General features: G+C 64.3%; 61 protein-coding genes and 1 tRNA gene (2 of these 62 cut by a window edge). 38 read left to right on the top strand and 24 right to left on the bottom strand.

Annotation, left to right across the window (positions count from 1 at the left end):
• Together VCS63_RS21720 and VCS63_RS21715 are read left to right on the top strand one after the other, a co-directional pair.
• Positions 1-979 carry the 3' portion of an AtzE family amidohydrolase gene (locus VCS63_RS21720; RefSeq protein WP_323881017.1) on the top strand. The gene continues 410 nt to the left of window position 1, outside the view, so the window shows 979 of its 1,389 coding nt (coding positions 411-1,389); its start codon lies off the left edge, out of view; its stop codon occupies positions 977-979.
• Between the two features lie 21 nt (positions 980-1,000).
• Positions 1,001-1,708, top strand: a complete 708-nt coding sequence (locus VCS63_RS21715) for a GntR family transcriptional regulator (protein ID WP_042794502.1) — start codon at positions 1,001-1,003, stop codon at positions 1,706-1,708.
• 16 nt (positions 1,709-1,724) lie between these two features.
• Here VCS63_RS21715 and VCS63_RS21710 read toward each other — a convergent pair whose 3' ends face one another.
• Positions 1,725-2,264 (bottom strand): antibiotic biosynthesis monooxygenase, encoded by a 540-nt coding sequence (locus tag VCS63_RS21710; RefSeq protein WP_042794503.1) that lies wholly within the window; start codon positions 2,262-2,264, stop codon positions 1,725-1,727.
• Between the two features lie 191 nt (positions 2,265-2,455).
• On the opposite strand from VCS63_RS21710, the gene hpxZ reads away from it, so the two are divergent.
• A complete protein-coding gene (hpxZ, locus tag VCS63_RS21705; protein ID WP_063641104.1) occupies positions 2,456-2,830 on the top strand; it encodes an oxalurate catabolism protein HpxZ in 375 nt (124 codons plus the stop codon).
• A gap of 119 nt (positions 2,831-2,949) precedes the next feature.
• Positions 2,950-3,504 (top strand): NADPH-dependent FMN reductase, encoded by a 555-nt coding sequence (locus VCS63_RS21700; protein ID WP_063641103.1) that lies wholly within the window; start codon positions 2,950-2,952, stop codon positions 3,502-3,504.
• An 859-nt stretch (positions 3,505-4,363) separates the two neighbouring features.
• On the opposite strand, the gene VCS63_RS21695 is transcribed toward VCS63_RS21700, so the two are convergent.
• On the bottom strand, positions 4,364-4,579 hold the full coding sequence (locus tag VCS63_RS21695; RefSeq protein WP_042794506.1) for a dodecin: 216 nt from the start codon (positions 4,577-4,579) through the stop codon (positions 4,364-4,366).
• A 188-nt stretch (positions 4,580-4,767) separates the two neighbouring features.
• On the opposite strand from VCS63_RS21695, the gene VCS63_RS21690 reads away from it, so the two are divergent.
• Entirely contained in the window at positions 4,768-5,274 is a 507-nt protein-coding gene (locus VCS63_RS21690) for a DUF6496 domain-containing protein (RefSeq protein ID WP_063641102.1), read from the top strand.
• Between the two features lie 7 nt (positions 5,275-5,281).
• Here VCS63_RS21690 and VCS63_RS21685 read toward each other — a convergent pair whose 3' ends face one another.
• A complete protein-coding gene (locus VCS63_RS21685; protein WP_042794507.1) occupies positions 5,282-6,211 on the bottom strand; it encodes a LysR family transcriptional regulator in 930 nt (309 codons plus the stop codon).
• Between the two features lie 113 nt (positions 6,212-6,324).
• Here VCS63_RS21685 and VCS63_RS21680 point away from each other — a divergent pair, with 113 nt between their 5' ends.
• The 3 genes from VCS63_RS21680 to VCS63_RS21670 are packed head-to-tail and all read left to right on the top strand — an operon-like array spanning position 6,325 to position 8,543.
• Positions 6,325-7,119, top strand: a complete 795-nt coding sequence (locus VCS63_RS21680) for an SDR family NAD(P)-dependent oxidoreductase (RefSeq protein WP_175199427.1) — start codon at positions 6,325-6,327, stop codon at positions 7,117-7,119.
• Between the two features lie 15 nt (positions 7,120-7,134).
• A complete protein-coding gene (locus tag VCS63_RS21675; RefSeq protein ID WP_280133798.1) occupies positions 7,135-8,148 on the top strand; it encodes a zinc-binding alcohol dehydrogenase family protein in 1,014 nt (337 codons plus the stop codon).
• Positions 8,149-8,162: 14 nt separating this feature from the next.
• Positions 8,163-8,543 carry a hypothetical protein gene (locus VCS63_RS21670; RefSeq protein WP_223306514.1) on the top strand — a complete coding sequence of 127 codons (381 nt, stop codon included), beginning with the start codon at positions 8,163-8,165 and terminating at the stop codon, positions 8,541-8,543.
• 50 nt (positions 8,544-8,593) lie between these two features.
• On the opposite strand, the gene VCS63_RS21665 is transcribed toward VCS63_RS21670, so the two are convergent.
• From VCS63_RS21665 to VCS63_RS21655, 3 genes are all read right to left on the bottom strand, one after another.
• On the bottom strand, positions 8,594-8,950 hold the full coding sequence (locus VCS63_RS21665) for a hypothetical protein (protein ID WP_042794510.1): 357 nt from the start codon (positions 8,948-8,950) through the stop codon (positions 8,594-8,596).
• 69 nt (positions 8,951-9,019) lie between these two features.
• On the bottom strand, positions 9,020-9,931 hold the full coding sequence (locus VCS63_RS21660) for an aldose epimerase (protein WP_063962488.1): 912 nt from the start codon (positions 9,929-9,931) through the stop codon (positions 9,020-9,022).
• Positions 9,932-10,018: 87 nt separating this feature from the next.
• Positions 10,019-10,909 carry a LysR substrate-binding domain-containing protein gene (locus VCS63_RS21655; protein ID WP_063641098.1) on the bottom strand — a complete coding sequence of 297 codons (891 nt, stop codon included), beginning with the start codon at positions 10,907-10,909 and terminating at the stop codon, positions 10,019-10,021.
• A 127-nt stretch (positions 10,910-11,036) separates the two neighbouring features.
• Here VCS63_RS21655 and VCS63_RS21650 point away from each other — a divergent pair, with 127 nt between their 5' ends.
• From VCS63_RS21650 to VCS63_RS21625, 6 genes are all read left to right on the top strand, one after another.
• Complete coding sequence (locus tag VCS63_RS21650) at positions 11,037-11,825, top strand: 3-hydroxybutyrate dehydrogenase (protein WP_063962486.1); 789 nt, start codon at positions 11,037-11,039, stop codon at positions 11,823-11,825.
• Between the two features lie 86 nt (positions 11,826-11,911).
• The gene (fahA, locus tag VCS63_RS21645) at positions 11,912-13,222 is read left to right on the top strand and encodes a fumarylacetoacetase (RefSeq protein ID WP_323881016.1); all 1,311 of its coding nucleotides are present in this window, start codon (positions 11,912-11,914) and stop codon (positions 13,220-13,222) included.
• Positions 13,223-13,293: 71 nt separating this feature from the next.
• Positions 13,294-14,253 carry a tripartite tricarboxylate transporter substrate binding protein gene (locus tag VCS63_RS21640; RefSeq protein WP_323881015.1) on the top strand — a complete coding sequence of 320 codons (960 nt, stop codon included), beginning with the start codon at positions 13,294-13,296 and terminating at the stop codon, positions 14,251-14,253.
• A gap of 65 nt (positions 14,254-14,318) precedes the next feature.
• Positions 14,319-16,988, top strand: a complete 2,670-nt coding sequence (mutS, locus tag VCS63_RS21635) for a DNA mismatch repair protein MutS (protein ID WP_082884651.1) — start codon at positions 14,319-14,321, stop codon at positions 16,986-16,988.
• Positions 16,985-18,178: a cupin domain-containing protein gene (locus tag VCS63_RS21630; protein ID WP_323881014.1), complete on the top strand. Its 1,194-nt coding sequence runs from the start codon at positions 16,985-16,987 to the stop codon at positions 18,176-18,178. The genes mutS and VCS63_RS21630 overlap by 4 nt, the downstream gene beginning before the upstream one ends.
• Positions 18,179-18,395: 217 nt before the next feature.
• The gene (locus VCS63_RS21625) at positions 18,396-18,623 is read left to right on the top strand and encodes a hypothetical protein (RefSeq protein ID WP_042794515.1); all 228 of its coding nucleotides are present in this window, start codon (positions 18,396-18,398) and stop codon (positions 18,621-18,623) included.
• A gap of 201 nt (positions 18,624-18,824) precedes the next feature.
• On the opposite strand, the gene bamC is transcribed toward VCS63_RS21625, so the two are convergent.
• The 4 genes from bamC to VCS63_RS21605 all read right to left on the bottom strand — a co-directional run bounded on the left by bamC (position 18,825) and on the right by VCS63_RS21605 (position 22,303).
• Positions 18,825-19,949: an outer membrane protein assembly factor BamC gene (bamC, locus tag VCS63_RS21620; protein WP_323881013.1), complete on the bottom strand. Its 1,125-nt coding sequence runs from the start codon at positions 19,947-19,949 to the stop codon at positions 18,825-18,827.
• Between the two features lie 17 nt (positions 19,950-19,966).
• Entirely contained in the window at positions 19,967-20,872 is a 906-nt protein-coding gene (gene dapA, locus VCS63_RS21615) for a 4-hydroxy-tetrahydrodipicolinate synthase (RefSeq protein WP_042794517.1), read from the bottom strand.
• A gap of 87 nt (positions 20,873-20,959) precedes the next feature.
• Positions 20,960-21,607 carry a site-2 protease family protein gene (locus VCS63_RS21610; RefSeq protein ID WP_042794518.1) on the bottom strand — a complete coding sequence of 216 codons (648 nt, stop codon included), beginning with the start codon at positions 21,605-21,607 and terminating at the stop codon, positions 20,960-20,962.
• Between the two features lie 69 nt (positions 21,608-21,676).
• Positions 21,677-22,303, bottom strand: coding sequence for an L-threonylcarbamoyladenylate synthase (locus tag VCS63_RS21605; protein ID WP_063960638.1), 627 nt, complete (start codon positions 22,301-22,303; stop codon positions 21,677-21,679).
• 86 nt (positions 22,304-22,389) lie between these two features.
• Between VCS63_RS21605 and VCS63_RS21600 the strand changes: the two genes are divergently transcribed.
• The 3 genes from VCS63_RS21600 (at position 22,390) to VCS63_RS21590 (ending at position 24,725) form a co-directional block, all read left to right on the top strand.
• The gene (locus VCS63_RS21600) at positions 22,390-23,244 is read left to right on the top strand and encodes a neutral zinc metallopeptidase (protein WP_042794519.1); all 855 of its coding nucleotides are present in this window, start codon (positions 22,390-22,392) and stop codon (positions 23,242-23,244) included.
• A 183-nt stretch (positions 23,245-23,427) separates the two neighbouring features.
• Positions 23,428-23,964: a hypothetical protein gene (locus VCS63_RS21595; RefSeq protein ID WP_042794520.1), complete on the top strand. Its 537-nt coding sequence runs from the start codon at positions 23,428-23,430 to the stop codon at positions 23,962-23,964.
• On the top strand, positions 23,961-24,725 hold the full coding sequence (locus VCS63_RS21590) for a DUF1828 domain-containing protein (protein ID WP_042794521.1): 765 nt from the start codon (positions 23,961-23,963) through the stop codon (positions 24,723-24,725). The genes VCS63_RS21595 and VCS63_RS21590 overlap by 4 nt, the downstream gene beginning before the upstream one ends.
• Positions 24,726-24,733: 8 nt before the next feature.
• On the opposite strand, the gene VCS63_RS21585 is transcribed toward VCS63_RS21590, so the two are convergent.
• Together VCS63_RS21585 and VCS63_RS21580 are read right to left on the bottom strand one after the other, a co-directional pair.
• Positions 24,734-25,006: a hypothetical protein gene (locus VCS63_RS21585; RefSeq protein ID WP_041655905.1), complete on the bottom strand. Its 273-nt coding sequence runs from the start codon at positions 25,004-25,006 to the stop codon at positions 24,734-24,736.
• Positions 25,007-25,277: 271 nt separating this feature from the next.
• Complete coding sequence (locus VCS63_RS21580; protein WP_280133794.1) at positions 25,278-26,012, bottom strand: ArsR/SmtB family transcription factor; 735 nt, start codon at positions 26,010-26,012, stop codon at positions 25,278-25,280.
• Positions 26,013-26,097: 85 nt separating this feature from the next.
• On the opposite strand from VCS63_RS21580, the gene VCS63_RS21575 reads away from it, so the two are divergent.
• Positions 26,098-27,363, top strand: a complete 1,266-nt coding sequence (locus tag VCS63_RS21575; protein WP_323881012.1) for an MFS transporter — start codon at positions 26,098-26,100, stop codon at positions 27,361-27,363.
• Here VCS63_RS21575 and VCS63_RS21570 read toward each other — a convergent pair.
• The 3 genes from VCS63_RS21570 to VCS63_RS21560 form a co-directional block, all read right to left on the bottom strand.
• Positions 27,323-27,955 (bottom strand): FMN-binding negative transcriptional regulator, encoded by a 633-nt coding sequence (locus tag VCS63_RS21570; protein WP_323881011.1) that lies wholly within the window; start codon positions 27,953-27,955, stop codon positions 27,323-27,325. The genes VCS63_RS21575 and VCS63_RS21570 overlap by 41 nt on opposite strands.
• Before the next feature lie 95 nt (positions 27,956-28,050).
• Complete coding sequence (locus tag VCS63_RS21565; protein ID WP_042794526.1) at positions 28,051-28,536, bottom strand: GNAT family N-acetyltransferase; 486 nt, start codon at positions 28,534-28,536, stop codon at positions 28,051-28,053.
• Between the two features lie 53 nt (positions 28,537-28,589).
• Positions 28,590-28,784 carry a hypothetical protein gene (locus tag VCS63_RS21560; RefSeq protein WP_042794527.1) on the bottom strand — a complete coding sequence of 65 codons (195 nt, stop codon included), beginning with the start codon at positions 28,782-28,784 and terminating at the stop codon, positions 28,590-28,592.
• Between the two features lie 277 nt (positions 28,785-29,061).
• Here VCS63_RS21560 and VCS63_RS21555 point away from each other — a divergent pair, with 277 nt between their 5' ends.
• The 11 genes from VCS63_RS21555 to VCS63_RS21505 all read left to right on the top strand — a co-directional run bounded on the left by VCS63_RS21555 (position 29,062) and on the right by VCS63_RS21505 (position 39,065).
• Positions 29,062-29,757, top strand: a complete 696-nt coding sequence (locus tag VCS63_RS21555) for a DUF3313 domain-containing protein (protein WP_042794528.1) — start codon at positions 29,062-29,064, stop codon at positions 29,755-29,757.
• A 197-nt stretch (positions 29,758-29,954) separates the two neighbouring features.
• Complete coding sequence (locus VCS63_RS21550) at positions 29,955-30,122, top strand: hypothetical protein (RefSeq protein ID WP_164793875.1); 168 nt, start codon at positions 29,955-29,957, stop codon at positions 30,120-30,122.
• A gap of 232 nt (positions 30,123-30,354) precedes the next feature.
• Positions 30,355-31,257 (top strand): LysR family transcriptional regulator, encoded by a 903-nt coding sequence (locus tag VCS63_RS21545; protein ID WP_063641083.1) that lies wholly within the window; start codon positions 30,355-30,357, stop codon positions 31,255-31,257.
• Between the two features lie 188 nt (positions 31,258-31,445).
• Entirely contained in the window at positions 31,446-32,384 is a 939-nt protein-coding gene (locus tag VCS63_RS21540) for a hydroxymethylglutaryl-CoA lyase (protein WP_076814747.1), read from the top strand.
• A 9-nt stretch (positions 32,385-32,393) separates the two neighbouring features.
• Positions 32,394-33,362: an SMP-30/gluconolactonase/LRE family protein gene (locus tag VCS63_RS21535; protein ID WP_063641082.1), complete on the top strand. Its 969-nt coding sequence runs from the start codon at positions 32,394-32,396 to the stop codon at positions 33,360-33,362.
• Between the two features lie 27 nt (positions 33,363-33,389).
• Positions 33,390-34,412: a TRAP transporter substrate-binding protein gene (locus tag VCS63_RS21530; protein WP_042794530.1), complete on the top strand. Its 1,023-nt coding sequence runs from the start codon at positions 33,390-33,392 to the stop codon at positions 34,410-34,412.
• Positions 34,413-34,415: 3 nt separating this feature from the next.
• On the top strand, positions 34,416-35,000 hold the full coding sequence (locus VCS63_RS21525) for a TRAP transporter small permease (RefSeq protein WP_042794531.1): 585 nt from the start codon (positions 34,416-34,418) through the stop codon (positions 34,998-35,000).
• Positions 34,997-36,277, top strand: coding sequence for a TRAP transporter large permease (locus VCS63_RS21520; protein ID WP_042794532.1), 1,281 nt, complete (start codon positions 34,997-34,999; stop codon positions 36,275-36,277). The genes VCS63_RS21525 and VCS63_RS21520 overlap by 4 nt, the downstream gene beginning before the upstream one ends.
• 30 nt (positions 36,278-36,307) lie before the next feature.
• Positions 36,308-37,486, top strand: a complete 1,179-nt coding sequence (locus tag VCS63_RS21515) for a CaiB/BaiF CoA transferase family protein (RefSeq protein ID WP_223306515.1) — start codon at positions 36,308-36,310, stop codon at positions 37,484-37,486.
• 118 nt (positions 37,487-37,604) lie between these two features.
• Positions 37,605-38,567 carry a Bug family tripartite tricarboxylate transporter substrate binding protein gene (locus VCS63_RS21510; RefSeq protein ID WP_063641079.1) on the top strand — a complete coding sequence of 321 codons (963 nt, stop codon included), beginning with the start codon at positions 37,605-37,607 and terminating at the stop codon, positions 38,565-38,567.
• A 246-nt stretch (positions 38,568-38,813) separates the two neighbouring features.
• Positions 38,814-39,065, top strand: a complete 252-nt coding sequence (locus VCS63_RS21505) for a hypothetical protein (protein ID WP_042794535.1) — start codon at positions 38,814-38,816, stop codon at positions 39,063-39,065.
• Between the two features lie 75 nt (positions 39,066-39,140).
• Here the strand turns inward: VCS63_RS21505 and VCS63_RS21500 are convergent, their stop codons facing one another.
• Both VCS63_RS21500 and VCS63_RS21495 read right to left on the bottom strand, forming a co-directional pair.
• Entirely contained in the window at positions 39,141-40,001 is an 861-nt protein-coding gene (locus tag VCS63_RS21500) for a symmetrical bis(5'-nucleosyl)-tetraphosphatase (protein WP_323881010.1), read from the bottom strand.
• A gap of 86 nt (positions 40,002-40,087) precedes the next feature.
• Complete coding sequence (locus tag VCS63_RS21495; protein ID WP_076817810.1) at positions 40,088-40,261, bottom strand: DUF3606 domain-containing protein; 174 nt, start codon at positions 40,259-40,261, stop codon at positions 40,088-40,090.
• 374 nt (positions 40,262-40,635) lie between these two features.
• Between VCS63_RS21495 and VCS63_RS21490 the strand changes: the two genes are divergently transcribed.
• Positions 40,636-40,911, top strand: coding sequence for a hypothetical protein (locus VCS63_RS21490; RefSeq protein WP_063641077.1), 276 nt, complete (start codon positions 40,636-40,638; stop codon positions 40,909-40,911).
• Positions 40,912-41,063: 152 nt separating this feature from the next.
• Positions 41,064-42,251: a two-component system sensor histidine kinase NtrB gene (locus tag VCS63_RS21485; RefSeq protein WP_076814753.1), complete on the top strand. Its 1,188-nt coding sequence runs from the start codon at positions 41,064-41,066 to the stop codon at positions 42,249-42,251.
• A 42-nt stretch (positions 42,252-42,293) separates the two neighbouring features.
• On the opposite strand, the gene VCS63_RS21480 is transcribed toward VCS63_RS21485, so the two are convergent.
• Together VCS63_RS21480 and VCS63_RS21475 are read right to left on the bottom strand one after the other, a co-directional pair.
• Positions 42,294-42,680, bottom strand: a complete 387-nt coding sequence (locus tag VCS63_RS21480) for a response regulator (RefSeq protein ID WP_323881009.1) — start codon at positions 42,678-42,680, stop codon at positions 42,294-42,296.
• Between the two features lie 177 nt (positions 42,681-42,857).
• Entirely contained in the window at positions 42,858-44,009 is a 1,152-nt protein-coding gene (locus VCS63_RS21475; RefSeq protein ID WP_175199436.1) for a sensor histidine kinase, read from the bottom strand.
• 173 nt (positions 44,010-44,182) lie between these two features.
• On the opposite strand from VCS63_RS21475, the gene VCS63_RS21470 reads away from it, so the two are divergent.
• Positions 44,183-44,365 (top strand): DUF4287 domain-containing protein, encoded by a 183-nt coding sequence (locus tag VCS63_RS21470; RefSeq protein WP_416379206.1) that lies wholly within the window; start codon positions 44,183-44,185, stop codon positions 44,363-44,365.
• Positions 44,366-44,448: 83 nt separating this feature from the next.
• Here VCS63_RS21470 and VCS63_RS21465 read toward each other — a convergent pair whose 3' ends face one another.
• The 3 genes from VCS63_RS21465 to VCS63_RS21455 are packed head-to-tail and all read right to left on the bottom strand — an operon-like array spanning position 44,449 to position 47,138.
• Positions 44,449-44,913 (bottom strand): chromate resistance protein ChrB domain-containing protein, encoded by a 465-nt coding sequence (locus tag VCS63_RS21465; protein WP_323881008.1) that lies wholly within the window; start codon positions 44,911-44,913, stop codon positions 44,449-44,451.
• A gap of 31 nt (positions 44,914-44,944) precedes the next feature.
• Positions 44,945-46,153: a chromate transporter gene (locus VCS63_RS21460; RefSeq protein WP_088607734.1), complete on the bottom strand. Its 1,209-nt coding sequence runs from the start codon at positions 46,151-46,153 to the stop codon at positions 44,945-44,947.
• Between the two features lie 22 nt (positions 46,154-46,175).
• On the bottom strand, positions 46,176-47,138 hold the full coding sequence (locus VCS63_RS21455) for a chromate resistance protein ChrB domain-containing protein (protein WP_076814762.1): 963 nt from the start codon (positions 47,136-47,138) through the stop codon (positions 46,176-46,178).
• 285 nt (positions 47,139-47,423) lie between these two features.
• On the opposite strand from VCS63_RS21455, the gene VCS63_RS29770 reads away from it, so the two are divergent.
• The 3 genes from VCS63_RS29770 (at position 47,424) to VCS63_RS21440 (ending at position 48,608) form a co-directional block, all read left to right on the top strand.
• Positions 47,424-47,630 (top strand): MerR family DNA-binding transcriptional regulator, encoded by a 207-nt coding sequence (locus VCS63_RS29770; RefSeq protein WP_063641070.1) that lies wholly within the window; start codon positions 47,424-47,426, stop codon positions 47,628-47,630.
• Between the two features lie 20 nt (positions 47,631-47,650).
• Entirely contained in the window at positions 47,651-47,989 is a 339-nt protein-coding gene (fdx, locus tag VCS63_RS21445; protein ID WP_082884634.1) for an ISC system 2Fe-2S type ferredoxin, read from the top strand.
• A gap of 172 nt (positions 47,990-48,161) precedes the next feature.
• Positions 48,162-48,608 carry a DoxX family protein gene (locus tag VCS63_RS21440; RefSeq protein WP_063641068.1) on the top strand — a complete coding sequence of 149 codons (447 nt, stop codon included), beginning with the start codon at positions 48,162-48,164 and terminating at the stop codon, positions 48,606-48,608.
• 77 nt (positions 48,609-48,685) lie between these two features.
• Here the strand turns inward: VCS63_RS21440 and VCS63_RS21435 are convergent, their stop codons facing one another.
• Positions 48,686-50,014 carry a PLP-dependent aminotransferase family protein gene (locus VCS63_RS21435; protein ID WP_175199439.1) on the bottom strand — a complete coding sequence of 443 codons (1,329 nt, stop codon included), beginning with the start codon at positions 50,012-50,014 and terminating at the stop codon, positions 48,686-48,688.
• Positions 50,015-50,359: 345 nt separating this feature from the next.
• Between VCS63_RS21435 and VCS63_RS21430 the strand changes: the two genes are divergently transcribed.
• A complete protein-coding gene (locus VCS63_RS21430) occupies positions 50,360-50,734 on the top strand; it encodes a GNAT family N-acetyltransferase (RefSeq protein ID WP_187639876.1) in 375 nt (124 codons plus the stop codon).
• Between the two features lie 183 nt (positions 50,735-50,917).
• Here VCS63_RS21430 and VCS63_RS21425 read toward each other — a convergent pair.
• Positions 50,918-50,993: transfer RNA gene (locus VCS63_RS21425), tRNA-His, on the bottom strand.
• A 184-nt stretch (positions 50,994-51,177) separates the two neighbouring features.
• Between VCS63_RS21425 and cls the strand changes: the two genes are divergently transcribed.
• Positions 51,178-52,635, top strand: a complete 1,458-nt coding sequence (gene cls / locus VCS63_RS21420) for a cardiolipin synthase (protein ID WP_323881003.1) — start codon at positions 51,178-51,180, stop codon at positions 52,633-52,635.
• A gap of 49 nt (positions 52,636-52,684) precedes the next feature.
• Positions 52,685-52,940: the 5' portion of a LysR family transcriptional regulator gene (locus VCS63_RS21415; RefSeq protein ID WP_042794543.1), read on the top strand. 659 nt of this gene lie beyond the right edge of the window; the window shows 256 of its 915 coding nt (coding positions 1-256); the start codon lies at positions 52,685-52,687; its stop codon lies off the right edge, out of view.

Genomic DNA, 52,940 nt, shown 5'->3' with positions numbered 1-52,940 from the left:
CGCCTGCCGCAATCCGCATGACATCTCGCGCATCGCCGGCGGCTCATCAGGCGGCAGCGCCGCCGCCGTCGCGGGTGGCCTCGTGCCGCTGACGCTGGGCTCGGACACCAATGGTTCGATCCGGGTCCCTGCCTCGCTGTGTGGCGTGTTCGGCCTGAAGCCTACCTTCGGCCGGCTGTCACGCGCGGGCTCGTTCCCATTCGTCGGCAGCCTGGACCATCTGGGTCCATTTGCTGCCAGCGCCAGCGATCTGGCCGCCGCCTACGATGCGTTGCAGGGTGAAGACGCGGACGACGTGGCCTGCGCCCCGCGCGCTGCCGACCCTGTGCTACCCACCCTGGTGGACGGCGCGCGCGGACTGCGCGTCGCGGTGCTGGGCGGCCACTTTTCCGAGTGGGCCGGACCTCAGGCGCGCCGAGCCGTCGAGATCGCGGCGCGCGCGCTGGACGCCTCGGCCGTGGTCGAACTGCAGGGTGCCGCACAGGCTCGCGCCGCGGCCTTCGTCATCACGGCGGCGGAGGGCGGCGCCCTGCACCGCCGCAGGCTCGTCACGCACTACGACTACTACGAACCGCTGTCGCGCGACCGGCTGGTGGCGGGCAGCCTCGTTCCCGCGGCATGGGCGCAACAGGCGCAACGCATACGCCACCGCGTCTACCGCGAGGCCTTGGCGCTTTTCGAGCGCTATGACGTGCTGATCGCTCCCGCCACACCGGTGCCCGCCCCGCCCATCGGCTCCGACTGGCTCACGCTCGCCGGCCAGCAGCTGCCCGCGCGCGCCAGCATGGGCATCCTCACGCAGCCGTTGTCATGCATCGGCCTGCCGGTCTGCGCCGCCCCCGTCTGGCCCGAAGCCGGACAGGACGACCACCTGCCGCTGGGCGTGCAATTGATAGGCGCGCCTTGGCGCGAAGCCGATTGCCTGCGCGCCGCGCAAGCCCTGGAGCTCGCTGGCATCGCCCGCGCCCGCCCCCTTTGAACCCCCGATCCGAGGCCACACATGGGAACCGCCTTCGCCGTCATCGACATTCCGCGCACGCTGGCCGACACCGCATACGGCACATTGAAGCGCGACATCCTGGACTTCCGCCTCGCGCCCGGAGACCGTTTCACCGAGACCGAGATCGCCGACCGCCTGGAGGTCAGCCGCACTCCGGTGCGCGAAGCGCTGTTCCGCCTTGAGCGGGAGGGCTACCTGGAAGTGCGGCAGCGCAATGGCTGGCTGGTCAAACCGCTGGACTTCAACACGCTGGACCACTTCTATGAGCTGCGCAGCGTCCTGGAAGCGGCCGCCGTGCAAGCGCTCTGCGTATCAGCCAATGCGGCTGAACGGCAGCGCGCGCTGCGCCCGCTGGCCGACATCTGGTTGGTGAACGAAAGCGAACGCTCCAGTGATTGCGAAAGGCTGGCCGACCTGGACGAGCGTTTCCACATCGATCTGGTCGCGGCGGGAGGCAATCCCGAGATCGCCCGCGTGCATCGGGCGGCCACCGAGCGTATTCGCATCGTGCGCCGCCTGGATTTCACCCTGCCCGAGCGCATCGGCAAGACCTACGAAGAGCACGCCGCGATACTGGATGCCGCGCTGGCCGGGGACGCGGCGCGCGCGGTCGGACTGTTGAGCGCGCATATCCAGGGGAGCCAGGCCGCGGTGCGCAAGATCACGCTGCACCGGCTGTACTCCGCCCGTGGCGCGCGCGCAGCCTGATGAGGGCGCGCCCGCCTCAACCGGCGCGCAGCCAGCGATGCAGCATGCGGGACACCAACGGCATGCAGATGAACACCATGACGGGGGTGAGCGCGACGCTGGTGACCAGCACGCGCCAGAACACCGGCAAAAGACTCAGGGGTTCGCTGGCCAGAATCGAAAACACCAGCAGCACCGGAAAATAGGCGAGCCAGATGCTGACGGCCTGCTTCCAGCGCGGTGGCGCGCTCGCCCTGGGCGCGAACCAATCGTCGGTGCCGCTGACACGGCGTTCGTGGCTGGCGCGCACCAGCGCGGCTCCGCGTTCCAGCCACATGCGGCGCGGCAAGGAATTTTCCCAGCGGCCCAGGCTGGCGGCGTCCGCAAAGCGCAGCACGATCTGGTACTGGTCGCCGCCCTCGGGCGGCTGCAGGACGCCCGACCCGAGAAAGCCGGGAAACCCGGCTGCCAGGATTTCGCCCTGGCGCATCCAGGACAGGAAATCGCCGTAGCGTTCGGGTGTGATGTGTCGGGTGACCAACATGGTGACCGGGGCGGAAACGGCGGAACTGGTCATGGCGGAACTCCTGGGACGGCAAGCAGCTTGTTATGCAGTGTTAACCCTAGCAAGCGGCATGCCAGCCACCAGGCGCCGCGCGTCCCCCGGCGTAGCATTCATCGCAGCGGACACACCGCACCGCGCCATACACCACCTTGGTGATTTCCCAAAGATTCCGCACCACAACGGTGCCAACCGGAGCAGCAGGCATGGATATCAACCTTCCCGACGTGGTGGCCGAAGTCACCGCCGCCCTCGAACGCTACGAGGCTGCCCTCGTGAACAATCAGGTGGAGGTGCTGGACGCGCTTTTCTGGAACAGCCCGCACACGCTGCGCTATGGCGCGGGCGAGAACCTTTATGGTTACGAAGCCATACGCGCGTTCCGCGCGGCGCGCTCGCCTCAAGGCCTGGCACGCCGCGTGCTGCGCACGGTCGTCACGACCTACGGCCAGGATTTCGCCACCGCCAATCTGGAGTTCCAGCGCGACGGCAGCGACCGCCCTGGACGGCAAAGCCAGACGTGGATGCGCACGCCCGAGGGGTGGCGCGTCGTGGCCGCCCACGTCAGCCTGATGAGTTGATGCGCCCGCCGACATCAGCGCGTCATGATGCTGAATAAACATATGCGCGATCGTCATTGAGCGGGCTTGCGTACAGGTCTACACTGACATTCCCGTCCAACCCTTGGAGCCTGCGCCCCATGAGCACCTACAAGATTGCCGTTTTCGTCGGAAGCCTGCGCGCTGCCTCGTTCAACCTGCGGCTGGCCCGCGCGCTGGAAAAGCTGGTGCCCGCGGACTTCAAGTTCGAGTACGTGAGCCTGGGCGATGTGCCGCTCTACAACCAGGACAACGAGAACAACCTGCCCGCGCCCGCCGCCAAGCTCAAGCAGCAGATCGCCGACGCCCAGGGCATCCTTTTTGTTTCGCCCGAGCACAATCGCTCCTTGCCCGCTGCCCTCAAGAACGCCATCGACTGGGGTTCGCGTCCCTGGGGCCAGAACTCCTGGACCGGCAAGGCCGCCGGCATCGTCGGCACCTCGCCCAGCGCCGCCGGCACCGCGCTGATGCAGCAGCACTTGCGCAATATCCTGGCAGCTGAAGGAGCCAACGTCCTGACCACGCCTGAGGTCTTCCTGCAGTACACGGAAGGCCTGATCGATGACCAGTACACCATCACCAACGAAGGCACCCGCAAGTTCCTGCAAGGCTGGGTGGACCGCTACGTGGACTGGATCAAGAAGTTCAACGCCTGATCGCCGCCGCTGCCGGCACGGGCTCCTCCCGGCCGGCAGAGATCGCCCGCCTACCTCCGGGCGATCAAGCCCCCCGATACGTTCGGGGGGCTTTTTTTTTGGACGCGCCCGCCCCGCCACCGCCGGGCCGCCCCAAGGTGGGCCAGCCCCCTTGGGGGGCAGCAAGCCGAAGGCGCGGCGTGGGGGTCTCTTTTCACCGCCGGGCCGCCTCAAGGTGGGCCAGCCCCCTCGGGAGGCAGCAAGCCGAAGGCGCGGCGTGGAGGCCCACACTTATCCCCGCCAACTGTGGAGAAGGTTGAGGACAGCCTTTGGGCAGAGTCAAAATCCCCTGTCCCGCCAAGCACTTGCAAGGGGCGGTCAAAAAATGCGCAATCATCCTTTTGGATGATTTTTGTCGCACTTATCCACTGAAATCGGGATGAACCCGCGACCTCGCGCCGCAATCTTGCGGCCATGTGCATTTGTCCCCGCGTTCTGTGGAAAAGCATGAGGACAGCATGAGGGCAGCTTGGAAATTCCCTTGCATATCAAGTGCCTGCAGGGGGTGGTCAAGAATGGCTCAAACGCCGTATCGAGACGTGGCGGTTGTCCCCGGCAAATGTGGATAAGCCTGAGGACAGCCTGCGGGTAGCGTTCAAAAACCCTTACGGGCCAAGCACTTGGAAGGCCCGCTCAAGAAACGCTCACTATCCGCGGACCCACGGTGTCATGCCGGGCAGGAACTGCAAAGGGCAAAAGCGCGGCCAGCTTGTCCCCACCGAATGTGGACAAGCCTCTGAACAGTCGCATAACAAGCTGGAAAAACCCTTATCCGACAGTCACTTGGATGGCGTGCTCAAGAAAGAAGCAGCAAGAGAGCTCATTCGTTGCCTTCCAGCCGCATGCCAATCTTCAAACCGACCTGCCAGTACGCCACCTTGCCGTCCTTGATATGGCCGCGCACTTCGGTGACTTCGAACCAATCCAGGTTGCGCAGCGTTTCGGAAGCGCGGGCGATGGCCTGGGAGATGGCGTCATCGGTGGATTTGGTGGAAGAGCCCACCAATTCGATTTGCTTGTAGACATGATTCGACATAGCTCGTCTCCGCTGAGGGGGTGAGTCGTGAATCGTCGGCCTGGCCAAGGTGTTCCGGCGCTTACGACCGGCAATCCATTCGAACACACAGCATACGCTCACGGCGCTAGAGTGGTGTTACGAGTTCCGTCGCACCGGCCTCGGCGCGGCGGAACCCGTTCCCGCAACGCAAGCAAGGAGGTGTCGTCATGCCTGAACGAAAAACCCTGGAACGAGCGGCGCGCGATAAACGCCAAGGAAAGTCCGCGTCCACGCAAGCCGGAGAGTTCGTGCGCGAGGAAATCGAACACGTGCGCGAAGGCAAGCACGGCGTGCGCTCCACCAAGCAGGCGATCGCGATCGGACTGTCCAAGGCGCGGCGGGCGGGCGTCGACCTGCCCACCCCCAAGAAGGCCAGCGCAGCCACGAAGCGCAAGGCCAAGCAGGACAGCAAGGCGGCTGAGGACGGGCATGCCAAGTCGACCAAACGCGCCAAGGCCACCACCACCGCCCTGAAGAAAGAAAGCACCAAGCCCGCATCGCGCACTGCGCTGTCGCGCCAGGCCAGCGCATCCGCGTCCAAACGCACCGCGGCCGCGCGCTCCGCCGCCGCCAAGAAGGCTGCCGCCACCAAAGGCGCGGCGGGGCGTTCCGCAGCGGCGAAGAAAGCCGCTCGCACGCGCGCGGCGAATCAGCGCGCCGCCCACGCACATTGAGGCCCGGTCAGGCCCTGACGTCCGGCCCCGCGGCAGGGCCTGCCTCGAATGCCTTGAAGCGTTCATGCAGAAACTCGCGCAGGCGCTTGACCGCCGGCGACAACAGCATGCGGTGCACGCAGAGCAGGTATAGCGGCGAAGGCTCGCACTCATAGTCGGCCAGGACCTCGATGAGCCGGCCCGCCCGCAAGTCGGCCAGCACGTCATAGCGCGATTTGTACGCCAGCCCGTGGCCGGCCAGCGCCCAGCGGCGCACCAGTTCGCCGTCGTCGCCCACTCGATCGCCCTTGACCGGTACGTTGAGGACGGCCCCCTGGTGCAGAAAGGCCCAGCGGTCATGCAAGGTTTCGCCCAGCACAAACGACAGGCAATTGTGGCGCCGCAGGTCCTCGGGCACGCGGGGGACGCCATGGCGCGCAAGGTAGGCCGGCGAAGCGCACACGACGCGGCGATTGTGCTCGGCAAGCGGCAGGGCCACCAGTCCCGAGTCGTTCGGCGTGCCATAGCGCACGGCGATATCGACCGGTTGCCGGTACAGATCGGCCAGGCGGTCACTGATGCGCACCTGGAAGTTGACGCGCGGATGGCGTTCCTGGAATTCGTCCAACCAGGGCAGCAACACGTGGCGGCCGAGGTCCGAGGGGATCGACACGGACAGCGTGCCCGAGATGTCCGTCTTGTTGCGCGCCACGGCATTCCTGCCTGCTTCCAAGGCCGACAGCGCCGAGCGGGCATGCTCCAGGTAGCGTTCGCCGTCGCTGGTCAGCCTGAGGCTGCGCGTCGAACGCACGAAGAGGCGCGCGTCCAGGGCTTGCTCCAGCCGTTTGAGCGCGGCGCTGGCAACCGCAGGCGTCAGATCCAGTTCGCGCGCGGCGGCGGAAAAGCTGCCTTGGGCGGCTGCCGCCATGAAAATTCTCAGGTCCTCAAACCGCACCATGCCGGCCTCATTTTCAAAAAATTATTGAAACTGACTGCGATGCTAGCCGCTTTTTCCCCGGTTTGGACTGGGTAATCATGCCCACATCCCCCCGACACGCAAGGAGTCACCCCATGAAAATCGAACTAAACGGCAAGAAGGCCCTGGTCACCGGATCTTCCGGCGGCATCGGCCTGGCCATCGCCGCGGGTCTGGCCGAGGCCGGCGCCGAGATCGTGCTGCACGGCCGTAACGCCGACAAATTGGCACAGGCCGCCGCCTCCCTCGCCAACCAGTTTGCCTCCGCCCGCGTCAGCACCGTGCAGGCCGATCTCGCCACCGCCGACGGCGCGGCTTCGATCTCCGCCGCGCATCCCGACGTGGACATCCTGATCAACAACGCCGGCTACTTCGCCCCCAAGTCCTTCACCGAAATCACGGACGACGATTGGCAGTACATGCTGGACACCAACGTCATGAGCGGCGTGCGCCTGTCGCGCTACTACCTGCCTCGCATGCTGGCCGCCGGCTGGGGTCGCATCGTGTTCATCTCCAGCGAATCCGCGGTGCAGATTCCCGCCGAAATGATCCATTACGGCGTGAGCAAGACCGCCTTGCTGGGCGTGTCTCGCGGGCTGGCTGAACTGACGGCCGGCACCGGCGTTACCGTCAACGCCGTACTGCCCGGCCCCACCCGCTCCGAGGGCGTATCGGACTTCTTCGCCGAAATGGCCAAGGAGCAAGGCGTGACCCAGGACGAAATGGAACGCGACTTCATCGCCCAACACCGCCCCACCTCGCTGCTGCGGCGCCTGGCCACCGTTGAAGAAGTGGCCAATATGGTCGTCTACACCTGCTCGACGCAAGCCTCGGCCACCAATGGCGCCGCGCTGCGCGTGGACGGCGGCGTCGTCCGCTCCATCATCTGATTCCTGCCTGAAACCATGAAAGCCATCGCCTTTTCCAAGAACCTGCCCGCCGACCATCCCGAGGCGCTGCAGGACATCACCCTCGCCGATCCCGTGCCGGGCGAGCGCGACCTGCTGGTCGAAGTCCGCGCGATTTCAGTCAACCCGGTGGACGTGAAGATCCGCGCCAATCGCAAGCCCAAGGACGGCCAGCCCGAGGTCATAGGCTGGGACGCCGCAGGCGTCGTGCGCGCGGTCGGCGCCAAGGCCAGCCTGTTCAAGCCGGGCGACCGCGTCTGGTATGCGGGCGCGCTGAACCGGCCCGGCGCCAACAGCGAATTGCACGTGGTGGACGAGCGCATCGTGGGCCGCATGCCCGCCAGCCTGGATTACGCGCAGGCCGCCGCGCTGCCGCTGACCACCATCACTGCCTGGGAGCTGCTGTTCGACCGCCTGCGCGTGCTGGACAACAGCGCCCCCAGCCGGGGCAGCCTGCTGGTCATCGGGGCCGCAGGCGGCGTGGGATCCATCCTGGTGCAACTGGCGCGCCAACTGACCGGCCTGACGGTGATCGGCACCGCCTCGCGTCCGGAGACGCAAGCCTGGGTCCGCGAACTGGGCGCGCATCACGTCATCGACCATAGCCAGCCCCTGGCCGCCGAGCTCAAGCGCATCGGTTTTCCGCACGTCAGCCACATCGCCGGTCTGACCCAGACCGACCAGCACTTCGCGCAAATGGCCGAAGCGATCGCGCCGCAAGGCAAGATCGCCCTGATCGACGACCCCGCGGCCATCGACGTGCGTCTGCTCAAGTCCAAGTCGGCTTCGCTGCACTGGGAGTTCATGTTCGCGCGTTCGCTGCACGCCACCCCCGACTTGATCGCACAGCACGAACTGCTGAACCAGGCCGCCCGCCTGATCGACGAAGGCACATTGCGCACCACCCTCGGCGCGCACTACGGCAAGATCAACGCGGAAAACCTGCGCCGCGCCCATGCCTTCATTGAAAGCGGCAAGGCGCAGGGAAAGATCGTGCTGGAAGGGTTCTAGGAAGCGCGCATGCCTTGCCGCGATCCGCGGCGGGGCATCTCGCAATTGGCGGCGGAAAGCAGTACAACCTCGACTGCGCGCAATCGCAAGCGCAATGCCATCGGGAGTCTCTTCTGCTCGACCACATATTCAATCAGACGCTGGAACCCGTACTTTGGGGGATGGTGGCCTTCACCTTGCTGATGCTGAGGCTGGCGCCCCTGCAGGGATGGAAGGCCGCCATCGTCGCCGGCATCACGGCGGGCCTGGTCTTCGATACCGTGCAATTCCGCGTGGGTCCGCCGCGGCTTTGGGATTCGCTGGTGCTGGGCTCGATGCTGGCCGCCCTGCTGGCGGCGGCCGTGCTGGAACTGCTGGTGCACTTGCTGCGGCGCTCGCGCACCGAGCGCGCCTGACACGCCGCAGCGGCCTGCGGACAAGACCCGATGCGCCGCCCGCCCCCTTTTCAGGCGCGCCCTTCCCGCTTGGCCCGGGCGTGAGGATCCTTGATTTCAGCCTCCAGTTCGGCGATCAACCACTCGAACCAGCCGTTTTCAGTGCGGGCATAGACCACCGCGGCCGGCGTCTTGCCTGTGCGCCAGCCCGGCTGGTGCGCATCCATCCACGCTCCCAGGCTTTTATGCGGCGCCAACAGGCCCGACAGCCACGACCACAGGTAGTCGGGCACGTTGCGGCGGAATCCTTGCGCGCAGGCGTAGATGGTGGGCTCAAGCGGCAGGTTGCCGGCGCGGGCCAGCCTCGCCTGCACCCGGCGCAGGATCTCGGCCGCAGCCTGCAATTGTTCGGTGCTGAGCTTTTTCACGTGAGGACTCCTAGACTTGGTTTGCCCGGATTATCGCCGCAGGCGGCAGCGCTTTCAAAGGGGCGCGGTTCATCGGCTAATCGCCTCCCGCGGCGGGTCCAGCCTAAACAGCGCGGTCGCGCTGAAACGCGCGCCAGGCTCCAGCACCCGCATGCCGGTGCGGGCATCACCGGCTGCCGCCAGGTTGAACGCGTCCGCCACATTGGTGACCGGCTCCACACACAGAAACTCCGAACCGCCCGCCGTATACACCACCAGGTGCGCAAACGCCGGATCGGCGTGCAGCGCCAGCTGGTGCCCGTCCGGCCAATGCAGAGTGGCCCGCCCTTCCCATTGCGACAGATAGGTGTCGCAGCCGCTGGCCGAACGCCGCAATTCGCGCACGTGGACAGCCTTGCTGCCCGCAGGCAACCCGTCGGCGTCCGCCGGCCATTCGCGGCGCGCGTGCAGCGTGACGCGTTCAGCCGTGAAATAGGGATGCAGGCCCAAGCCGAACGGCATGGGCGTATCGCCAAGATTGGTGATGCCAAGCGCCACACTCAGGCCGCGCGCGTCCAGCCGGTAGCGCTGCACGCATTCGAAGGCCCAGGGCCAGCCCAGCACGCCGGCGGGTTGATCCAGCACCAGGTCGACGCTGTCCGCGCCGTGGCTGCGCACGCGCCACGCTTGATGCAGGCCCGCTCCATGGATCGCATGGGGCCGGCCCGGCACGGATTGCAGCGCGTGGCGCACGCCGTTGAAGGCGAACACGCCGTCCCGAATGCGGTTGGCGTACGGCGCCAGCGGATAGGAGCCTGCGCGCGGCCACTGGCCGGCAGGCCACTGCGTGGCGGCCAGCGGCACGATCCAGTCGTGCGTGTGCGTGGACAGCCGAGTCAGGCGTCCGCCGCCTCCAGGCGCGAACTCAGCCAGGTGCGGGCCGCTGGCAATGGTGATGCGTTCGCTGGCATCCAGCGATGCCGGAACGGGAAGATCCTGCATAGATGTAAGGCTCCGATGACGCGACAAGGGTCGCGCGCTGCGATTGTGCCGTCCGCAGGATAGCGGCGGCAAGCGCCGGGCGATTCCTCATTCCCCCGCGGTAACGACGCCGCACAGCGCCAGCAGCCGGCCCAGCGCTGGATTCTGATTGGTCTCCAGCCATGCGATGCCATGTTGCAGCTTGGGCGCGTCCGCAGGCAGCGGCCGGAACACCACGCCCTCCATGTTGAACGACTCGATGTCTCGCGGAATGATGGCCACGCCCGTGCCGGCCGCGACCAGGCACAGCAGGGTCTGCGATGCCTCCGTTTCGCGCACCACGCGGGGCAGAAAGCCTGCCTCCAGGCAGATGGCATCCATGGCGCCGCGCAGGTGAAAGCCCTTGCCCGAGGGATAGGCGATAAACGGTTCATGGGCCAGGTCGGCAACGCGCAGGCCGGGCTTGGCCGCCAGGGGATGGGCGTCGGCCAGCGCAATGGAGAACTCGCTGAGCATGAATTCGTGCGACACGATGTGCTTGCCTTCCAGCGGCAAGAAACACAGGGCCGCGTCCAGCGCGCCGTCCAGCAGCTTCAGGCGCAGTTCGCCGGTCGGCAACGGCCCCTGGATGTCCAGCGCGATGTCGCTGTAATGGCGCCGGCAATCCCGCACCAGGCCAGGCAGGCGCACGTGGCTGGCGCGTCCGGTGTAGCCCAGCCGCAGGCTGCCGGTCTCGCCGCGGCCGGCTTTGCGGCAGGCTTGCACGGCGCTGTCGAGCTGCCGGAACATGGGCTGGAGGTTGTCCAGGAATACGCGCCCGGCCACCGTCAGCGTCACCTTGCGCGTGCTGCGATCGAAAAGCTTCACGCCCAACTCGTCTTCCAGTTCGCGGATGCGCTGGCTCAAGGGAGGCTGGGCGATGTGCAGGCGCAAGGCGGCGCGCGTGAAGTTCAGCTCCGTGGCAAGAACCATGAAGCTTTGCAGATGGCGCAATTCCATGACGAGTTCCGGTATCGGCTATTGATATGCATCCAATATAAATGATGTTCCGATAATAAATTGGACGACTCAATTTCAGCCCACTAAGCTGCCACGCATTGCATAACGACACAGCGTGGAGACAAGCATGGCTGATCTTTCGGGGCGCGTTGCCCTGGTAACCGGTTCGACCAGCGGCATCGGCCTGGCCGTGGCGCGGCGCCTGGCGCGCTCGGGCGCCACCCTGGTGCTCAACGGCCTGGCCGATGCGGACGCGGTCGATGCCCTGTGCGCCGAATTCCGCGATACCTATGGCGTGCCGGTGCGGTTCCAAGCCTGCGACCTGCGCAAGCCGGCGCAGATCGAAACCATGATGGCCGAGCTGAACCACGCCTATGGCGCGCTGGACATCCTGGTCAACAACGCCGGCATCCAGCACGTCAGCCAGATCGAGGCCTTCCCCGTCGACAAATGGGACGACATGATCGCGGTCAACCTGTCGGCCAGTTTCCACACCATACGCACGGCGCTGCCGGCCATGCGCGCGCGCAACTGGGGTCGCATCGTAAACATGGCGTCCATCAGCGGATTGCGCGGACGCGCGGGCAAGACTGGCTACAACGCAACCAAGCACGGTTTGATAGGCCTTACCAAGTCCGTGGCGCTGGAGACGGCGCAGACCGCCATTACCTGCAACGCGATTTGCCCCGGTTGGGTGCATACGCCGCTGGTGCAAAAGCAGATCGACGCGCTGGCCGAGCGCGAGGGCCTGGACAATGCCGCAGCCACCAACAAATTGCTGGGCCTGCGCCAGCCTTCGGGCAAGTTCGTCACCCTGGAACAGATCGCGGGCCTGTGCGAGTTCTTTTGCTCGCCTGATGCGGACGAAGTGCGCGGCGTGGCCTGGGCCATGGACGGCGGCACCACCGCCGCCTGAAATCGCGGCAGCAGCCGCAACTGAACATACGCGCCGGCCGGGCATCGGCGCGCAGCCATACCGATAACGCCCGCGAGGAGAGCACGATGCTGGACCACACCCATGCCCCCGGCGCCAAGAGCTGGGTCGACGGAGCCAACGGCCATCCGGACTTCCCGGTGCAGAACCTGCCAATGGGCGTGTTCCGCCACGACGGCGGCACGCCCCGGGTCGGCGTGGCCATCGGCGAGCACGTGCTGGATGCGCGAGCCGCCGTGGAACTGGGCTTGCTGGACGGTCTGGATCCGGCTTCGCGCCAGGCGCTGTCGGCAAACCGGCTCAACGATTGGATGGCGTTGCCGGCCACTGCCCGCCAGGACGTGCGGCACGCCCTGTTCGCGCTGCTGGACGCCTCCCACCCCGCCAGCGCCCGGCATGCAGCACAGGCCGCGCGCCTGCTGCACCCGCAGGCGGAGTGCGAACTGCTGTTGCCGGCGGACGTGGGCGACTACACCGACTTCTATGCCGGCATCCATCATGCGAGCCACGTGGGCAAACTGTTCCGGCCCAACAACCCGCTGATGCCGAACTACAAGCATGTGCCCATTGCCTATCATGGCCGCGCCTCATCCATCTGCGCTTCCGGCACACCGGTGCGCCGGCCGCGCGGACAGGTCCGGACCGCAGCCGGCGTCGACACCCCGGCCTATCGCCCGTCGGCGCAACTGGACTTCGAACTGGAACTGGCAATCTGGATCGGCCCCGGCAATGCGCTCGGCGAGCCAGTGCCTCTGGAACAGGCCGCGAGCCACGTGGCGGGCTACGGCCTGCTGAACGACTGGTCGGCGCGCGACATCCAGGCCTGGGAATACCAGCCGCTTGGGCCGTTCCAGGGCAAGAACTTCGCCTCCACCGTGTCGCCATGGGTGGTGACCGCCGAGGCGCTGGCGCCGTTCCGCCGCGCCGCCATGGCGCGCGGCGACGGCGACCCCGACCTGCTGCCATATCTGCGCAACGCCGACGACGCCGCCATGGGCGGGATGGTCATCGCGCTGGAGGCATGGCTGTCCACTCCCCTCATGCGCGAACGCTCGCTGGCGCCGCAGCGGCTGGCTGCCTCCGACGCGCGCCATCTGTACTGGACGCCGGCGCAGATGGTGACGCAGCACACGCTGGGCGGCTGCAATCTGCGGCCGGGCGACCTGCTGGGGTCCGGCACCATCTCCACGCCCGACGACAGCGGCCACGGCAGCCTGCTCGAACTGACTCACGGCGGCACGCGCCCCATCACCTTGCCCTCGGGCGAAACGCGGCTGTTCCTGGAGGCGGGGGATGAAGTCACCCTGACGGCCCATTGCAGCCGCGACGGGTTCCAGCGCATCGGCTTCGGCGCAAGCCGGGCACGCATCATCGAATGACATTCAAAACCAGGCATCCCGCAAAGCCTGGAACCAGCCGGCAAGCCGGCGGCACACAAAGGAGGAAAGACATGAAGAAGATTCTGGCAGCAGGCATGGTGGCCCTGGCAGCGGCAGGCAGCGCGCCCGCGCTGGCGCAAGACTTCCCCAACCATCCGATCCGCCTGATCATTCCGTATTCCGCCGGCGGCGTCACCGATGTCGTCGGCCGCGCCCTGGCCGAACAGTCTGGCAAGCGGCTGGGCCAGACCGTGGTGGTGGAGAACAAGACCGGCGCCAACGGCACCCTGGGCGCAACGCAGATGCTCAACACCGCCCCCGACGGCTACACCGTCACCATGGTGCCCATCGGCATCTTCCGCATGCCGCATATCACCGGCACGCGGTATGACCCGATCAAGGACCTGACCTATATCTCCATGATCGCCGGCTACAACTATTACGTCGCGGTCGGCGCCGACTCTCCCTGGAAAACACTGGACGATCTGGTCGCCTACGCCAAGTCCAAGCCTGACGCGATTTCCTACGGCACGCCGGGCGCCTACAGCAGCCAGCACATCGCCATGGTGCAATTGGGCGAAGCCGCCCAGGCCAAATGGACCCACGTGCCCTACAAGGGCGATGCCGACGCGCTGTCCGCCATGCTGGGCGGCCACATCCAGGTGCTGGTCGGCGCAAGCACCATCCTGCCCTACGTGGCCTCGGGCAAAGTGCGCATCCTCGCTTCGCTGGGCGACAAGCGCTCGCCGGACCTGCCGGACGTCCCCACGCTGAAGGAGGCCGGCTATCCCGTGGTGCACACCTCGCCTTTCGGCATTGCCGGCCCCAAGGGCATGGACCCGGCCGTCATTGCCAAGCTCGACGGCGCCTTCCGCGCCACCCTCAAGGACGAGGCCTTCCTCTCCCTGCTGCGCCAATCCGGCGTCTCGCCGCAATACATGGATTCCGCCAGCTACACCAAAGCCGCGAAGGCCAGCGCGGATACGGAGCGCGAGGTCATCAAGAAGCTGGGCAACATCATGAACAAATAAAGTACGGACCAAACCGGCATCCGTCCCTCCCCGCAGCGGTTCGCCCGCCCGATACAATCACGGGCATGAATTCCGCAACGCAAAACACTGCCGCCGACGCCCACGCGGGCCACACCCCCATGATGCAGCAATACCTCCGCCTGAAGGCGGAGGCCGGCCCCTTGCTGCTGTTCTACCGCATGGGGGATTTCTATGAAATGTTCTATGAAGACGCGGAGCGCGGCGCGCGTCTGCTCAACCTGACGCTGACCAAGCGCGGGTCGTCCAATGGCACGCCGATTCCCATGGCGGGATTGCCGGTCCATGCCATGGAGCAATACCTGGCGCGGCTGGTCGCCATGGGCGAATCCATCGCCATTTGCGAGCAGATCGGCGATCCGGCGGCTTCCAAAGGACCCGTCGAGCGCCGCATCGTGCGCATCGTCACGCCCGGCACGCTGACAGATGACGCGCTGCTGCCCGCCAAGGCGGACCGCGCGCTGGCCGCCGTGTTCGTCGGCGGCACGGCGCGCGCGCCGCGCGCGGGGCTGGCCTGGCTGAATCTGGCCAGCGGCGATTTCCGCGTGACCGAATGCGCGCCCGGGCAACTGGAATCCGAACTGCACCGCATCGCGCCGGCCGAAATCGTTTGCGCCGACAGCGCCGAATTCGATTTCCCCTTTGAAGGCGCGCGGGCCCGCGTGCCCGACTGGCACTTCGAAGCCGACAGTGCCCGCGCCCACCTGCTGGCCCATTTCAAGACGGACACATTGGCTGGCTTCGATATCGAAGACATGCCCGCCGGCATATGCGCAGCGGGCGCCCTGCTGCGCTACGCGGCGCGCACCCAGTCGCAGGCCCTGGCCCACGTCCAAAGCCTGTCGGCGGAACGCCCTGGCCAGTACGTGCTGCTGGATCCGGTCACGCGCCGCAATCTCGAACTGACACAGACCCTGTCCGGGGAAGACTCGCCCACGCTGTTCTCGCTGCTGGACGGCTGCCGCACCCCGATGGGCAGCCGCTTGCTGCGGCGTTGGCTGCACCATCCATTGCGCGAGAATGAACCGGCGCTGGCGCGCCAGCAGGCCATTTCGGCGCTGCTGGCTGGCCGCATGGACATGGAGCAGAGCTTCGGGGCGGCCGGCTTCGGCTCGGCCGGCCTGCTGGAATCGCTGCGCGACGCACTGAACGCCTTCCCCGACATCGAGCGTATTGCCGCCCGTCTGGCGCTGCGCTCGGTTCGCCCGCGCGAATTGGCCAGCCTGCGCGATGCGCTTCAGGCCTTGCCCGCGCTCCGCGACCAGGTGGAACCCATGGCGGACTCGCCGCGGCTGGGCGAACTGACCGCTCACTTGTCGGTGGATCCGGCCCTGGCCGCCCTGCTGGTGCGCGCCATCGCCGCCGAACCCGCCGTCGCCATCCGCGACGGCGGCGTCCTGGCTGCCGGATTTGACGCCGAACTGGACGAGCTGCGCGGTCTGGCGGCCGATGGCGGCGACTTCCTGGTGCAGCTGGAAGCGCGTGAGCGCGAGCGCACCGGCATCAGCAATCTGCGCGTGGAATTCAACCGCGTGCATGGCTTCTACATCGAAGTCACCAAGGGCCAGACGGCCAAGGTGCCGGAGGACTACCGCCGCCGCCAGACGCTGAAGAACGCCGAACGCTACATCACCCCTGAACTCAAGACCTGGGAGGACAAGGTGCTGTCCGCCCAGGACCGCTCGCTGGCTCGCGAGAAATGGCTGTTCGAGCAGTTGCTCGACGTGCTGGCCGAGCACGTGCGCCCGCTGTCCGACTGCGCCGCCGCGTTGGCGGAACTGGATGCCTTGGCAGCCCTGGCCGAACATGCGCGCCGCCACGACTGGATCGCGCCCGAACTGTCCGAGCAGGCCGACATCGACATCGACGCGGGCCGCCACCCCGTGGTGGAAAACGCCATCGAACGCTTCACGCCCAATGGTTGCCGGCTGGAGCCCGCGCGCCGCATGCTGCTGATCACCGGCCCGAACATGGGCGGTAAATCGACCTATATGCGGCAGGTGGCGCTGATCGTGCTGCTGGCTCGCATCGGCAGCTTCGTGCCCGCGTCGCGCGCCCGGATTGGCAAGATCGACCGCATCTTCACCCGTATCGGCGCGGCCGACGATCTGGCGGGCGGGCGCTCGACCTTCATGATGGAGATGACCGAGGCCGCCGCCATCCTGTCGGCCAGCACGCCCAACAGCCTCGTGCTGATGGACGAAATCGGCCGCGGCACCTCCACTTACGACGGCCTGGCCCTGGCGTGGGCCATCGCCTGCCGCCTTCTCGCGCACAACCGCGCGCTGACGCTGTTCGCCACCCACTATTTCGAGCTGACGCGCCTGCCCGCCGAACAGCCGGCCTCGGCCAACGTGCACCTGGCCGCGGCGGAGTCGGCCGGCGGCATCGTGTTCCTGCACGAAGTGCGCGAAGGCCCGGCCAGCCGCAGCTACGGGATCCAGGTGGCGCAGCGCGCCGGCGTGCCCGCCGCCGTCATCCGCCAGGCCTCGCGCGAGCTGGAACGCCTGGAAGCCCAGGGCGCGCCCACGCCGCAGCTGGGGCTGTTCGCGGCCGCGGCGGACGCCGACGCGCAAGCCTACGCTCAAGCCGACCGCTCCGACGAGCTGGAGGCGCTGGACGCCCTGCGCGAGGAACTCGCCGCCATCGATCCCGACAGCCTGACCCCGCGCGAAGCGCTGGATGCCCTCTACCGCCTGAAGAAGCACCTGCAATGAACCTTGATCATCCCTTGACGCTGCTGGGCAACCAGAGTCCCAACGACTTCATGCGCCGCTACTGGCAGCGCAAGCCTTTGCTGATCCGCCAGGCCATTCCCGGATTCAAGCCCCCGGTAACCATCGCCGCCATCAAGAAGCTCGCACGCCGCGACGACGTGGAGTCGCGCCTGATCTGGCGCGAAAACGGCGAATGGCAAATGGAGAACGGCCCATTCGCCCGTCTGCCCAAGGACAATGAAGGCGACTGGACGCTGCTCGTGCAAAGTGTCGACCTGCACAGCGACGCCGCCTCCGAACTGATGCAGCTATTCCGCTTCATTCCCGACGCGCGGTTGGACGACGTCATGATCAGCATCGCCAGCCACGGCGGTGGCGTGGGGCCGCATTTCGACAGCTACGACGTGTTCCTGCTGCAGGCGGCGGGCGAGCGCGAATGGCGCTATGGCCGACAAAAGGACCTGTCGCTGGAGCCCGGCTTGCCGCTGAAGATCCTGAGCCGCTTCGAACCCGAAGAAAAGGCCGTGCTGGTCCCCGGAGACATGCTGTACCTGCCGCCTCAAGCCGCCCATGACGGCATCGCCATGGGCGACGGGTGCATGACCATCTCCATCGGTTTCCGCGCGCCCACCCAGGCGACGCTGGCGCGCGGCCTGCTCGAAGCCGCCGCGGACCAGGTCATGGCCCGGGTCGGCCTGCTGGGCGGCCCCTATGGCGAGCCAGCCCTGCCCGGCCCCAAGCTGTCCGCCGTGTATCGCGACCCTGGGCAGCCGGCCGTCGACACCCCCGCCGCCCTGCCCGACGCATTGGTGGCCGCCACGCTGGAAACCGTGGACAAGCTGCGCTTTGACGATGCGCTGGCTGCGCGTTTCCTGGGTTGCTGGCTGACCGAACCCAGCAATCTCAGCGTGTTCGACGCGCCCGAAGGCATGGACGTGGACCTGGAAGAGGACTGGCCTGCCACGGGCAGGCTGGTGCTGGACCGCCGCAGCCGCATGCTGTATCGCGGCAAGCAGCTTTTCATCAACGGGGAAACCGCCATGGCGCCCGCTGAAGCGGCCTTGCGCGCGCTGGCCGATGCACGCAGCCTGGATTGTTCCGACCCGTCCTGCGCGCGCCTGTCCGACGACGCGCGCTCCTGCCTCGCGGATTGGCTGGATTCAGGCTGGCTCCGGTACGAGCCGGCGTAGCATCCGGACACCGCCGCGTATCAGTCCTGTACAGAAGGAAATCAGGTCTGATACGCGGGACACATCAAGAAAGACATAACACGAAGCTGAAAGGTTTGTTGCCGTTGGGATGCGACCTTTTTAACTTTCATACGCGCTGCGCGCACGTGTTCCTGTAGCCTGACCTCTGGTTTCCCCTAATGGGGTTTCAAGAGTCGTCATCTACAGGAGTCTAAAAATGATGAGCAAAACCTTGATTATTGCCTCGGTGCTGGCCGTCGCGCTGAGCGCCTGCAACAAGAAGGAAGATGCCCCGGCGCCCGCGACCAACCCCGCCCCGGGCGCAAGCACGCCCGCCCCGTCCACGACGCCTCCGGCCACCGCGCCGGCTCCGGCGCCCACGCCCAACACCACGCCGGGCGGCGGTTCCACCACCCCCGGCGGCTCGACCACGCCCGCGTCCTAATAAAATTCAGAGACGAACCCCCGCTCTGAAGACGCAAGAAAAAGCCCCGGCTATTGCAGCCGGGGCTTTTTTTCGTCCGCGGCGCTCAGTTGGAGCGCGACGCCCTGGTCAACATAGGCACCAAGAAAAGACGAAAAAAAAGAGGCCCCATCCGGGGCCTCTTTGCGCAGGCCTGCGCCAAGGCGCAGGACCGGTTCGTCTTTACATCTTGTCCTTCAGCACGCTCAGCAGACGCTGGGCGGTGGCGCTGTTGTCGCGCGCGCCATTGGCATCCAGCACCGTCACCAGGGTCTGATCCCCGCTTGCGGCCAGGTGGATACGGTATTGCGGCGCTTCGGCCTTCTTGTCGCCCGAGAACATGCGGCTGAAGAAGCCCGGCTGCTCGATCTTCTCGCCCGTGTCGGTATCGACATAGCGGACGAAGTAATCGCCAGCGGAGCGGTCGCGATCGTCCACGGCAAAACCGCCGCCGTCCAGCGCCACGCCAACACGACGCCATGCGCGGTCGTAGGATTCGCTGACGATAAGCGACGCGCCTTGGGCACGCACGTCCTGCTGCACGGCCGGCTTCTGCGGCGCCGCTTCAGCCTGCTGGACCAGCTTGCGAGCGTTATCGACGTCCGAACCCAGATAGACCATCATGCGGGCAAGCATGGCGGCGTTAAGGCCCGGATCTTCCTTGCCGTTTTGCCATTGCACCTGCATGCCGTCGCTGCCCACGCGCTTTTCAAGCATCTGGCGGTGGCTGACGTAGACCTCGGTATGACCGTTCACGCGTTCGACGCGAGTACGGAATTTCTCGCGCTCGCCGCTATCCCAGGCCGACTCGAGGATCATGCCCAGGGCCTGGCGCAGCCAGCTTTCCGGAATCTTGGCGCGGTTTTCGGCCCAATCGGTTTCGATCAGGCCAGCCGACGGATTATTGCTGGCCACGGTAAAGCCGCTTTCGGTCCAGAAGTCCACCAGACGCGGAAACACGTCTTCCGGCGGACGATCCACGACCAGCCAGCGCAGGTCGCCGTCACGTTCAACGCGCATGTCCTGGCGGCCCGGAAGCACGTTGCTGGTCTTGGGCTGGCTGGCTTGAGCCTGGCCCTGCTGTTGGAACTGCGAATAGGTGGTCGAGCCCGAGGCGGGCGCGCGGTAACGCGGATCGCTGTTGGCCTGGGTCAGGTCAGGCGGGATGCTGAGGGGCTCTCCACGCTGGGTGACTGCGCTCTTGTAATTGACGGACTCTTCATTGCCCAGGAATTGATTGACCTCGCTACAACCGGCCAACAACACCAGAGACATCAATGCCGACAAACCGGCATGACGTTTGTTCATACGTATCCTCACGATATTTAGAGCAGGCCCGTTTCCTGGAGCGCGGCGCGCACGGTCGCGTGGTGCTGCGCTCCGAGTTCAACCAGCGGCAGCCGGTAGCCCAGTGCGCTGCGGCCCATTTCGGCCAACGCCCACTTGACAGGGATGGGGTTGGCTTCAACGAACAAAGCCTTGTTCAGACGCGCCAGGTACGCATTAAGTTCGCGCACCTTCGGCACATTGCCAGCCAGGGCGGCGGCACAGAGCTCGCGCATGAGCTTCGGCGCCACGTTGGCCGTTACGGAAATATTGCCGCGCGCGCCCAGCAGGATCAGGGCAGCGGCGGTGGGATCATCCCCGCTGAAAACCTGGAAGCTGGCCGGCGCTTCACGCAGCAAGAGGCCACCGCGGGCGATGTCGCCCGTGGCGTCCTTGATGCCGATGATGCCCGGCACCTGCGCCAGGCGCAGGATCGTTTCGTTGCTCATGTCGGCAACGGTACGGCCCGGCACGTTGTACAGGATGGTGGGCAGATCGACGGCTTCCGCGACGGTGCGGAAGTGGCGGTACAGCCCTTCTTGCGAAGGCTTGTTGTAATAAGGAACGACGGACAGGCCGGCCTGCGCGCCCACGGCCTTGGCATGGCGCGTCAGGTGGATGGCTTCGTCGGTGGAATTGGCGCCTACGCCCGCGATGACCGGAATGCGGCCCGCTGCGTGTTCGACGGCAACGCGGATCAGTTCCGCGTGCTCTTCCATGGACACCGTAGGCGACTCCCCGGTAGTGCCCACCACCACCAGTGCGTCGGTTCCTTCCTGGATATGCCAGTCGATCAGCGACCGGTAGGCAGCGTAGTCCAGGCTGCCGTCGGGCTGCATAGGGGTGACGAGGGCCACCATGCTGCCTTGGAAATTAACGCCTGCGGCGGTTGCAGGGGATGCCATAAATGTAGGGCTCCAAAACCCCACGGCAGGATGCCCCGGGGCCAGAATCAATGAAACTATTGAGTTTAACGGATATTGGCTGAAATCCTACAGAAACCACTGGACTATGGTCGTCCCCATGGCAAGCACGGGGCGCATCAAAAGCCAGAGCACGTCCGTCACCAGCAGGACAACGACGATCACCAGGCCATACGGCTCGATTTTCGAGTACTGCCAGGCCATGCGATTGGGCAGCAGGCTGAAGAGGATCCGTCCCCCGTCCAGCGGCAGGATGGGCAACAAATTCAGCGCCATGAGCACCAGGTTGACGTTCACCCCGGCCACGGCCATTTCGAACCAGAACGACTCCTGCAGCCCGGACTCCAGGAAGAGGCGCAAGGAGAACGCCCACAGGACGGCCATGAGCAGGTTCGCGGCGGGCCCTGCCAACGCCACCCAAAGCATGTCCTGTTTGGGCCTGCGCAAGCGGCTGAAATCCACCGGCACGGGCTTGGCCCAGCCGAACAGCATGCCGGGGCTGCCCAACAGCTTGGACGCCAGCAGGATCGCCACCGGCACCAGCAGCGTGCCGACGGGATCGATGTGCCGCGCCGGATTCAGGCTGATGCGTCCGGCCTGGTAGGCCGTGGGGTCGCCGAACATGCGCGCGACAAAGCCGTGCGCGGCTTCGTGCAAGGTGATGGCGAAAATGACCGGTATCGCGTAGACCGCAATGGTTTGGATGATGTCGTTCATGGCGAACCGGATTGTAGATGAGCCACGAGCCGGCGCATGCCGGCTTTTGGATCGGCGCGGTGGACGCGGTCAGGCAAGACCGAGGGTGGCAGGATCGCCTCGTCCGACGCGCACCACCACCGGCTCGTCGCCGGTAAGGTCGATCACGGTGGTGGGCGATTGTGGGCAGGCGCCCGCGTCGATGATGGCCGCCAGGGAATGTTCGTAGCGTTCGCGGATTTCTTCCGCGTCGTTCAGCGCTTCGGTCTCGTCCTTGGGGATGAGCGTAGTGGACAGCAAGGGCGCCCCCACCTGCTCCAGCAAGCCCAGCATGACCGGATGATCCGGCACGCGGATGCCGATGGTCTTGCGCGATGGGTGCGACACGCGGCGCGGCACTTCCTTGGTGGCTTCGAGGATGAAGGTCCAGGGTCCCGGCGTGGCTGCCTTCAGCAGGCGGTACTGGCGGTTGTCGACGCGCGCGAAATGGCCGATTTCGGCCAGGTCGCGGCATAGCAGCGTGAGATGATGGCGCTCGTCCAGGCCCCGCAGGCGGCGCAGTCCGTCGGCGGCGTTCTTGTCGTCCAGACGCGCCACCACGGCGTAACTCGAGTCAGTGGGTACCGCGACCAATCCCCCGTCGGCAAGCCATTGGGCCGCCTGCTTGAGCAGGCGCGGTTGCGGATTCGCGGGATGGATGGAGAAATACAGGGCCATGGGTTTATCCTAACACTCTTGAAGGCCGCTCAGTAAAGGGCGGCGATGCAAAATGGCGGGAACGCCGACCCGCCCGGAGAAACAGTATGCGCCTTGATGACTCGCGCGAAAGCGACAATGTGGAAGACCGCCGTTCCAGCGGCCCACGTATCGGCGGCCGCGGCACCATCGGCATAGGCACGATCGTGCTCGCCCTGGTCGCCATGTATTTCGGCGTGGATCCCAGCGTGGTCCTGCAGATGGCCGAAGGCCCGCCCGTGCAGCAACAGGAGACACCGGCCTCGCGCCCGCCCGCCAACGACCCGCAGGCCGTCTTCGTCTCCAAGGTGCTGGGTGAAACCGAAGACACCTGGAGCGCCATCTTCCAGAAAGACCTGAACCGCCAGTACGTGGCGCCCAAGCTGGTGCTGTTCCGCGGCGCCACGCCCACCGCCTGCGGCACGGGGCAGTCGGCCATGGGCCCGTTCTACTGCCCGGGCGACAGCAAGGTTTACATCGATCTGGCGTTCTTCGACGAATTGCAAAGCCGCTTCAAGGCGCCCGGCGACTTTGCCCAGGCTTATGTGATCGCGCATGAGGTCGGGCATCACGTCCAGCACCTGCTGGGCATTTCGGATCAGGTCGACAATCTGCGGCGCCGCAACCCGTCCCAGGCCAACGCCTTGTCCGTGCGCATGGAGTTGCAGGCCGACTGCTTCGCGGGCTTGTGGGCGCAGCGCGCCAACGCAGCGCGCAACATCCTGGAAAGCGGCGACGTGGAAGAAGCCCTGGCCGCCGCCACCGCGATCGGCGACGACCGCCTGCAAAAGCAGAGCCAGGGCTATGTCGTGCCCGACACCTTCACGCACGGATCCTCGGCGCAGCGCGTGCGCTGGTTCAAGCGCGGGCTGGAGAGCGGCAGCATCAAGCAATGCGACACGTTCGGCGCCAGCTCGCTGTAGGCGCGTGAGCACCAACTCCCGCGCCGCCCCCTTCGCTGTATATCCATACAGCAAAGAGGGCGGCGCAGTCTTCATCTTGTAAGATTACGCCCCCTCGCTGTGTTGCGCGTGCGTTCGCCGCTGCGCGGCGCATGCCAGGCGCGCTGTCCGGCGCGCGCATTTCCAAGACCCTAGATCCGTTCCATGGCCAACAAGTTCGAACCGTTAATCACCGTTGATGAGGTGCAAGAGATTCTTGCCGAACCCAAGGAAACCGTAAAACCGATCACCTGGGCGCCGAAGCCCGCCGCCAGCAATCCCCAGTGGATGGAATTCGCGTGCGCCTGTCGGGTCAAGGGCGAAGTGCGCGAAGACGTGATCTTCCGAGCAATCTATCGCGGCGCCCGCACGGCCGTGCATGGCCAGGCCACCATTTTCCTGGCCGAAGCGTTCTGCGCCAGTCTCTTCGTGGGCCCGCACCGCGTGTTCGGCGTGGACACCGACGACTCCTTCCACACCAGTCTGGTGGGCGAAGGCCGGCCGCAGTACCGCAAGCCGCTTGCGGACCGCAGCCATGAACACATCTGGGTGGACGAAGGCGAAGGCTATGCCGAGCCCATCGTGCCCGCCCTGCAGAATATCGGCGCGCTGATGCAGTATTTCCTGCCGCGGGCGAACCTGACGCTGACCGGCGGTTTCGCGCATCCCCTCAAAGGCCGCCAAATCGAACTGATCCTATGAGCAATTTCCTGGAAGCCTCCGGCTGGACCGTCCTGCCGGCGGGTGAACACGCCATCCGAGCCATATCGCCCATGACGCTGGGCCTGGACGGACAGCACGCGGCCTTCTTCATCGCGCATCCCGACGAGTCCACGTTCTATCTGACCGACGCCTGTGAGACCGCGATGCACGCCTCCAGCTACGGCATCGACCTGGCGGCCAAGCGCATCGACATCCTGAATGAAACGCCGGGCGTCAGCCTGGCGCACTTCGACCGCGACGGCGCCATCGTCGCGTCCGGCCCCAACGAACAACTGCAGGAAGCCCTGTGGGATGCGGTCAAGCTGGCGATGGCGCTCTCGTTCCAATGCGCCAAGTGGATGCCCAAGTTCAGCCAGCTGCGCTTTCGCGCGCAGGTCGGACGCGCCTTGACGGCAGGCGTGGGCGTGAACCGGATGGTCAAGGGCGCGCGCGCCAAAGGCAGCAGCGGCCACACGGCCGACTTCGCGTTCGCGGTACGGGCAGCCGGAAGCACCGCGCTGACCTACATCGAGCCCATCGCCCTGAAGGCCGGCAAGAAAATGGATTGGACGCAGGTCTACCAGACCCACGGCAAGATGTCAGACGTGAAGATGGCCGACGCGCGCAACTCGCGCATGGTCATCCTGGAAGACGGCGCCTCGGCCGAGGAATTCAAGAAGGCCGTGACCATACTGGAACAGTCCGCAACCGTGCAGACGCTGGCCAAAACGCGGGATTGGCGGGAAGTCTTTTCCAGCTAGGACGGGCGTCAGGCTGGCATGTTGGTCAGGCCGTCGACGATCTCGCGGCCATGCAGGATGGCTGCATGCACCGCTTCGCGCGGACTGTAGACAAAACCGCCTTCGGCAAAACGCGGAACCGGGTATTCGTCGCCGCCTTCGAGCACGGCGCCTGCCTGGACCACCATCACCGACGCAATGAATACGGGGCCACTGGATTGCGCCTGAACCTCGGCGTCTGCGCCCCGGGACACTTTGGCCGTCAGCCGGTATCCCTTGTAGATCAAGTTGTTCTGATGCACTTCGGATGCCCTCTTTCTGCGATCCAGCATACCCCGGCTGTTCATGACAGGTCGGATAAGTTTTGTAACCCTGGCAGAAAATAGAAACACTGTTGCATCGCAAGAATTGCGTCCCCATTTGCCGCACGCAACGCGCGGAGTGATTGGGGGAGTCGCCCGGCCAGGCGTGACGCGGCTTGTGGCGTGATGCATAGCCTGGTCGTGATATGTCCCCAGAGCGAATCCGGGGGATTTCCCTAGCCCTGTTGCATATGCACACCTTGTTGCGTGATCACGCAGCGGCGTGCAGGTCTCGCTGCGCGAAACCCCGGGCGACTTCATCGGCCTGGCCGAAGAACGAGGGAAATTGCCGTTCGCCCTTTTTCGTGATGCTCAGCGCCCGCGAATCCAGGTCCTTGCTGACCCAGCCGCGCCGGGTCAGCGCATCCAGCAGGGCCGCGCCCAAGGCGCCGCCCAGATGCGAGCGGCGTTCGCTCCAATCCAGGCAGGAACAGGCGAAGCGGCGCCGGCGCTGGCGCGCCTGCGCCACGTCCACGCCAATCTGCGCCAACGCGGCCTCGCCCAGCGGCGTCAGGAGGTAATCGCGCCCATCCGCCGCCAGCCATTGCCGCGACAACATGGCGTCGTGGATACGCACGGCCAGCGTGCCAGCCATATGGTCATAGCAGGTGCGCGCCTCGCGCAGAGCGGAAGGCGTATTGGGCTTGAACGGCACCCGTTCGGCGCCGGCCACGACCAGCAACGCCTCCAGCGCATGTGCGACCTCACTGTTGGACAAGCGGTAATAACGATGCTTGCCCTGCACGGCCATTTCAACCAGGCCTTGCTCCCGCAGGCGCTGGAAATGGCTGCTGGCCGTGGAAGCGCCGATTTCGGCGGCGGCGGCCAGTTCGGTCGCCGTGCGGGCGCGCCCGTCCAGCAACACGCACAGCATGCGTGCGCGCGCCGGGTCGGCGATGGCGCCTGCCACGGCGGAAAGATTGATGTCGGCGAACTCGGATTCCATGATTCGGCCCTGATCAAAGTGTTGCGTGCACGGTCAAGCATACTGCGACTCGACACCACAAGACAGCCGGCCCTGCCGGATAGCCATGCGCGCAACCCCACCCTTCTTCGGCTGGACAGTTCTTTACGCCACGTTCGTCCTGGCGGTCTTCGGCTGGGGCGTCGGCTTCTACGGCCCGCCCGTCTTCCTGCACGCGGTGGCCGGGCGCACAGGCTGGGGCGTCGCCCTCGTATCGGGCGCCGTCACCCTGCATTTTCTTTGCGGCACCGTGGTGGTCGCCAACCTGCCGCGCCTGTATCGGCGCTGCGGCGTGCCTGCGGTGACGCTGGGCGGCGCCGTGCTGCTCGCATTGGGCGTGGGCGGCTGGGCCACGGCCGCGCAACCCTGGCAGTTGTACGTGGCCGCGCTCTTTTCCGGCATGGGTTGGGTGACCTTGGGCGCGGCAGCCGTTAATGCGTTGATCTCCCCCTGGTTCGCGCGCCGCCGGCCCGCCGCGTTGGGCATGGCCTACAACGGCGCCAGCGTAGGCGGCATCGTCTTTTCGCCCTTGTGGGTCTACCTGATCAGCCACGCCGGCTTCGCACAGGCCGCGTTGTGGGTCGGCCTGGCCATGGTGGCGGTGATCGCGGTGCTGTCGCGCAAGGTGTTTGCCATTACGCCGCAGCAGCTCGGACAGGAACCGGACGGCGCGACAGGAACGCCGCACGCGGTGGCCGCCGCAAGCTCCGTATCGCCAGTGCCGGTGGCGAACCTGTGGCACAACCGGGCTTTCCTCACACTGGCTGCGGGCATGGCGCTGGGGCTGTTCGCCCAGATCGGCCTGATTGCTCACCTGCTGTCGTTGCTGGCGCCACCGCTGGGCGCGCAGACCGCCGGAATTGCGATGGGACTGGCGACGGCTGCGGCCATCGCAGGCCGAACGTTGGTGGGCTGGTTGATGCCGGCCGGAGCGGACCGGCGCATCGTAGCTTGCCTGGCCTACGCGATACAGATCGGCGGCTCGTTGGTCCTGATGCTGGCCGCCGAACACGCCTGGGCCATCTGGCTGGGCGTACTCCTGTTCGGCTCGGGCATAGGCAACGCGACTTCATTGCCGCCACTGATCGCGCAGAGCGAATTTGCGCGCGAGGACTCGCAACGCGTGGTGCCGCTGATCGTCGCCATATCGCAAGGCGCCTATGCCTTCGCGCCTGCCTTGTTCGGCCTGCTGCGCGCCTGGTCCGAGCAGGCCGGACAGCCGCTCTTCTGGTTCCTCGCGGTAGCAGCCAGCCTGCAGGCGGCCGCCATCGCAGGTTTTGCGCTGGGGCGGGTCAGGCCAACCCGCCGCGACGGGCAACCAGCGCGGCCATGACGGCATCGCCGGCTTCGCCCGCCAGGCCTTCGGCCACCCCGCGCCGATCGGCAAGCGAGCGGTTCTGGCTGACTTTCCATTTGCCTTCGATGCGCGAGACAGGAATCTCCACGCCCACGATGGCGCGCATCTGCGCGGCGATGAAATCCGCTGGCGCCTCATCCACGCGCCAGGGTTGCGCCCTGGCCTTCTCCTGGCTATCGGTCAAGGCATCCAGCTGTGCGCGCAGCCAGGCCGGATCATCCTGGATGACCGGCGAGCCCCAGACATGCACGGCGACGAAATTCCAGGTGGGCACGAACTTGTGGGTTTCGGCCTTGGTCGGATACCAGGAGGGCGTCACGTAGGCTTGGGGCCCGTGAAAAACGATCAGGCACTCCCGGCCCGTCGCCAGGTCGGCAAGCTGCGGATTGGCTCGGGCCACGTGCAAGCGCAGCACGCCGTGCGGCCCTTCGGGATACAGCAGACAGGGAATATGGTTTGCCATCAACCCGCCATCACCGCTGGTCATGAGCACACCCAGGGGATGGGCGCGGATGAAATCGTGCTGAACTTCAAGCGAATCTTCGCGAAAGGCGGATGGCAGATACATGGCGGGTTCGGCGGTAGCGGGCAAAGCCAGAACATACCGCTATCGTGGCCCCATTACCAGGGCCAGGCCAACACCTTTTCATGGGGCCACAGAACTCAAACCGCCAGTGGCTTTTCCAGCAGCACGGTCGTAAAGCCGCTGTCCCACTCTTCGTCTGGATAGCTGTCGATTTCCGCGTAGCCATGTTTGCCGTAGAACCGCCGGCTCCGCTCGTTGAAGGTGTCCGTCTCCAGGCGCGCGCGTCCGAACCCCTGCTCGCGGATGGCCGCTTCCACCCGGCTCAGCAAAGCCCCGCCCACGCCCTGGCCTTGCCTCGCGGGATGCACATGCAAAGCCCAGATGAAGTCGTTCTCCCAGTCCGCCATGCCAGCCAGCACGCCTTCGATTTCACACACCAGGAAGAGGTGCCCCCGGGTGTGCACATACGTGGCCGTCTTGCCGCTTGCGCGAAATTGCCGATCCCGTTCGGCCGTCATTTGTGGCATCCACGTGCTTTCGTAGGTGCGCATCAGCAGGTCTTCCAGCAATGCCGCATCCTCGGGCCGCGCGGGCCTGATCAAGAATTTCTGTTGGTCCGTCATGCGCGGCAGTGTAGCAATGCCCGCGCCCAGGCCGCGAAGGGAAATGCGCGCAGCTATCGTCGCACCCGCTCGTACGCCTGGTTCATACGGTCCCGAGCCTGCGTTTCATTGGCATAGGCGCGGTCATAAGTGTCCAGGCAATCCTGCGTGGGATTCGGCCACTTTATCGCGGCGATTGCGTCGGTGAGCTCGTCGCGGGCCCGCTGCCAATCCTTGACGGCGGCATACCACTGCTTGGCGGTGTCCATAGTTGTCTCCCTATGTTCACGCTTCCATCGTAGTCCCGCGGCGGCATCCCGCGGCGGCTATTTCGGCCTACCCGAAAAGGCGCCGGGAGTCGGTGCCTGGAATTCAGGAGCAAGCCAAATCCACTTTTACGAAAATGGAATTCTGCTTTCCGGCGAAACCTTGTTTTCACCCCCACGCAAGACGCCAATGCGCGAGACGAATGAAGCAATAATTGCGCAGGCCATGACGCGCGGCCTCCCCCGCGGCGTCGGACGTCACTAATTGGAAGACAAGAACATGAAGCTCCATCTCGCCCTGGCCGCCTGCTGCGCAGTGATCGGCCTTGCCGGCTGCACCAACCTGCCCAAGCCGCAGAACTACTCCACGTCCCTGGGCGAAAACCAAAGCCGGCTCAAACAGGATCCCGACTGGAGCGCTGGCATGGTGTGGGTGCGTCCCGGGCCCCCTGTCAGCAGCCAGTACCAGAAGAAACTCATTCTCGAACCGGTGCGGTACATCCAGGGCGACCGACCGGATGAGCTGAACATGAAGGATGACAGCGTCATGCGCGAGCGCGCGCTGGCATACCTGAACGAGGCGATCCGGCGCGAGTTCGAGCAAGCCGGCTATCAATTGCTGACCCGCCCCGCGCCGCACGCGCTGCGCCTGTCCGCCGCCATCACCGGCACGTTCCGCAACGAACGCGACCCCAGGATCATGGAGTACGTACCCATCGGCTTCGTAATCGGCCAGACGGTCAAGGCTGCTGGCTACCGGGACCAATCCGCTCGCCTGCTGCTCGAAGCCGCCCTGCGCGACGCCAACACCAATGAATTGCTCATCACTTCGCTCGGCACCGTGACGGGCGGCAATCTGCCTGCCGACCGCAAACCCACGGCGGACGACGTGCGCAGCGCCATCGATGACTGGGCGCGGCATGCGCGCGAACAGTTCGACCGCATCTGGCTCGAAAACGAACCGCAAGCCGGTTAGCACCGGCGCCCGGCGCAAGCTCCTGCCTGGCGCCGACAGCTCCTGATCCATCAGGGCGGAACATAATGGGGCATCGCGGGTCGAATCCATCGCGTTTTTCACCTGAAAATCACGATGTGATGAATATTGACGTCAACCCTCACTTACCCAGCGCCACGGCTAATGCTACTGTTCCGCCTGTGCAAGGAGTACATGCAATGGATCAGAAAACCAAGCCCTGGGCTTTTCCCAAGCCGCATCCGGAAAACACCCCCCGGGGCGAACGCAACAAACAGGAGTTCGACGCTCCTGCCCAAACCCCGAAAACTGCGCCCAAGCCGCGCGGCAAGAAGGAGACACCGGCCGCCAGCCGGGCTCGCTCATGAGCCTGGCGGCTATGGCACGCGCCGCCGCGGCCCTGGCTGTCACGATGCAGGAACGCTAGCGGCGCGCCATCGCCGTTCCGCTTGCCGGGCGCGCCGGCCAGATCCCAAGAAGCAAAGCCCCCGTGCATGGTCGACGCCAGCGGCACGGGTGGAAGCAGGCTCAGCGTAATCCCCTAGGCCTGCCGCGCATCACACCCGCTATCCTCGCGGACGTGTCTATGCGCGACTACCCATGACCCCTCGTCTGGATCTGTATACCCTGCAGGTGTTCCTGGCAGTGCTGGAAGAAGGCAGCATCGCCGCTGCCGCCACGCGCGAACATATCGCGCCGTCAGCACTGTCCAAGCGCTTGTCCGAACTCGAACGCGTTCTGGACGTGCCGCTGTTCCAGCGCCATGCGCGCGGCATGGAACCCACCAGCGCCGCGCGCGCGCTGGCGCGGCGCGCGCGCACTTTGCTGCATCAAACCCAGGACCTGGCCGACGAAATCCGCGACTACTCCACCGGCCTGCGCGGGCGGGTGCGCGTGGCGGCCAACCTGTCTTCGATCGCGCAGTTCCTGCCGATGGAACTGCGCCGCTTCCTGACGCAACATCCTCACGTGCAGATCGATCTGGAAGAGTCCGTCAGCTCTGGCGTCACCCGCGCGGTAATCGACAACACCGCCGATATCGGCGTCTACACGCAGTCCGACGACGAAAACGGCCTGGACATCTTTCCCTACCACCGCGACGTCATGGCGCTGGTGGCACCTTCGGGTCACCCCCTGTCGCGGCACCGGCAGATATCGTTTGCCGACACGCTGGATTACGACCACGTGGGCATGCACCGGGGCAGCGCCGCGAACTATCTGTTCACGCGTGAAGCCGCCTCCATGAACCGCTCGCTGCGGCTGCGCTTCCAGGTCACCTCTTACGACGCGCTGGTGTCCATGGTGCGCGCGGACCTGGGGATAGGCATTGTGCCGACCAAGGCCCTGTCCGCTTACGTCTGCGATGAACTCTGCATCATTCCGCTGACCGATGCCTGGGCCAGGCGACAACTCAAATTGTGCGTGCGCAGCAATGAATCGCTGTCGGGCGCCGCCCGGCTGCTGCTGGATCACCTGATCGCCGAAGCCGCAACGCAGCAATAACGTCCGCGGCCCTGCCGACGCGCGAGGCATGCCGTCCGAGCCATCGCGTTTCGCGATACCCCGCCGAATATTCACGATTTGTCCTGCCGGGGTCCATCACTGAAGATAGTGGCCGACAACCCATGTCCCGGACATCGCCGCGAGACCCTCGCGCAAGCGCGGATCCGGGCGCCAGGAGACGAAAAGCCGTGAGCCTTCCAGACCGAGTCGAAATCGTGGAAGTCGGCATGCGTGACGGGCTGCAAATCGAGTCCGAGTTCGTGCCCACTGACACCAAAATCCAGATCCTGAACGCGCTGATCGATGCTGGCGTACGGCATTTCGAGGCCACGTCTTTCGTGTCGCCGCGCGCCGTGCCGCAGATGCGCGATGCCCAGGACGTCCTGGAAGGCGTGCATAAGCGTCCGGGCGTCGTGCTGGGCGCGCTGGCGCCCAACCGCAAGGGCGTCGAACGCGCGCTGCAATCGAAAGCCGACGAAGTCGTCGTATTCCTGTCGGCCACCGAAAGCCACAACACCAAGAACCTGAACCGTCCCGTCGAACAGTCGCTGCGCGACATCGAAGACGTCGCACAGCTGTTGAAAGACCATCCCATCAAGCGCAAGGGCGCCATTGCCGTCGCCTTCGGCTGCCCTTTCGAAGGCGACGTGGATCTGGGTCGCATCCGGACCATCTTCGACCATTTCGCGCGCCAGGGCTTCGATGCCGTGACACTGGGGGACACCACCGGCATGGCCACGCCGCGCCTGGTACGCAACACGGTCGAAGCGCTGCGCGCCGACCATCCCGGCATCAAGATATCGCTGCACTTCCACAATACGCGCGGCATCGGACTGGTGAACGTGGTGGAAGGTCTGCGGGCCGGCGTCACTTCGTACGAGTCTTCGCTGGCGGGCCTGGGTGGCTGTCCGTTCGCCCCCGGCGCCACCGGCAATATCTGTACCGAAGACCTGGTCTATCTGCTTGATGAAATGGGCGTGGACAGCGGTATCGATCTGGGCGAGCTGATCAAGGTGGCGCAACGCCTGGAAGGCATTATCGGCCGCGGCCTGCCCGGCCAGCTGATGAAGGCCGGACCGCGCCTGCGCCTGCACGACTACAACGTAGCCGCCGGCGCCGTGGGCTGAGGAGGCAGCATGGACAGCAAATCCAATCGCGGCGCGCTGCTGAAACTATCGGACCTGCGCGAGACCGGCGTCAACCTGAACCGTCCCGAATGCGTGCTGAGCACGGCAGCGGGCGATCTCTACGTATCGGACAAGGCCGGCGGCATACGCCACATCCTGCCCAATGGCGATGCGCGGCTGATCGGCGCCCAAGCCGGGCTGATTCCCAACGGCTTCGCCTTGCTGCGCGACGGCTCCTTTGCGGTCGCGAACCTGGCCGACGATGGCGGCGTCTGGCGCGTGCAGCGCGACGGCGCCGCGGAACCCCACATCATGGAGATCGAAGGGGTGACGCTGCCCAGCGTCAACTTTGTCTGGCTGGATGATCGGGAGCGCTTGTGGATCTGCGTGAGCACGGTGCGCCGGGGCGACCATCAGTTCCGCCGCGACATCGCCGACGGCTTCATCGCGGTGCGCGACCAGCGAGGCACGCGCGTGGTGGCCCAGGACGTGCATTGGACCAACGAATGCCGCACCGATCCAAGCGGCACGTATCTTTACGTCAACGAAACCTTCGGCCGGCGCCTGCTGCGTTTTCGCATCGGCGCCGATGGGAACCTCAGCGAACGGACGGTCATCACGGAATTCGGCAAGGGCACCTATCCCGACGGCATGGCGGTCGACGTAGAGGGCCACATCTGGGTGGTCAGCGTGGTTTCCAACCGGGTGATACGCGTCAGCCCCGACGGCAAGCAACAGCTGGTGCTGGAAGACTGCGATGCCGCGCATATCGACAGACTGGAAGCCGAATACCTGGCCAATCGCCTGAGCCGCCCCATGGTCTATGACAACCATAGCAAGAGGCTGCAAAACATCACCAGCCTGGCGTTCGGCGGCCCAGAACGCAAGACCGCCTACATGGGTTGCATCAATGGATCCCGGCTGGCGGTGTTCGATTCGCCGGTCGCCGGGCTCAAGCCGGTGCACTGGAACTGGTAGCCCGGACCGCAATCCGGAGGAGACATCATGAACAAGAAAATATCGCAGCCCCTGGCCCGCGCCTCGGCGGCCTTGCTGGCCCTTTCGATTACCGTCGCCGGCGCATTCGCCCCCGCGGCCGATGCGCAGGCGCGCGAAATGAAGATCGCGACCATCGCCGCGTCCAACAGCCCCTGGGACCACGCCATGCGAGCCTTTGCCGAAGAGGCGGCCAGGCAATCCCAGAACGACCTGCAAGTACACGTCTATACGGACGGACAGCTGGGCGACATCAGCAAGATCCTGTCTTCGATGCAACTGGGCACGCTGGACATGGGCTACTTCGGCCTGGGATCCGTGGTGTTCCTGCGGGGCGCCCAGCCTCTGAACATTTTGTACGCGCCCTATCTGTTCAAAAGCGGCGAACAGGCCGAACGCATCATCAATAGCGATGAGTTCGCGCAGATCTTCGACGACGTGGCAAAGAAATCGGGCGTGCGGGTGTTTGCGGCCTTTGGCATACGCTCGCCGCGCGCACTGCAGACCGTGTCGCGCCCCATCAACAAGCCTGAAGACGTCAAAGGCCTGAAGCTGCGCGTCCCCTCGATCCCCATTTTGAAGTCCACCTTCGAGAAGCTGGGCGCGCAGGTGGTGCCGCTGGGCATGACCGAAATCTACACAGCGCTGGGCCGCGGCATGATAGACGGCCAGGACAACGGCTTCGACCTGTCGATTCCCCTGCGCTTCCACGAAGAGGCGAAATACTGGGCGGCAACGGATCACGCCTACGAGCTGACCGGCTGGTTCATTTCCGAGCGCGTCTGGCAAGGCCTGGACGCCAAGCAGCGCCAGGCGCTGACCGAGGCGGCCAAGGCCGGAGGCAAAGTCGCCACCAAGCTGGACCAGGAGCTGGACGACAACGCGATCAAAATCCTGAAGGACGCCGGGGTCACGTACACACAGCCCGACAAAGCCGCGTTCAAGGCGGCGCTGGCCACCGTCTACCAGCAATACGAAGGCAAAGACTGGCCTGCCGGCATGGTTGAACGCATACAGAAGATGCAGGAGTAAGCCATGGGCGCGCCCATGCCCGCGACGACGGTTCGCCCCGCGGCCCACGCGACATCCGGCTGGCGCAGCCTGGTCCTGCGCGCAGACCGCGTCGTGTGCTGGACCGGCCGGCTCGCCGTGGCCCTTACCCTGGCCATGGTGCTGATTTTTTGCTTCGCCCAGGTGCTGGACCGCTATCTGCTGAAAACGCAGTTCGACGCCTGGGACCAGATCGCCCGCATCGGCATGCTGTGGTGCGCATTTGTCGGCGCCGCCATGGCATTGCGCGAACGGCGCAACGTGGTCATCGACATCATCGACCGCCACCTGCCGCAACGCGTGCGGCGCGTGCGCGACCGCCTGTTCGACGCCACCTTGCTGGCGCTGGCCGCAACCCTGTTCTACAAGGGTCTGGACGTGGTCGCCGTGGGAAATTTCCAGGACATCGTCGGCACGCCCTTCACCTATGCCGTCAGCTACGCCTCCCTGACCGTGGGCATGGTGTTCTTCATGCTGTTCCTGGCCTTGCGCCTGCTGATCCCTGACGCAGCCGCGCCGCTGGACGCTTTTGCGCGCGACGAGTCCGACACCCCTGGGACGCACCCATGATCCTCTTTTCCGTCGTGCTTTTCGTCGTGCTCATCCTGGTCGGGCTGGACATAGGCTTCGCGATGATCACCGCCGCCCTCATCGGCATGCTGTTCAAGGGCGGCGGCGGGGTCGATATCGCCCAGGCGCCGCTGTCCATGCTGGGCGGCATCGACGAGACCGCCCTCGTCGCCATTCCGCTCTTCATCCTGGCCGGTGAACTCATGAACCGCGGCGGCGTCACGCTGCGGCTCATCAACTGGTCCATGGCCATGGTCGGACATATGCGCGGCAGCCTGTCGCAAGTGTCCCTGACCACCAACCTGGTCATGGCCGGCATCAGCGGCTCCGCGGTGGCGGACGCAAGCGCCATCGGCACCGCGATGATTCCGTCGATGAAGCGCGAAGGCTACCGGCGCGGTTACCCCGAAGCCGTCATCGCTTGCGGCGCCATGCTGGGCCCCATCCTGCCGCCATCGATCCCGATGATCGTGTACGCGGTGCTGGCCAACCTGTCCATCATCCGCCTGTTCCTGGCTGGCATTATTCCCGGCTTCATGCTGCTGGCGGGGTACATGGCCATCTGCGCCTGGCAGGCACGGCGGCATGGCTACAAATCGCGCCCTCGAGCCAGTTGGCCCGAGCGGGCCCAGGTCACGCGCGCGTCCATCTGGGCGCTGATGATGCCGGTCCTGATCATCGCAGGCATACGCTTCGGCCTCCTGACCGACACCGAGGCGGCGGCGTTCGTGGCCGTGTACGCCCTGCTGGTGGGCCTGGCCGTGTACCGGGAACTGAAGCCGGGCGAACTGGGATCTGCTTTTTACTCTGCCGGTCGCACCATGGCGGTGGTGCTGTTCCTGCTGGCGGCCGCCGGCCCCTTCAGCTGGCTGATCAGCGAATCGCGCGTCGCGGCCACGATCGCCAAGGGCATCCTGGGCGTCTCGGATCAGCCCTGGGTGGTGCTGCTGACGGTGAACGTGTTCCTGATCCTGGTGGGCAAGATACTCGAACCGCTGCCCGCCATGATCATCACCCTGCCCGCGCTACTGCCTATTGGCGCCCAGCTGGGCATGGATCCGATCCAGTACGCCATGATCCTGATCCTGAACCTGATGACGGGCATGCTGACCCCGCCTGTCGGCATTCTGCTGTTTGTCACGTCCGCCGTGGGTCGCACCCCGATAGGCCCGATCGTGCGCGAGATCGTTCCCTTCTTCATCTGGTCGTTGATCGTGCTTGCGCTGATCTGCGCCTTTCCTCCCCTGACTTTGTGGCTGCCGGGACTGGGCCGCTGACCATAAACAAAAGCTGAAAAGATGCACACCATGCCACTTACCGGAATCCGCGTCCTCGACCTGACACGCATCATCTCAGGGCCGTACTGCACATCCATACTTGCTGACATGGGCGCCGAGGTGATCAAGATCGAGGCTCCCGGCGAAGGCGATCCCATTCGCCGCCAGGGCGTCATCAAGGACGGGCTGAGCTGGTACTTCGCCAACTACAACCGCAACAAGCGGTCGGTCACGCTGGACCTGTACAGCGCGCAAGGCAAAGAGATCCTGCGCCAGCTGATACCGAGCTGCGACGTCGTGATCGAAAACTACCGGCCCGGCATCATGGACAAGATGGGCTTCGGCGACGAAGCCCTCAAAGCGCTGCGCCCGGACATCATTCACTGCAGCATCAACGGCTTCGGCACGTCCGGCCCGTACCGCGACCGGCCCGCATTCGATTTCATTGCCCAGGCCATGAGCGGCTTCATGAGCCTGAACGGCGGCGAAGACAATCCTCCCATGCGCGCCGGCCCACCCATCAGCGACCTGGCCGCCGGCCTGAACGGCGCGCTGGGCGTCGTCGCCGCGCTCTTGCGCCGCGAGCGCACCGGCCGCGGCGATTCCATCAGCGTCAGCCTGCTTTCCAGCATGATAGGACTGCTCAGCTTCCAGGCGTCCAACTACTTCGCCAGCGGCGAACTGCCGCCGCGCACCGGAAACGACCACGGCATCGTGGCCCCCTACGGTTTGTTCGAGACCGCGGATGGCCAGGTTGCGATCGCGCCGTCCAACGACGCCATGTACGAGAAGCTGCTGGATGCGCTGGAACTTCCTGAACTGCGCGCGCACCCGGACTTCCGGACCAACGCGGACCGCATGCTGAACCGCGCATCCATCAAGGCCGTCATCGAGGCCCGCACCCGCCAGAAGGACAGCCACCATTGGATCGAACGCCTGAACCAGTTCGGCGTGCCCTGCGGGCAGGTGCTGAACCTGCAGGAAGTGTTTGATGATCCGCAGGTGGCCGACCAGCAGATGGCCATAGACGTGCCCCATCCCGATGGCCAGCAGGTACGGATGCTGGGCTTTCCGATCAAGTTCGCCGATGCGCCCTGCCAGGCCCGCAGCGCCGCGCCTGCGTTAGGCGCGGACACCGATGCAGTGCTGGAAGACCTGGGACTGTCCCGCAACCGGATCCGCGAACTGCGCGAGCAAGGAGTCGTCTAACCCACACCGACTGCCCTGCCCGCGGTAGCCTGACCCGCAGCACGCCTCATCAGCATTCGCAACAACCGACGTCTGGCGATCATGACCGGACGCGCCCACCAAGGAATGGAGACTACACATGCTACGTGCCCTAATGTTCTCGGCCTGCGCGCTTGCCGCCTGCGCCCCCGCCACCGCACAGCAGTACCCGAACCAGCCCATACGCGTCATCGTGCCGTTCACGCCAGGCGGCGGCACCGACTTCCTGTCGCGCACGGTCGCCGCCAAGCTCTCGGACTCGGTCAAGTGGAACGTCGTCGCCGAGAACCGCCCGGGCGCGGGCGGCACCATAGGCATTACCACCGCCGCGCGCGCCAAGCCCGACGGCTACGAAATCGTCATGGGCCAGGTGGACAACCTGGCCGTGGCGCCGTCGCTGTACGCCAAGCTGGCCTATGACCCGGTCAAGGACTTCGAGCCCATAGGCATCGTGGGCGAAGCCCCCCTGGTGGTCGTTGCCAACAAGAATGGTCCGTACAAATCCCTCAAAGACCTGATCGCCGCCGCCAAGAAGGCGCCGGGAACCATCAACTACGGATCTCCCGGAGCCGGCACCATCACCCATCTGGCCGCCGAGCTGCTACAGCTGCAGGCAGGCATCAAGCTCGTCCACGTGCCCTACAAGGGCTCCGGGCCAGCCATGGCAGACCTGCTTGGCGGCCAGGTCCCCGTCATCTTCACGTCCATCCCCTCGGCCGCGCCGCAAATCAAGGCGGGCAGCGCCATCCCGCTGGCGGTGACCTCGCTCAAGCGCAGCCCGGCGATGCCGGACGTACCCACCGTCGCGGAATCTGGCTATCCCGACTTCGACGTGCGCGTCTGGTACGGACTGCTCGCTCCCGCAAACACCCCCAAGCCCATCATCCAGACGCTGAACACGGAACTGAACAAGATCCTGGCATTGAAGGACGTGCAGGATGCGCTCGCGGCCCAGGGCGCGACCGCCATGCCCACCACGCCCGCGCAGTTCTCGCAGACCATCGCCGCGGACTATAAGAAATGGCGCGGCGTCATCCAGTCCGCCAACGTGAAGCTTGAATAGATCGGGCGCGCGGCCTTGCGGCGGCCGCTACCTCAGAAGGCAAGCGCATTCAACGCCTGCTCTGCCTTGAAAACAGCCTAGATCAAACGCATGCAACGCCTCATGCTTATGCACGACGCTCCCCAGGGGAGCGCCGCGCATACGCTTGGATGATGAACCCCAGCAGCATTGACAGCGAAAGGGCCAGTCGAGACGATGACCTCGGCGCCACAGGTTTCAACGTGGTGCAAGTGAAGGAGGCTCATCATGTCAATCTCATGCAGACGACTGGAGGATGTGATTGCGGTCTCGGCAGCAGGAGACCAGTACCGGATCGAGCGACATATCATTCAAGAACCCGCAACGGACGAAAGTCCCGATCCACACATAGTGCTGCAATGCCGCCTCTCCACCGGCGGCACCGTGATCTGGGAGGGCAAAGACGTGTACCGGCTCAAGTCAGGTGAAATTCTCCGGCCGGTGACTCGGAGGAAGAAGAAGAACTTCTTTGAAGGCTGAAGATGAGAGGCCCGCGAGCGCAAGCCGCGGGCTTTTGTTTGGAAGCGGGCCGATGAACGGCCTGGCGGCAAGAGTCTAGGCCGGCGAGTCGGCCTGCTCGCGGCTGACCTGGAGCAGCTTCCGGTCACTCAGCCTCAGGGCCGTGAGGCAACCGCCGGTCACGCAGCCCGTGTCCAGGCAAACCACGTCAGAGCGCACCATCAGGCCCAGGGCCGCCCAGTGCCCGAACAGGATGCGCGCGCCCTCGGCGGCTCTGTCTGGCACGTCAAACCAAGGCAGCGCTCCCCCCTGCCGCCTTCCAGGCACGGACCTGGACGCGGAGGTCAATTCGCCGTGAGCGTTGCAAAGGCGCATGCGTGTGAATGCGTTGACAATGAATCTGACGCGGCGCGCCCCCGTCAACCTGGCGTTCCAGCCTTCCGCCGTCGGCCCGTCGAACATGCGCATCCGACGCCGCCACTGGCCATCCCCGAGCAGGTTTTCAACTTCACCCGCCAGGGACATGGCTTCGGCAACCGCCCAGCGCGGGTGTATGCCAGCGTGGGTAAGGACATAACCCGCTTCGGCATGCATCAATGGAAGACGACTCAACCAATCCAGCAAGACATCGGCGTCGGGAGCGTTGATCAGATCATCCACCGTGTCGTGCCTGCCGGGCTTGATGCAGCCCGCCGCGATGGACAACGCCCGAAGATCGTGGTTGCCCAACACGGCCGTGGCGCGTCCGCCCAAGCCCATGACGCGCCTGAGCGTAGCGGCCGACTGCGGGCCTCGGTTGACCAGGTCGCCCACGAACCAGACCCGGCATGCCGGGTCATCTGCGATCTCTGGACGCGACAGCAATGCGTCCAGAGATGCGCTGCATCCGTGGACATCGCCCACCGCCCAGATTTCCGGCTTCGCTTGTACGTCGATCGGCCCAGGTGTTTGTGGCATGGCTGTCCCCAGCATACGGCGCTCCCGTTTTTCGGACTGCGCCGGCGTGGCGTGGCTCATATCGAACCTGTCGTTTCTCGGTGCTTCTACTTATTCAATTGCCTTTTGATGGCCGAAACAGAAACGCCCACCACCGCGACGGCTTGCCGGATTTCCTCCTCTGTGGCGCCCAATTTTTCCATCCAATACTCCAGGTCACGCTGCTCATTCACGTTGACCCACCATCTTTCGCTTGGAGCCAGGGTATTAAGCTTATCCATAATATGACCCTCTAAGACTCCCATGAAGGGACAAAGCGCGCGAACAGAGCACGCCCAGCCAGCCGTTGACACGTCGGCCAGAGACTGACCCATTGATCCGCTTTGCACCTTGATGGTCCAGACCGAGGCGATCGCCCCTTTGTACCGGGCACTACCCTTGGAGTGAGTGCCGGCCTGCCCCGGCGTTGTAAGCCGGGTCGCCCAACTTGCCGCAAGTCGCGTACCCAAACGAGCGACCGTGATTCCCGCCACCGCGGCGGCACTGCGCGTGGCGACGGGGGTGCCAGGTACGCAAATTGCTGAGAGGCGTCTGGGTGTTGCCCCGCAAGGCAGGACAGCGCGACGGGGTCATGCCGGAACAACCAGGATATGCCATGCACACCCCCAAGAAGGCAACACCCTCCGTGCTGGCTGGCAACGCAACCGTGTCGCTGCTGCCGCCGCGGGCGCCGCATGGGGTTGCGCCGGTCGCAGCCAATAACGGGGATGAGCCTGCGGACGCGGCGTCCGCTCAAGAGGATGCGGCCCCCGCCCCTGCGAGGAGACGCCCTCGCTTTTCCACCAGCCTTTGGCTGGCCTTGCTGCTCTGGGCCGCGGTTGCCCTGACGCTGACCTTGCTCGATCTCGCATTCCGCCTGCTGGCGCCGTGACGGCTGCCGCGTCTAAGCCCCCGGGGTCTAGACACTAAAGCCGAGGAATGAGCGAACCATTGGCCTCGCACGGGTGTCGCAGCGCCACATCGTTGCACGACTGACTCTTGCACTTGATAATTGAGCTCCCAGCATCGTGACCTGGAGCACCGATGAGCATTGTTGAGCCCCCGGAACAAGGAAAATCGAGTCTCCTCGGCAGCTTGGCCCTGCTCGACGAACCCTACCGCTACAAACTGCTGGTGGAGGCCGTTCTTGACTACGCCATTTTCCTGCTCGACGCCGATGGCTACGTCGCAAGCTGGAATGCCGGTGCGCAACGCTTCAAGGGTTACCAGGCGTCCGAGATCATCGGGCAGCATTTCTCGCGCTTCTATACGGAAGAAGATCGTCTCGACGGAGTCCCCCAGCGGGCGCTGGCCATCGCATTGAGCGAAGGTAGGTTCGAAGCGGAAGGTTGGAGAGTCCGCAAAGATGGCTCGCGATTCTGGGCCAGTGTCGTAATAGATCCCATCCGGGATTACGGAGGCCAGCTCGTCGGCTTTGCAAAAGTCACACGCGATATCACGGACAAACGGCGCAACCAGCTCGAATTGCAGGCGACGCAACAAGCGCTGCATCGTGCTCAAAGAATGGAAGCGCTTGGACGCGTCACGGGCGGCCTTGCCCACGACTTCAATAACTTCATTTCGGTCATCAATGGGGCAGCCGAACTGCTGCGCGACCCGACCCTCACGACCGAAAAGCGGCTTAAATACATCAACGCGATTGCCGACACAGCGCAGCGCGCCACCCACCTCACGAATCAAATGCTGGCGTACGCCCGGCGCCAGCCCCTGGAGCCCTGCCACATGGATGTGGGCTTATGCGTCCAGGGAATGAAGCAGATTTTCCAAGGCGCACTCGGCGCCGCAGTTCGGGTGGAATATCAGTTGCCTGAGGAAACGTGCCACATCAATGCCGACATCAGCCAGCTCGAGAATGCGTTGCTGAACCTCGTGGTGAATGCCGGGGACGCCATGCCCTTCGGCGGCAATGTAAAAATTGCAGTCCGCTGCGTCGATTCACTCCCCGACGGACGCGTACACGCGCACGACGGTCAATACGTGGCGGTCAGCATTTCCGACGATGGCGAAGGCATCCCGCAAGAGGTCCTGGATCACATTTTCGAGCCGTTCTTCACCACCAAGCCGGAAGGCAAAGGCACGGGCCTTGGTCTGAGCCAGGTTTTCGGGTACGTCTCGCAATCCGGTGGCCATATCGATGTCGTCAGTAGCCCGGAAGGGGGGACGACCTTCACGTTGTACTTCCCCAGGGTAGGCGCTGAAGCGGCTGACTGAACATTCAAGCATTTCCCCCAAAGACGGCACTGCCCCCCAAGGCTAGCAGGAGAGCAGTGCTTCCAACTCTCGAATGATCTCGCCAGGCACCCAAGGCTTGGGGACGAACTTTGTCGCCGGCGGCAACGTAGCCACAGGCGGATGATGGCGGCCCGATGTCAGCAGCACGGCAATCTTAGGCAGTTCAGTGTGTATTCGCGCTGCCAGTTCCAGGCCATTCATCGATCCAGGCATCTCGATGTCCGAAATTACCGCATGGATGCCGGCTTGCCCCGTAAGCCATTGCATTGCCTCATCCGCATTACTGGCCTCGCAAACGGCATAGCCCTCGACAGTCAATATCTCGGCCAGGATCCAACGGGCGGTCTCGTTGTCTTCCACGACGAGAACGACCTTCTGTGCGCCGCAAACGTTTTTGGCGTCCGTCATCTGCTTATCCGATTGAGTGTGCGTCGGGGAAGTTTCCATACGCTGCGACGTCGCGCAGCGACGTGCCGTTGGGACGCGCTTGGCGCGCAACGCCACCGCCGCCAGCAAGCCTCATGCCTATGCAGTATCGGCGGCAAATGCGAGGCATGCAACATGGCACAAGGCCTAAATCGGCCTCTAGGCACCGGGCGGCGGCGAGGCGCCAGCCGCCCCCGAATTCAATGGCAGGCGCACCGTAAAAGCCGTCCCGAAGTCGTCCGATTCCACTTCGATCGCACCATGATGCGCCATGACGATACTGCGGCAGATATAAAGGCCCAGGCCTATCCCCGCCGCCATGCCACCCTCGTTTGGAATGGCCAGCACGCGCGTGAGGGGATCGAACAGCGTCGGGAACGCGCTGCGCGGAATAGGATTGCCTGTATTGGCCACGACAACCTCCACGCCCTCCGCTTGGCCGGTCACGATCAGATCGATCCCGCCCTTGCCGTATCGCGCCGCGTTCGACAGCAGATTGAAAAACAACTGCCCTATCCGGCCCGCATCCCATGTTCCAGCGGTTTCTCCTTCATGGTTGAGCCTGACGCTGACATGGGGAAACAGCACATTGATTTCTTCGATGACGTTCTGGCAAATGCGGCCCATGTCCTGCCGTGTCAACTCGAGAGGCAATGGGGCTCCCAAGCGGGAGCCGGAGAACACGAGCAGGTCATCGATCATTCTTTTCATACGAAGCGCGCTGCGCTGCATATAAGCGGTGGCTTTGATGCCCGCCGGCGAAAGGCTCTTGTCGCAAAGCAGAATCTCCGCGGAATTCAGCACCACGCCCAAAGGCGAGCGCAGGTCGTGCGCCAGCACCCCGGAAAACAGGTCTCGGACTCGTTGCGCCCGCAGGGCATACTGTCGAACCGACTCGGTGAGTCCCTGGTCGATCGCCTCATTGAAGCGGATCATCTGCTGGAAACCACCCGGTCCTGTAGCACCATTCTTTTCCCACTGGCGCAGCACACTCGCGCGCAAAGCCCGGAATTCCGCCACGACGTCGTTCAGTCCGAAACCTTGGGCGAATCGCCTGTTCGCATGCTCTATGGAGACCTGATCGAAGCCGTCGGCCAAGCCGCTTTCGACGCCCAGGGACTTGTCTCGCTGCTGTTCCGGGGACTGATCCACGCGCATGTTCGCGGCAATCTTGACCAATAGATTCCGGCCGGAGTTGCGTAGTTCCGCGCCGGAAAGGTCAGCGGTGTCCACGCTCAATTCCCTGGCGTATTGTTCCCAATCCCCGACAAGCTCATCCAGATGCGCGTCTATGAAGTCCGAGAGGTCCATTGTGGTCATCCCATGTTGAAAGCGCCCAGCATCTCCAGTGCGGGTGCTACACAATGACGATCATATCGTTGCCCAAAAGGGCAATCAGCGGTGCGATAAATCCGTGCGGCCTTTCGGTGACTTTAAGGCATACGGGATCGATGGGTAATTTCAAAATTTGACCGTGGAAGCAGTTGGACACGGACGTTGGCCGAGGCGCTCCAAAGCGCCCGGAACACTGGTTTGGAATCCTGGCGGCGGCACGAGAACCGAAGCACATGCAGTTGGTGGCCATGCTCACGTCGGAACATGGCCTGGGCCACGGTCATGCGAACGCGCCGGTCGCGTATCACCTCGCCCGGAAAAAAGGCGGCTAGCCGCGGGCGGGAAGGCTGCGCCGCAGCGAACTCGCCCAGCAGGCCGCCGCCTGTCTCTCGAAACCGCCATAGCGGCTAACTCGTCACAGGGGCATGGCCGGCGGCCATTGATGGGTCTCACTTTGGCAGGCTCGACACCAGTTGTAGAGCGCTTCATAGATCACCATCCCATGTTGAAGCATGGCATGGTCATCCGCTGCGTACAGGTGCGACAAACCCAACGAGATCGCATAAAGCCCGCTGGACTGCGCAGTGAGCTCAAGGCGTGAGGTGTCGGCACCCCGCACGACGAGCGCCAATTGACGCAATGCGGGGTCTGCCTCCAGCTCGAATTTTCTCAGGAACGCGTCGAAACTACAGCACTCGCCGACATGCGAGAGTTCCACGCCAGGAATGTCGTAGGGCACGGCGCCAGATTCCTCGGCGATCCGCAATACATCGCCGGCTGGCACATAGAGAAATTCGGGTGTCTTGTCGATAAATCGCGCAATCAGCCATGGGCAGGCAATGCGGTCGATCTTTGGACGTGCTCGGGTGATCCATTTCATGGTTCTACTCCTTCGCGTTTGGGGCTTCCTATCATCCGTGGGGAATCAGTGGATAGACGACCAGGCCGATCAGAGCGGCAGCGGCGACAACGACAGGTTCGGGCAGCCTTTTGAATTTCCAGAGCAACACCGCCGTCACCACGGCAAGCAGTGCGGTGGGAACGTCTTTGATCGATCGCGCCCCGATAATCACCACGGCGCCGGCCAACGACCCGATGGCGGCTGCGGTTACTCCGTCGACGAACGCTACGATTCCCGGCCTTTTACCGTACCTTTTGAAGTAGGGAGCCGGCAGGACGGTAAAGAGATAGCAGGGCAGAAAAGTCGCGAGCGCCGCAGCGACGGCGCCCCAGAAGTTCGCGACCAGAAAGCCGATGAACCCCGTGGTGATGACGACGGGGCCTGGGGTAATCATCGCGACCGCCACGGCATCGAGAAACTGATGATCGGTAAGCCACCCATACTCCTTTACGACGCCGCTATACAGGAATGGGACGATCGCCAGGCCACTGCCGAAAACAAAGCTGCCGGCATAAAAAAAGTACTTCGTGATCTGCCAGAGCCTGGTCCAGTCAACTTCGGACAGCCCTGCGAGCGCCAGAAAAGGCATGATGCTTGCGCGCAGCGTGCCGGATGGCTTCATGAATTTCGGGGGTGCGCGCAGCAGCCACACCAAGACACCCGCGCCGAGGAAGAGCCAGAGTTCCTCGGATTGCGTGGCAATCGTCACGGTCGCCGCGGCAGCGAAGATTGCCCATAGCAATTTGTCCTTGCCGACGTTCTTGGCAGACAGCTTCCACGTGCTGATGGCGATGATCCCGATGACCGCAGAGCTCACGCCATAGAACACCGCCTGCATCCACCCCAGGCCGCCAAGGTGCACATAGGCCCAGCCTAGCGCTACGACCATCAAAAAGGACGGCAGCACGAAAGCAACGCCGACCAGCGTAGCGCCCACGTAGCGGTAATGGACAAAGCCCAGGTAAATAGCCAATTGCGCGGCCAACGGGCCAGGCGCGAGCTGCGCCAGGGTCAGCCCTTCCTTGTAATCCGCCTTGGAGAACCAGGCTCGCCGCTCTACCAGATCACGATCCATGTAGCCCGCCAGAGCTACTGGCCCCCCGAATCCCAACGTGCCGAGCCGGACGAAATACCACACCAGCTGCCACAGGGTGTAGGTGGGCAGGTTCGCGTCTGGCGCGCTCTCGCCTCGAATGGACGTGTGGGGGGACGGGTTCATGATGCGCTCCGGTCCGTGGGAATCAGGTCTTTCTTCCGCCTGAAAAATGGGCATACAGGGAATCGAGCACGACCCCGATCTCAGCCAGCAGCGAGTCATCATCGGGCAGGCGCTTGCGCGCGCCGGCCAACATGGCCTCAAACCCGACCGCCTCCGGCACCTCTGCTCCGCCTACATCGAGCGCATGGACCAACTCGCCAAGCCGTACCAGGCCGCGGTCGCCATCCAGGCCAAAACTGGCGAGCAAAACCTCGAACGAGACCCGGTCTCCCACGTGGGTGAACGTCGCGCCGTCGAAATCGAAGCCAAGCGCCTCGGCCGGGCAGTCCTTGGGGCTTTCCAGCCACAGGAAGCGCGCCGATGGATCAATAAAGCGCTGGATCAGCCAGGCGCAGGCCACCCGATCGACCCAAAGATGTTGGCGAGTCGCCCACAGGCGGCCGCGATGGTGCGTCGGATCGCGGCGCGCGATACCGCCCGCGGTCGCGTGTGGCTCGCCTGGGGACAAGATATTGGCGACGGCGTTGGAAAAATCGCGCCATTGCGCCTGAGCACGCAGCGATGTCTCTCCGGGGAAGAAGTCGGTCCGGCGCAAGGCCTGGTAGCTGCGCTCATGCCGGCGCAAAAGCCGCCCCAAATCCGGCGCTCTCGATCCGGTCAGCGTCGGGCGCGCCACCGCCAGTTCACCGAGCCATCGCTCGTACTCCTCTGTCCGATCGAACAGGGCCATGAAGGCCTGGGTTTCATCTTCGTCCTGGGCCTGCACACGCAGCAGCCAGGCTTGCCCCCCTTCTTCCACAGTCTCGGCTGCCAGGTCGGAAAGCTGGGTAGCCTGTTCGGCATGCGCCGGCAGCAGATAGGCGCCGTCGCGCAAAGCAGCGCAGCCGCAGGCCTTGAGTTTGCGCCAGACGCGCATGCGTGCAGTCGCGCCGCCAGTGGGCAGGCTGACGATCAGGAGGAGCCATGAGGGCGGGAGCGTATTCATAGTCGGGAGCTTAGGTGGTTAAAGCGATCCCTACAATGATGTAGAGATCGCTACATAAGCTTAGCCCCGACTCTGCGCCCCCCGCTCGGCTCCTCGCATTTGCGCGAACGCCGAGACGCGGGCTACGGCGTACCGGACCGGGTATGTCACCCAAATCGTAGGCAGTGACGTTGAAGACCTGAAAGACTGGAAAGTCTACGCGGCCGCTGACGCACTTGACCTTCCCACGTTGTAAAGCCCCACTCTTCTCCCCGCTACCCTTTTTCCTTGAGCAAGGAGACTCCCATGAATATCGGTGATGCATCCAAGACCTCTCGGGTGCCGGCAAAGATGATCCGCTACCACGAGCAGATCGGGCTGATACCCGCAGCGCACCGCAATCTGGGCTTTTCAGTCGCCGAAACCAAGGATCTGCCGAGCCTGAGGAACGCCTGGCCGAACTGGACCGGCGTATCGAGAGCATTTGGCAAAAGGCCGAAACGCATCGGCTAACGAAACATCAGGAGCCAGATATGCCCAAAATCACCGTACTCCCGCATGCCGAACTGGCGCCCGAAGGCGCCGTGCTGGAGGTTCGGGTCGGCACCACGATCTGTGAGGCTTTGCTTGCCCATGGGATTGAAATAGAACATGCGTGCGACATGAGCTGCGCCTGCACCACCTGCCATTGCATCGTGCGTAAGGGACTTGAATCCTTGAACGAGGCTAGCGAATCCGAGGAAGATCTTCTCGATCGCGCGTGGGGGCTCGAATCGCAGTCTCGCCTGAGCTGTCAAGCGACCGTGGCCGAGGAAGACCTTGTCGTCGCCATTCCGAAATACACGATCAACCATGCCAAGGAAGAACATTAGGATCTTCATGACCCGTTATCAGTGTATCCAGGACAATTTTTTGATTGTATTGGTCTTCGGCATTTATAGTGCGGTGCGCTTTTCACGGTAGACAGTGCTGCCAGCGCCTTCTTCAACCCACTGGGCCATTTTCAATCGAGATCATGGTCCTGAATGCCCAGGAGTAATACACATGCGCCAACGCATCGGACATGCATTGGATGGCCGCTGGCTATGGATCGCGGCTCGCATCTTGATTGCGGTGGTTTTTCTGTCATCCGGGATCGCCAAGCTCATTGACTTCCCGGGCGCCTTGGCCGAGATGCGGGCAGCGGGCTTGCAGCCAGCATGGCTTTTCAACATCCTCACGGCGACGGTGCTGATCGGCGGTTCGGTATTGGTCCTGCTGGACAGAGCGCTTTGGTTGGGTGCTGTTTCGTTATCGGTATTTCTATTGCTGACCATAGCGATCGTCCACCGCTTTTGGGCGCTCGAAGAACCTCAGGCCACCCAAGCGCTGTACTGGGCTCTGGAACATGTATCGCTTGTCGGCGGCCTGGTCGCGGCCGCCATTGCCAGCCGCTTCAGAAAACGGCTGCAGGTGGCATTGGAACTCCACTGCGGCGTATCACAACGATGAAAAGCGATTGCTTATGGCGTGGTATCAAGCTTCATCCGACACAAGCGTGCGCTGGACTGGATTAACCCAGCGGGTGATCAGGCTAGATCGATCACTTCCCGCACGATTCCGAGCGCATGCCGCAATGTCCGCAGATCGACCGATCCTAATGCAATGCGCAGGGCATGAGGCGTACTTGCTCCCACCGAAAATGGCTCGGCAGTTGATACCGATATTCGTCGCTCCAGAAGCGCCATGGCAACCGCCTCGGCGCGCACCTCTTCGCCTAGTGGCAACCAGACGAAGTATGAAGCGGGATGGCTGATGGGGTGCATGCCGGCGAACACCTCTGCCACCACAGCCTGCCTGACCACGGCGTCCCGGCGCTTCTCGCTTACCAAGCGTTCCACCGTTCCGTCAGTGAGCCATGCACAGGCGAGAGAGGTCATTGCCGCTGGAGTATTCCAGATCGTCGCTCGAATAGCTCGTTCCAGCCGGGGAATCCAGGCTGTCGGCGAGGCTATGAAGCCGACGCGCAAGCCGGCGGCTACACTCTTGGACAACGCCGTCACATGAACACACCGCTCCGGCGCAAGGGCTGCGAGAGGGAGAGGCGGATCGCGCTCAAGAAACGCATAGGGTGCGTCTTCTATCAGGATCAGGTCGTACCGTCGCGCAAGCGACACCAAGCGCTTGCGGCTTTCGAGATCTTGTACCCAACCCAAAGGATTGTGCACGGTCGGCATTGCGTAGATAGCGCGCACAGGGCGCTTTTTACACAGTCGCTCCAGTGTGTCCAAGTCTGGGCCAGAGCCCGATGCAGGCAACGGCATGAGATCCAGCCGGCACTGTTCTGCCAGCGCCTTGAATCCAGGATAAGTCAGTGCATCAACGGCGACCACATCTCCAGGTTGTAGCAATGCCATTACTACGACGGCTAATCCGTGTTGAGCGCCATTAACCACCAGCAACTGCTCTGGCTCCACCGGCACATTCGACATGGCCAAGTGTCTGGCAAAAATCGCGCGCTCATGAGGGCGACCAGCATGGGGATGACAACGAAGAAACGCATCTAAGTCGCCGGCGGCCGCCAATTGCCGCAACGCCGAGCGCAACAATTCGGCTTGCTCTGGCAAGGCGGGATAATTGAAGTTCAAGTCGACCATGTCTGCTGCGATGGCCTGCTGATCCATGCCCAAGCCGGAAGGCAGCGCTATTTCCCGCACAAAGGTCCCTCGGCCGGCCTCCCCTATGGCCAGCCCCATCGCCTCGAGTTCGGCGTAGACACGGGTGGCCGTAACCAGCGCTATTTTTTCCTTGCCGGCCAATTGACGGTGCGTGGGCAGGCGGGTGCCTGGCGGCAATTTACCTGAACGGATCTCGGCAGCAAATTGGTCAACCAACCGTTTGTAGCGCGCAATAGCCATCAATCGACAAGCCCATGACAATTTTCTTATTGTAATGAAATGAGTTGGGCCATGACCCTCGATAGTGCTTTAAAGAACCGCCGATTTCCGCTCTTTTGTTGCTGCGGGGTGTGCGGCGTAATGAACTGCCACCTCCAGCCGGTGCCCGAACTAGCGCGAGTTGGTCATTTCGCGCCCCCAGGTCATGCCGGCGGAATGCGGCGCGGTAATCTACGCCATACAAATCTCACCCCTCGAAGAACTCAAATGCGCTTTCGCCCGGCTGTCGTTTCAGAACTCCCCCAACTGGCTTGCCTTGCGCTTGCGTCAAAAGCGCATTGGGGATATTCGACACAGCAACTCCAAATGTGGCGCGACGACCTGACACCGCGCGCATCTTGGATTGGCAAGCGCCCGTTTATCGTCGCAGAAAACGACGCGGGTGTAGTGGGCTTCTATACGTTGGAGGCAAACAAGGACGGAACCTGGGCTCTCGATAATTTGTGGGTCTGCCCAAAATTTATTGGCCAAGGATTCGGCCGCGCGTTGTTCTCGCACGCGATGCAAGCCGCCCGAAATCTCGGCGCAACGGTGGTTACTATCGACGCAGAACCCTACGCAGAACCTTTCTACGTCGCTCAAGGCGCGCGGCGCAATGACGTCGTTCGGGCGCCAATAGAAGGTATGCCTGAACGCATAAGACCCCAACTCGAGTTTTGCTTGGTTAACAGGCGAGGTTGAATTCGCGGCGCCGCCCTGCCGGCGTAAAGCATAGTTTCGGCAATGGCGCGGGCGGATGAGGGCCAATGGAATCGACCAACCTGGCGAAGGCCGCGATGCCAATCGCCGCATGCCGAGGGAAAGCACGACGATAAAAAAAGGCACTTCGCTTGCGCGTAAGTGCCTGATTTCATTTGAATTCTGTGGGGTGGCTGATGGGACTCGAACCCACGACAACCGGAATCACAATCCGGGACTCTACCAACTGAGCTACAGCCACCTCTGATACTGCTTTTCTTTTTGCTGAACCGCTTTTGAAAGAAGCTCAACAACGAAGAGGCCGAATTCTAGCACGTTTTTTTGAGGATGTGAAAGTGGCTCTCGCCTTTGCCACTTGCCAGCGCCGGCCGCCTTGGTATCCTTCGGCATTAATCATCATCGGAGGCCGCTCTTACGCCATCGCTATGGACCGCATACACGCAATCTTGATCGATTACTGGCCCCACCTGGTATTTGCCATCAGCATCGTGGCCGGGACTGGCGCGGCGGTGCACGCCGCGATGACCAAACAGGACGTGCGGGCGGCCATTGGCTGGGTAGGGGTGGCGCTGTTTTCACCGCTGTTCGGCGCCCTCTTCTATTTCGTGGCGGGCATCAACCGGATCCGCAAGACGCGGCTGTCGCAGCAGCGCGACGAAGCAATGGTGGTGGATGCGGAGCAGGTCGAGACCGCGCCCGTGGACGTGGTGCCGATCTCGGGCCAGCAGTTTGCCTCGCTGAAGGTGCTAGGCGACCGCGTCAGCCGGTTCCGCCTGCTGGGCGGCAACGCCGTGCAGCCGCTGGCCGGCGGCGACGAGGCCTACCCCGCAATGCTGCAGGCGATCCGGGACGCGCGCCATGCGGTCGCCATGCAGAGCTATATCTTCGACAACGATGCCATCGGACGCGAGATGGCGCAGGCGCTAATCGAGGCGCGCGCGCGTGGGGTCGAAGTCCGAGTGCTGATCGACGCCATCGGCTCAAAGTATTCGCGCCCGCCCATCGTGCGCATGCTGTCGCGCGCCGGCGTGCCAGTGGCGCGTTTCATGACCAATCCGCTGGGCGTGCTGCGCATGCCCTACGCCAATCTGCGCAGCCACCGCAAAGTGCTGGTGGTTGACGGACGGGTGGGCTTTACCGGCGGCATGAACGTGCGCGCGGCGTTCGTCAGCGCGCTGGCAGGCGATGGCACCAACCGCGATACGCACTTCCGCGTCGAGGGACCGATCGTCACGCAGCTGATGTCGGTGTTTGCGCACGACTGGAATTTCACCACGCACGAATCGCTGCCCGCCCGCCCCTGGTTCGATCCCGAAGCCTTGCCGCCCACGGGCGATGTGCCGATGCGCTGCGTGCCCTCGGGTCCGGACCGCGCCCTGGGCAGCACGCATAACATGTTGCTGGGCGCGCTGGCGGTGGCGCAGCGCCACGTGCGTATCCAGTCGCCCTACTTCCTGCCCGACCAGACGCTGATCGGCGCCCTGGCTACCGCTGCGCGGCGCGGCGTGGTGGTGGACATCGTGATTCCGGGCAAGAACAATCTGCGGCTGGTGGACTATGCAATGACCGCGCAGCTGGACCAGGTGGTGCGCACGGGATGCCGAGTCTGGCGTTCGCATGGGGCGTTCGACCATTCCAAGCTGATGACGGTGGACGACGCCTGGGCGTATGTTGGATCGTCCAACCTGGACCCGCGCAGCCTGCGGCTGAATTTCGAGCTAGACACCGAAATCTACGACCCAGGCGTAGCCCGCTGGATTGGCGCCCGCGTGGACGCGCTGGTCGCGCAAGGCCGGCGCGAAACGCTGGAGAACCTGCTGCGCGCACCGTTTGCCAAGCGCTTGCGCAACAAGGTGATCTGGCTGGCTACGCCGTATCTGTGACGGGGCACGCCAAGTGACGTCAGCACGTCAACTACGGTAACCTTGCGCAATGCGCTACGAACTTACCGATCTCCGTCTGTTCCTTGCGATTGCCGAGGCCAAGAGCCTGTCCGGCGGCGCCAACGCGGTGCACCTGACCGCCTCCTCTGCCAGCTATCGCCTGAAGAACCTGGAGTTCGCAATGGGCGTGCCGCTGTTCAAGCGGGAAGCGCGCGGCATGGAACTCACGCCCGAAGGCGTCTTTGTGCTGAAGCACGTGCGCTCGTTGCTGGCGGGGGTGGAACGTATGCATGGCGAAGTCAGCG

Origin of the sequence: Achromobacter sp. D10 (assembly GCF_035282245.1) — a bacterium.
GTDB lineage: Bacteria > Pseudomonadota > Gammaproteobacteria > Burkholderiales > Burkholderiaceae_B > Achromobacter > Achromobacter insolitus.
This window is presented reverse-complemented; position numbering and strand designations above follow the sequence as displayed.

Excerpts from the sequence above, each read along its gene's own strand:
- VCS63_RS21600 (WP_042794519.1), top strand. The coding sequence starts at position 22,390 with ATGCGCCTTGATGACTCGCGCGAAAGCGACAATGTGGAAGACCGCCGT.
- VCS63_RS21575 (WP_323881012.1), top strand. The coding sequence starts at position 26,098 with ATGCGCGCAACCCCACCCTTCTTCGGCTGGACAGTTCTTTACGCCACG.
- VCS63_RS21570 (WP_323881011.1), bottom strand. The coding sequence starts at position 27,955 with ATGTATCTGCCATCCGCCTTTCGCGAAGATTCGCTTGAAGTTCAGCAC.
- VCS63_RS21580 (WP_280133794.1), bottom strand. The coding sequence starts at position 26,012 with ATGGAATCCGAGTTCGCCGACATCAATCTTTCCGCCGTGGCAGGCGCC.
- VCS63_RS21500 (WP_323881010.1), bottom strand. The coding sequence starts at position 40,001 with ATGCCACAAACACCTGGGCCGATCGACGTACAAGCGAAGCCGGAAATC.
- fahA (WP_323881016.1), top strand. The coding sequence starts at position 11,912 with ATGCTGGACCACACCCATGCCCCCGGCGCCAAGAGCTGGGTCGACGGA.
- VCS63_RS21685 (WP_042794507.1), bottom strand. The coding sequence starts at position 6,211 with ATGGTGCGGTTTGAGGACCTGAGAATTTTCATGGCGGCAGCCGCCCAA.
- VCS63_RS21510 (WP_063641079.1), top strand. The coding sequence starts at position 37,605 with ATGCTACGTGCCCTAATGTTCTCGGCCTGCGCGCTTGCCGCCTGCGCC.
- VCS63_RS21605 (WP_063960638.1), bottom strand. The coding sequence starts at position 22,303 with ATGGCCCTGTATTTCTCCATCCATCCCGCGAATCCGCAACCGCGCCTG.
- VCS63_RS21590 (WP_042794521.1), top strand. The coding sequence starts at position 23,961 with ATGAGCAATTTCCTGGAAGCCTCCGGCTGGACCGTCCTGCCGGCGGGT.
- VCS63_RS21700 (WP_063641103.1), top strand. The coding sequence starts at position 2,950 with ATGAGCACCTACAAGATTGCCGTTTTCGTCGGAAGCCTGCGCGCTGCC.
- VCS63_RS21525 (WP_042794531.1), top strand. The coding sequence starts at position 34,416 with ATGGGCGCGCCCATGCCCGCGACGACGGTTCGCCCCGCGGCCCACGCG.
- VCS63_RS21520 (WP_042794532.1), top strand. The coding sequence starts at position 34,997 with ATGATCCTCTTTTCCGTCGTGCTTTTCGTCGTGCTCATCCTGGTCGGG.
- VCS63_RS21440 (WP_063641068.1), top strand. The coding sequence starts at position 48,162 with ATGCGCCAACGCATCGGACATGCATTGGATGGCCGCTGGCTATGGATC.
- VCS63_RS21515 (WP_223306515.1), top strand. The coding sequence starts at position 36,308 with ATGCCACTTACCGGAATCCGCGTCCTCGACCTGACACGCATCATCTCA.
- VCS63_RS21550 (WP_164793875.1), top strand. The coding sequence starts at position 29,955 with ATGGATCAGAAAACCAAGCCCTGGGCTTTTCCCAAGCCGCATCCGGAA.
- VCS63_RS21660 (WP_063962488.1), bottom strand. The coding sequence starts at position 9,931 with ATGCAGGATCTTCCCGTTCCGGCATCGCTGGATGCCAGCGAACGCATC.
- VCS63_RS21640 (WP_323881015.1), top strand. The coding sequence starts at position 13,294 with ATGAAGAAGATTCTGGCAGCAGGCATGGTGGCCCTGGCAGCGGCAGGC.
- VCS63_RS21485 (WP_076814753.1), top strand. The coding sequence starts at position 41,064 with ATGAGCATTGTTGAGCCCCCGGAACAAGGAAAATCGAGTCTCCTCGGC.
- VCS63_RS21555 (WP_042794528.1), top strand. The coding sequence starts at position 29,062 with ATGAAGCTCCATCTCGCCCTGGCCGCCTGCTGCGCAGTGATCGGCCTT.
- VCS63_RS21465 (WP_323881008.1), bottom strand. The coding sequence starts at position 44,913 with ATGAAATGGATCACCCGAGCACGTCCAAAGATCGACCGCATTGCCTGC.
- VCS63_RS29770 (WP_063641070.1), top strand. The coding sequence starts at position 47,424 with ATGAATATCGGTGATGCATCCAAGACCTCTCGGGTGCCGGCAAAGATG.
- VCS63_RS21650 (WP_063962486.1), top strand. The coding sequence starts at position 11,037 with ATGGCTGATCTTTCGGGGCGCGTTGCCCTGGTAACCGGTTCGACCAGC.
- VCS63_RS21490 (WP_063641077.1), top strand. The coding sequence starts at position 40,636 with ATGCACACCCCCAAGAAGGCAACACCCTCCGTGCTGGCTGGCAACGCA.
- VCS63_RS21435 (WP_175199439.1), bottom strand. The coding sequence starts at position 50,014 with ATGGCTATTGCGCGCTACAAACGGTTGGTTGACCAATTTGCTGCCGAG.
- VCS63_RS21630 (WP_323881014.1), top strand. The coding sequence starts at position 16,985 with ATGAACCTTGATCATCCCTTGACGCTGCTGGGCAACCAGAGTCCCAAC.
- VCS63_RS21505 (WP_042794535.1), top strand. The coding sequence starts at position 38,814 with ATGTCAATCTCATGCAGACGACTGGAGGATGTGATTGCGGTCTCGGCA.
- VCS63_RS21690 (WP_063641102.1), top strand. The coding sequence starts at position 4,768 with ATGCCTGAACGAAAAACCCTGGAACGAGCGGCGCGCGATAAACGCCAA.
- VCS63_RS21535 (WP_063641082.1), top strand. The coding sequence starts at position 32,394 with ATGGACAGCAAATCCAATCGCGGCGCGCTGCTGAAACTATCGGACCTG.
- VCS63_RS21565 (WP_042794526.1), bottom strand. The coding sequence starts at position 28,536 with ATGACGGACCAACAGAAATTCTTGATCAGGCCCGCGCGGCCCGAGGAT.
- VCS63_RS21480 (WP_323881009.1), bottom strand. The coding sequence starts at position 42,680 with ATGACGGACGCCAAAAACGTTTGCGGCGCACAGAAGGTCGTTCTCGTC.
- cls (WP_323881003.1), top strand. The coding sequence starts at position 51,178 with ATGGACCGCATACACGCAATCTTGATCGATTACTGGCCCCACCTGGTA.
- VCS63_RS21595 (WP_042794520.1), top strand. The coding sequence starts at position 23,428 with ATGGCCAACAAGTTCGAACCGTTAATCACCGTTGATGAGGTGCAAGAG.
- VCS63_RS21675 (WP_280133798.1), top strand. The coding sequence starts at position 7,135 with ATGAAAGCCATCGCCTTTTCCAAGAACCTGCCCGCCGACCATCCCGAG.
- fdx (WP_082884634.1), top strand. The coding sequence starts at position 47,651 with ATGCCCAAAATCACCGTACTCCCGCATGCCGAACTGGCGCCCGAAGGC.
- VCS63_RS21455 (WP_076814762.1), bottom strand. The coding sequence starts at position 47,138 with ATGAATACGCTCCCGCCCTCATGGCTCCTCCTGATCGTCAGCCTGCCC.
- VCS63_RS21610 (WP_042794518.1), bottom strand. The coding sequence starts at position 21,607 with ATGAACGACATCATCCAAACCATTGCGGTCTACGCGATACCGGTCATT.
- VCS63_RS21545 (WP_063641083.1), top strand. The coding sequence starts at position 30,355 with ATGACCCCTCGTCTGGATCTGTATACCCTGCAGGTGTTCCTGGCAGTG.
- VCS63_RS21715 (WP_042794502.1), top strand. The coding sequence starts at position 1,001 with ATGGGAACCGCCTTCGCCGTCATCGACATTCCGCGCACGCTGGCCGAC.
- VCS63_RS21625 (WP_042794515.1), top strand. The coding sequence starts at position 18,396 with ATGATGAGCAAAACCTTGATTATTGCCTCGGTGCTGGCCGTCGCGCTG.
- mutS (WP_082884651.1), top strand. The coding sequence starts at position 14,319 with ATGAATTCCGCAACGCAAAACACTGCCGCCGACGCCCACGCGGGCCAC.
- VCS63_RS21695 (WP_042794506.1), bottom strand. The coding sequence starts at position 4,579 with ATGTCGAATCATGTCTACAAGCAAATCGAATTGGTGGGCTCTTCCACC.
- VCS63_RS21680 (WP_175199427.1), top strand. The coding sequence starts at position 6,325 with ATGAAAATCGAACTAAACGGCAAGAAGGCCCTGGTCACCGGATCTTCC.
- dapA (WP_042794517.1), bottom strand. The coding sequence starts at position 20,872 with ATGGCATCCCCTGCAACCGCCGCAGGCGTTAATTTCCAAGGCAGCATG.
- VCS63_RS21430 (WP_187639876.1), top strand. The coding sequence starts at position 50,360 with ATGTGGCGCGACGACCTGACACCGCGCGCATCTTGGATTGGCAAGCGC.
- VCS63_RS21560 (WP_042794527.1), bottom strand. The coding sequence starts at position 28,784 with ATGGACACCGCCAAGCAGTGGTATGCCGCCGTCAAGGATTGGCAGCGG.
- VCS63_RS21655 (WP_063641098.1), bottom strand. The coding sequence starts at position 10,909 with ATGGAATTGCGCCATCTGCAAAGCTTCATGGTTCTTGCCACGGAGCTG.
- VCS63_RS21495 (WP_076817810.1), bottom strand. The coding sequence starts at position 40,261 with ATGGATAAGCTTAATACCCTGGCTCCAAGCGAAAGATGGTGGGTCAAC.
- hpxZ (WP_063641104.1), top strand. The coding sequence starts at position 2,456 with ATGGATATCAACCTTCCCGACGTGGTGGCCGAAGTCACCGCCGCCCTC.
- VCS63_RS21710 (WP_042794503.1), bottom strand. The coding sequence starts at position 2,264 with ATGACCAGTTCCGCCGTTTCCGCCCCGGTCACCATGTTGGTCACCCGA.
- bamC (WP_323881013.1), bottom strand. The coding sequence starts at position 19,949 with ATGAACAAACGTCATGCCGGTTTGTCGGCATTGATGTCTCTGGTGTTG.
- VCS63_RS21475 (WP_175199436.1), bottom strand. The coding sequence starts at position 44,009 with ATGGACCTCTCGGACTTCATAGACGCGCATCTGGATGAGCTTGTCGGG.
- VCS63_RS21460 (WP_088607734.1), bottom strand. The coding sequence starts at position 46,153 with ATGAACCCGTCCCCCCACACGTCCATTCGAGGCGAGAGCGCGCCAGAC.
- VCS63_RS21530 (WP_042794530.1), top strand. The coding sequence starts at position 33,390 with ATGAACAAGAAAATATCGCAGCCCCTGGCCCGCGCCTCGGCGGCCTTG.